Genomic DNA, 57671 nt, shown 5'->3' on the forward strand with positions numbered 1-57671 from the left:
CCTGCGCCAATAAAGTTATTGGTGAAGACATCTTTATCGAAGAACGCTTTGATAGTAGAGATGTTCTGATAGGCGAAGTTACGCCCTACGGTGCCCTCATTGGTCACCGGATCGTAAGGCTTACCAATCCCGGAGAGCAGCATCAGATGCACGTTGTGGAACTGGAAGGCAGAGAGGATCACCAGATCTGCTGGCTGCTCGATCTGGCGACCCAACGCATCGACATAAGTCACGCCGGTAGCGCGCTTTTTGTCGGCGGTGAGGTTAACGCGCAGGACGTTGGCATTTTCACGCAGTTCAAACTTCGCTTCCTGACGCAGCGAAGGCAGCACGTTCACGTTTGGCGAGGCTTTAGAGTACATATAGCAGGCGTAGCCGCTGCAATAGCCGCAGAAGTTACACGGCCCCATTTGTGCGCCATAGGTGTTGGTGTAGGGGCCAGAGGTGTTGGCGGAAGGCAGATCGTAAGGGTGGTACCCCACTGACTCTGCCGCCTGAGCAAACATCTGGGCAGAGAAGGTGCGTTTCTGCGCGGGCAACGGGAATTTGTCGGAACGGTCTGGCGCAAACGGGTTGCCTTTGCCCTGCCCCGTCACTTTGCCTTTCACGCTCCATTCTGAACCGGAGGTGCCAAAGACCTTCTCTGCTTTGTCAAAGAAGGGTTCAAGCTCGTCATAAGTGACGCCAAAGTCCTGAATGGTCATGCCTGCGGGGATAAAGTTTTTGCCGTAGCGCTCTTCGTAATGGCTGCGCATCCGCAGTTCGATCGGATCGACGCGGAAATGCACGCCAGACCAGTGCAGGCCTGCGCCGCCGGTGCCTGTGCCGGGCAGAAACGCGGCAAGCTGGCGGTATGGCTGAGCTGTCTGCGCAGCATTGTGACGGATGGTCACAGTGCTTTTCGACAGGTCCTGGAACAGCTTTTTACGGATGTTATAGGTCAGCTCGTCAATCACCTGCGGGTAAGCACCGTCAGGATAGGTATCGCGATGTGGGCCGCGCTCCAGCGCTACCACGTTCAGCCCGGCTTCGGTCAGCTCTTTGGCCATGATCGATCCCGCCCAGCCGAAACCGACAATCACCGCATCCACTTTTTTCATTTCATTTGCCATGATTATGCTCTTTCCCCACGAATCGATACCGGTGGGAACGGATAGCGCTCGCCACGTTCAACCCAGTCCATAAAGTCCGCACGTGCGCCCGGAAAACCAATCAGCGTCCAGCCAACCATGCCCTGATTACCGCCATGGATCGGATCGCTGAAGAATCCTTCACGGGTGTTCTGTAGCAGGAAGGTGAAGAACACTTTTGCCGGAACCTGCTTAAACTCTACGCTTCCCGCTTCAAACGCCTGTAGCAGCGCATCCTGCTGGTCGCCGCTGAGCTTAGCGAAGATGTTGCCATGCCGGGCTTTTGCCACCGCATCGGCATCTTCCAGGCCAAGACGGTAAATCTGACGTGGGACTAAGGGGTACTGAAATCCCAGTTCTTTATCCGCATCCGGGTGGAACGGCCCCTGCATATACCAGTTGGCGCCGGTGGCATAAGGGGTGTTCATCTGGCGGTCGATATATTCCGCTACGCCAGCTTCCAGCGCGCCCGGACCACGATCGTCAGCGGGGATCAGACGGGCAACAGCGGCCTGGATAAAGGCATACTCTTCTGGCGTGAACCATTCGGGTTGGTAGTCACGAGCTTTCTGTGGGCCTGCGGGAGTAGCCTCTTTCGCGGCGGCAGGCACGGAGGCGGTAAACGCGCCAATACCTGTACTGCCAATGGCTACAGCGGGAGCGAGGGTAATTGTTTTCAGCAAAAAGTCCCGGCGGGAACTTCCTGTTTTTTCATTCGACATTGAGATTGCCTTATCAAACTTACGCCTGGTGTTACGGCTAAGGATTCACGGTTGCTTGCGGTCATTATTTTTTTGAGCAGGGCAGACTGAGGTTACCGTCAAAATGTTACCGGTAACAATGGCGCGCAGTTTAACAGGTCTTTTAGCAAATATTTAGCGACAGGAAACAAAATGGCACAAATTCATTAACAAAGAAGCGGATTCAGCCAGTAAACAGGGAGCTTAATCCCCAGGATGATGAGTTACTGCGCTGTAATAATGAGGTTAATAATTAAATGAGTGAAGCCATATCCTCAGGGATGCCCCCACGCCAGGCTGTTAATAACGGCACGCTTTCAGCACGGATTGATGCCCTCCCCGCTTCTGCCGGTTTCTGGCGTTTTATTGCCCTGCTCTCGCTGGGCGGTTTCTTCGAGCTTTACGATCTGTTCCAGACGGGTTACATCAGCGGCGGGCTGGTAGCGGAAAATATTTTTCACCTGGGTACGCTGGGCGTGTTCGGCATTTCCGATCAGGCCGCTTTTGCTTCCTCGACTTTCCTTGGCTTATTTATCGGGGCAAGCCTGCTTGCTCCTTACGCCGACCGTTTTGGTCGTCGTCTGACTTTTATGTGCGCGCTGGCCTGGTACGGCTTCTTTTCTCTGCTGATGGCGTTTCAGCACCAGGCTGAATGGATTATTTTTTTCCGTCTGCTGGTGGGGGTTGGGCTGGGTATTGAGCTGGTCACTATCGACACCTACCTGACGGAATCGGTGCCGAGCTATCTGCGTAGCAGAGCATTTGCTTTTGCCTTCTTTGTGCAGTTCCTGTCGGTACCCGCCGTGGCGTTGATGTCATGGTGGCTGGTGCCGCAGACGTTTCTGGGGTTAACCGGCTGGCGCTGGGTAGTGATTGCCGGTGCGCTCTGCTCGCTGGTGATCTGGATTATCCGTAAGAATCTGCCTGAGTCGCCCCGCTGGCTGGCGCAGCAGGGCCGCCATCTGGAAGCGCATCAGGGCGTGACCCGCATGGAGCTACGCTGTGGAAAACCCTCCACCGAACCGGCGCCAGAAGCGATTGATACCGGTGAAATCATTCAGCAACAAGGGCGCTTCCGGGATATCTGGCGGCCAGAGTACCGCCAGCGCACGCTGATGCTGGTGGTGATGAATATCTTCCAGGCGATTGGCTTTTTCGGCTTTGGTAACTGGCTTCCGGCGCTGCTTTCCGGCAAAGGCACCAGCATCACCCACAGCCTGCTGTACGCTTTTTTTATCACCCTTGCCTATCCGTTAGGTTCACTGATTTGCAGCCGCTATGCCGACAAAATCGAGAACAAATGGCAAATCGTCTTTGCTTCACTGATGACGGTGGTGTTCGGCACGCTGTTCGCTCTGCTGAGTAACCCAATCCTGCTTATCGTATGTGGTTTCTGCATTACTTACTCCAACGCCTGGCTGACCTACAGCTATCACGCCTATCAGACAGAAGTGTTCCCGACGTTTATTCGGGCGCGCGCCGTGGGTTTCTGTTATTCCTTCAGCCGCCTCTCTACCGTGTTCAGCAGCATTATTATTGGCTTAATCCTACAGGCGGCGGGCACGCCGGGGGTGCTCGCCTTTATCGTGGTCAGCATGCTGATTGTGATGCTGGTGATTGGCATCTTTGGGCCAAAGACACGCGGCCTTGACCCGGAGAAGATCTGAGAGCAACCAGCCGTTACCGGCTGGTTTTTGTTACTTGCCTGAAAGCGGATCTTGCGAAAAATGCAGGCCAGCCGTACCTGGCGGCGCGGCAATGCCCCCCAACCCGACATGCCGAAGGTCGGGGGAGTGCTCCGCAAAACGTTCTGCGGGATGGAATACCTTCAGGCGGGTTTCCGGAGGCTGCGGGCGGCCAAAGAAGAAGCCCTGGAACAGGGTACAGCCCTCGATTTTTAACTGCTCAAACTGTTCACTGCTTTCCACCCCTTCCGCAGTGATCTGAATATCCAGACTGCGGCTCATTCCGGTGATAGCACGAATAATCGCCAGCGCTTCCCGGCTCTCTTTCATGTCGTTGATAAAGGACTTATCGATTTTTATCTTATCGAACGGGAAGGATCGCAGGTAGCTGAGCGACGAATAGCCGGTGCCAAAATCATCCAGCGCAATCCGCACGCCCAATGCCTTTAATTTTTGCAGCGTGTGAATGTTCACCAGCGTGTTGTCCAGCAGCACGGACTCCGTTATCTCTACCTCAAGACGATGCGGCTCCAGCCCCGACGCCTTCAGCGCTGCCTCAACCACCGAAACCAGCGAGCTGTTTTTGAATTGCAGCGGCGAAAGGTTCACCGCCACGCTCTGATGCGCAGGCCAGCTTGCCGCCTCACGGCACGCCTCATAGAGCGCATAAGCCCCCAGGCTGTGGATCAGCCCCGTCTCCTCCGCAATCGGAATGAACTCCATCGGCATAATCAGCCCTTTCACCGGATGATGCCAGCGCATCAGCGCTTCATAGCCGATGATTTCGCGGCCGTGGTTATTGGTGATGGGCTGATAGTAGAGCCGCAGATGCTTGTTGGTGATCGCCTCACGCAGATCGTTTTCAATCATTCTGCGCAGGCTGGCGGCTTCGCCCATCTCTACAGAGAAATGCTCAAACCGGTTGCGTCCGTTACGCTTCGCTTCGTACAGCGCCATATCGGCGCAGCGCAGCAGTTGCTCCGGCGTGGCGAGTTCGCGGCCACCAATAGCGATACCAATACTCAGACCGACCGCGAGGTTATGGCCGTCAACGTTGAATGGCGCACGGATCACTTCAATCAGCCGGCGGGCTACCGCTTCGGCTTCTTGCTGATGCGAGAGCGAGGGCAGCACAATGGAAAATTCATCGCCACCGTTACGGGCCAGGGTGTCAACATCCCGCAGGACGCCACGTAACCGGCTGGCGACAGCACGCAGCAGATCGTCTCCTACCTGATGGCCGAGAGCATCGTTGACGTTTTTGAAGTTGTCGAGATCCAGACCCAGGGTGGCAGTCAGCTTGCCCATCTCACGGTCCTGGCGCAGCGCTTCGTTCAGCCGCTGGCTGAACAGCACGCGGTTGGGCAGGCTGGTGAGGTTATCGTGATGCGCCATATGATGAATACGGGCATCCGCCGCGCGCTGGTCGGTGACATCATCCGCAATCAGCAGAACGTAATTCGTGCGGGCGTCGTTACCCCGGATGATCGACGCAGAAGCAGAGATAATCCGCTCTCCGCCGCGGGTAGTTAACAGCTGCTCATTTTTATGCAGCCCTTCATTACGCTGCGCTGCCGAAGAGAGCTGAGAGAAATAGTCACCCATTTCTGGCGTCAGGCAATCAACAAGCTTTTTGCCGTTGACCTGGTGCTGCGACAGGCCAAGCAGCTGCTCGGCCTTGTTATTCATCAGCAGGATCTCCCTGGAGACCACATCCTCCACAATCACCAAAGAGGGGATATTGGCGATAATGGTATCCAGGAATGTAGAGAGCGAGGCCATTTTGCTGCTGTTCTGCTCGGCCAGATCTTTCGCCCGCAGGATCTGCTGCTCATACTCGCGCACTTCGGTGCAGTCACGGGTGATCTTGGCGTAGCCCAGCAGCTGGCCCTTTTCATTGCGGATGGCATCGATCACCACATGCGCCCAGAATGCGCTGCCATCTTTACGATAGCGCCAGCCCTGATCGTTAAAACGACCGGTGGTTTCTGCCAGTTTCAGGTTGGTTTCAGGCAGGTGCGTCAGCCGGTCCTGTGCGCTATAGAAGCAGGAGAAATGCTTGCCCACGATTTCGTCTGCGGTGTAACCCTTGGCGCGGTGCGCGCCAGCGTTCCAGTTAACAACCATCCCCTTCGGGTCCAGCATATAGATGGCGTAATCGGTTACGCCTTCCACCAACAGCCGGAAAACCTGCTCTCGTTCGCGCTGCTCATCTAAAAGCCGCTGCTGCTCGGAGCAGTCGCGGGTGATCTTCGCAAAGCCGATCAGCCTGCCGTCGTCGTCATGCACCGCGTCAATGACCACATGTGCAAGAAAGGAGCTGCCATCCTTACGGTAACGCAGCCCCTGCTCTTCAAAACGTCCTGTGCGGTAAGCGGTTTTCAGGTTGGCTTCCGGCACTTTGGCCAGCCTCTCCTGAGCGCTGTAAAAGATGGAGAAATGTCTGCCGACGATCTCCTCAGCGGTATAACCTTTGGAACGCTTTGCGCCAGCGTTCCAGTTAACCACGTGGCCATCCGGATCAAGCATATAGATGGCGTAATCAGTGACGCCCTCTACCAGCAGACGAAACTTTTGCTCCTGCGCGCGCTGTTCTGCCTGTAAGGCTTTCTGTTCTGTGCAGTCGCGGGTGATTTTCGCAAAGCCTATCAGCGTGCCATCTTCCGCATGCACGGCATCAATGATCACATGCGCCCAAAACGAGCTGCCATTTTTACGGTAGCGCCACCCCTCCACTTCGTAACGACCCGTTCTGGCGGCTGTGGCAAGGCCATGCTCAGGTAAGCCTTTAGCGCGATCCTCTGCGCTATAGAAGGTGGAAAAGTTTTTGCCGATAATCTCTTCCGGCAAATAGCCTTTGGCTCGTTGCGCACCCGCATTCCAGTTGGTCACAGTGCCATCCGGTGTGAGCATGTAGATTGCGTAGTCAATTACGCTCTGCACCAGTAACCGGTACATTACATCGCTATTTTCTGTCATGGTCTTTTCGCCTGGTTACTGAGGACGTTGTGAGCTTTTGGCAAATACATCACCCGCTTTCAACTGTGTCAGGGCTTGCCGCCAAAGGGCTGAACACGACCTCAGCTTTGCAGGTTGCCTGGTTTTCCTGTGAAAATCTTTAACAGCTCTAAGCTGAATGGCGTAATAATTTCAGGGGATTTTCTTTTCCCGGTCAGAGGTTCTTTTATCTCTATCGGCATTGTTTAAAAATTATTCAGCATTTATTTAACGCTGACACTTATCGAAACAACCGCGATAAGGTTGTTCACCATAAAAAGCGTTATAAAAAAGAGCACACTTTATGGAGTCATTATGTTCAAATCTTTTTTCCCCCGACCGGGGCTGTTTTTTGGCAGTGTTGTGCTCTGGAGCGCCCTGGCTATTTTGATGTGGTTTGCCGGCGCCAGTAACTGGATCTCTCATTTTTCCGTGTTTGCCGCCAGCGCCCATCAACCGCTGCCGAATAATGCCTGGCGCTTTATCGCGCCCTCTGCGCTGGCCTTTTACCTCTACTATCTGACGGTCACCGCGATCTTTTACGCCTTCTGGGCCATCGTCAGCCCGCACCCCTGGCAACGCTGGTCCATTCTGGGTTCCGCGCTGATTATTTTCGCCACCTGGTTTTCAGTGCAGGTGAGCGTGGCGGTGAACGCCTGGTATGAGCCTTTCTATGATTTGATTCAGAAGGCGATGTCGCATCCTGACACCATTAAAATCGAGACCTTCTACCAGCAGCTACAGGGGTTTTTAAGCATTGCGATGATTGCGGTGGTCGTGGGCGTACTGAATATGTTCTTTGTCAGTCACTACATCTTTCGCTGGCGCACGGCGATGAATAATTACTATATGGAGCACTGGCCGGAGCTGCGGGGAATTGAAGGCGCCGCACAGCGTGTGCAGGAAGACACCATGCGTTTCTCCTCTACGCTGGAAGATATGGGCACCAGCTTTATCAACTCTGTTATGCTGCTGATCGCCTTTCTGCCGGTACTTGTGGCCCTTTCAGTACATGTAAAAACCATCCCAATTCTGGGCAGTATTCCCTATTCACTGGTGATTGCCGCGCTGCTGTGGTCGGTGCTGGGAACAGGCCTGCTGGCGGTGATTGGTATTAAGCTGCCGGGACTGGAGTTCCGCAATCAGCGGGTAGAGGCGGCTTACCGTAAAGAGCTGGTCTATGGGGAAGACGATCCCCATCGCGCCCGTCCGCCAACCGTTCGCGAACTGTTTTCCAACGTGCGCAGGAACTATTTCCGCCTCTATTTCCACTATCTCTACTTCAATATTGCCCGCATTCTTTATCTGCAACTTGATGCCGTATTCAGTCTCTTTGTGCTGTTCCCGTCGATCGTTACCGGCGCAATTACCCTTGGGTTGCTGACACAGATAACTAACGTGTTCGATCAGGTTCGCGGCTCGTTCCAGTATCTGATTAACTCCTGGACGACGCTGGTAGAACTGCTGTCGATCTACAAACGTCTGCGCAGTTTTGAACGGACGCTCGACAGTTTACCCGACCCGCAGGATGCGACGGTCGAGTAAGGTTCAGGCGGTAAAAAAGTCCAATTCTGGACTGCTCCCGAAATGCTGAACACGGGAGCTTTTGAGGTTTTCCCCGGTCAATCTGAAGCAGACTGGTCGGGAAATTCAACGAAACTCCGCAACTTGTTGACCTGACATCTCGCCATAGATGATCAGCTACCGTTCAGAACTCACGGGACAGTGTCAAATAACCATTAAATCAAACGGCAGCAACCGGAGCAGTACAGGGAGTATTTTCGGGAGCGGATGGAACATTACCGTAGCCTGTCACTGCAATATCCGAAAGAGAAAGATCCGGTCTGTCAGAAAGAAGATGGGAACCCCTGAGGAAGCGTCATAAGTGGCCCAGGTGCAGCGGGTTGAGAGAGATATCAGCAAAAAGCCCCCATTCGGGGCCATTAAAATGATTGATTGGCTTAGTGTCGGATCTGCGCAAGGTCATCCGCGGACAGGCCGGTCATTTTCATGATTGTGTTGCGATCGAGACCATTCTTCAGCATAGTCCGTGCAATTTTCAGGGTAGCCTCACGCTCACCTTCGGTGCGGCCTTTTTCGATACCTCGCTGTTCACCCAGTTCGATGCCTTCCGCGCGGCCTTTTTCAATACCTTTCTGTTCAAGTTGCTGTGCAATGGTCATCAGTGCGTCTCCGTGTTGCGGCACCCGCTGTGCCAGTTCGCGAACGAAAGCTTCGTAGTCAGCTGACTCACCTGCCAGCAGTAAATAGTGTATCAGCGCCGTTACCTGTGGTGAAGAAAGATAATCTGCCATCAGTAACGTGGCCAGACGATCGGTTAGCGTTGCAATGTCGCGCTGATGAATATGTTTTTGTAACAGAGTCAGCGCGGCCATGCTGCGATGGGTCATGATTTCGTCATCCGGGATGACTGTCACGTCAACCAGGGGAAAGGCGCTTCCATAAAGCCTTTCCGCCAGCGCCGGATCGTCGAACTCGTCTAACCAGCGTGTTGAATAAGGGTAGGGGCTACGCCTGCCGGTATAAAACAGCACAGGTATTACCAACGGCAGCTTTTTATGACCCGCCTCAAGGTGACGCTGCATCGCGGCGACCGCATAGCGGATCAGGCGAAAGGCCATATGTCTGTCAGGCGTGGACTGGTGTTCAATCAGGACGTGAATATAGCCGTCGCCGGCTGAGGTTTTGAGGCTGTACAGCACGTCACTGAAATACTGGCGCAGGTCATCCTCAACAAAAGAGCCGGATTCCAGCTTCAGGGTGCTGAGATCGCAAATAGCACGCAGTTCTGCTGGCAGATGCAGTTGCATAAAATCCCGAGCTATATCCGGCTGCGTCAGGAACTGGCGAAAGGTAGCGTCATGGGGCGTAGGGTTGCTTTTCTTTTTCATCGACTCAGTCTCTGAAATCTGAAGTGATGATATCACAGCTGAGGGGCGATATACCGGACGCAGGCCAGAATTCAGTGGGGGTAATTCAGATAATATCATCTTCAAAGAATGCATTAATATTGCAAAAAAGTTATTATTAATAGCTGTCTGTTAATATTTACCTCTGAAGGATCAGTACCGAGATGCCTCACATCGTTTCTAATAAAATTAAAAAAATTTCTTCTAATATCTTTTTTACCTTAATGTTGATAATGGGTTGTGCAAACATCACTGGATGTACGCCTCGGTATGCGGCGGCTTTCGATAAAGCCGTCACCTTCAGAGACTATCAAATGTACAAAAGTGATATCACGTTCTGGAGATTTGAGGATGGCGTGAGATCTAATCCGAGCACCTATACCCTGAAGATTCAAGACCGTAACAAAGACATTTTTTATATAATGGACTATGGCTCATACAGTTATCTGGGAGGGGTCAGAGTTGATCATTTCGATGAAGATTTGAAGCCTTACAGGGAATTTCTCAAATGGGCAGTAAAACCTGCTGATGAAAGAAACAGAACCGCGCAGGCGTTGTCTGACAGTGAGTTATTCAAAAATTATGATTTCACTGTTTATACGGAGAAAGAGACACAAGAACCGCTTTTGATCATCAGGCGAGATCCGGGTTTTTATATACCGACAAAAATTTATGCGATGACCAAACGAGAAGTGATCAAATTGCTTCTTCAGAGTGCAGAGATCAAATTTAAAAATGAACATGGCATAAAGAACGAAACAGACTTTGACAGAATAGGTTTATAACTATACCTGACATTTCTTTATGATTTAGCTACTGGAGAAACTTCAGCGGCATTTCAACATCCCGCCAGGCCACTCATCCTGGCGGAGATGAAGGGGATTTACGCCCTCCTTTCCAGGCGGCCCCCTTACCGATGAGCCACTGGCAGATCAGACTATCGGGTTGTGTATGCAGGTGAAAGCCTTTCTCTTTTCATCTGCCAATCAGGCGTAATGCCTCGCCCCGCAAACCATACTTTTCCCAGACCGGAAGGTTTACTTCTTTCGCGTACAGTGACATCGACAGAGCCTTTTAATAACTTCTCTTCTTCTTCGTAAAGCCATAGAGGCTGATACGTTCATGGTTGAAGTTGTGGATATAAGGCGTCAATGGCCTCTCTTAGTGCAGGAAGGCTGCTGAATTCTTTCAGATAGAAGCATTCAGATTTCAGCCGTAATTCGAGAGAGAACTTTGAACTGCTTATTGAACTGCACCTTAATCAGTTGGGTGTCCAACTTTTGGGATGCAGTTCAATTTTCTGGACTGCCCCTGTAAAGCTGGGCAGTTTATTCAGAGGCTTTCCGGCCGCGCCTTAGCTTTACGGCCTCAGCATTTTCTCTTTATATAAAGCTTAAGCTTTATGGCTTCAGGACTTTGCCTCTTTCGCCAGCGCCGCAAAGACCTGCTCAACGGCCCAGGCGCCCGGATCTTTCACGCCGTTCAGGCTATCCTGATTCAGATAGGAAGAGCGCCCCGCCTGTGCTTTCTCCATTTTTGCCGTTTCGTCAGCGCCTCTCTTCGCCGCAGCAGCCACGCTGGCGAGATCTTTACCAGCCACCAGCCCTTCAAAGGCAGGATGCAGCGCGTCGATCATCGTGCGATGCCCCGGACGTGCGCCGCCATAATGCTGCATACGATCCAACCCCCAGCTTAACGCTTGCGGTAAGGACTCGCCCTCTTCCAGCTTCTGCCCGGCAGCGGTAAACATGATCGACATCAGCACGCCGCTGGAGCCTCCCATGACTACGGCAAGCTGCTCCCCTACCAGGGTCAGCAGGCTTTGCAGCTCGTTTAAGGGCAGTTTTTTCTCCTGCAACTCTTTCAGGATTTTGCCCGCGCCCGCGGCAAAAGTGGAGCCGGTATCACCATCGCCAACTTTGGCATCCAGCTGATTCAGCTCGCTTTCCAGCCCCACCAGCGTAGTACAGATTGTGCTGATGATGGCCGCCACCTCAGCATTTTCAGAGGGCGTTATCTGCTGCTGTGAAGCGGTTTTCTCGCCCTTAACAGCCTTCAGGGCTTTGACCTCCACGGCCGGTTGCCAGCCGCTGGCTTCCACCGGTGCCAGCAGCGCCTCTTCCAGCTGTGGAGAGAGCAGCAGCGTTGAGAGTGAAAAACCTTTCATATCCAGTGCACTCACCAGCGTGGCCGGGCCAACCAGGTACTTTACCGATTTCCCCAGCGAGGCGTTCAGCGTCTCACGCGTTAATACCGCCATCTCTAAGGCAGAAAATCCGCCCAGGTTATTGATCAGCAGAGCCACTTTTTGGCCCTGAGCATTATGCGCCGCCAGCTTTTCCGTCAGTACATTAACGATCTCCACGCTGTTTTGTGTTTTCAGCGTAGAGGCGCCCGGCTCGCCATGAATACCCATCCCCAGCTCGCTCTGCCCCTCCTTCACCCTGTCGTCGCGTTTTTCACCCGGTACATGGCAGGTGGAAAAAGCCAGCCCGATACTGGCCGTTGCTGCAATCGCTTCCGTTGCCAGTGCAGTCACCTCTTGCAGCGATTTTCCCTGCTCAGCGGCAAAGCCCGCTACTTTATGCACCAGCGCCGTTCCCGCGATGCCGCGCGGCTGAGGATTATCCGGCAGCGCGATGTCATCCGTTACCATGACCAGCTCAACGTTAAATCCCAGCTTTTTTGCTTTCTCCGCCGCCAGGCCAAAATTGAGCCGGTCACCGGTGTAGTTTTTTACAATCAGCAGACAGCCCTTCTCACCCGTCACGTTCACAATGGCGCTAAGTACCGCATCCACGCTGGGAGAGGCGAAGATATCGCCACAGACGGCCGCAGTCAGCATCCCTTTTCCCACGAATCCTACATGAGCAGGCTCATGGCCCGATCCTCCACCGGAAATTAACGCGACGTTAGATTTATCCCAGTCATTACGGACCACGACCCGGATATCTTCCCCTACCTCTAACTGGCTCAGATTATGGAACCGGCTGCTAAGCAAAGCGCCTTCAATCGCTTCATTAACCAGGCTGCTCTTCTGATTCATAAAAAACTGACTCATGCTGCTTCTCTCTCTGATGAAATGAAAAGGAATCTAAGTCACTAACTGTAGCTGAATTATTGCGTTAAACCGGAAAAAAGCATGACGTGAAGCGAGTAAAACAGGGAAATTAAGATAAAGCTTAACAAATTAATTTAATACCATTAATTGGCCGACTAACTTATCAGTCCACTTATTATTCCACCTACAAAATATTGTGATTTTATATATTTTCACCTGCCAGTCAGAGCCATAACTTTAATTGTGTCGCTTTAACATAAGATCTTAATCATCTGATAAGTAATGAAATTATTTCTTAACACCTTTTTATCAAAATCGATATCCTTCGAAAAGCTGCACCCTGTAATGCCGTTTCAGTCACACTTTTCCGTTAATTTTTTTCACCGCACTGCGAAATAGCTTAAAATAAGCATGATTTCTAAGAAAGGCTTGTGGCAACCTTAGTTTTCCTTTAAAAAGAAATGAGCGGATAAGTCATAATAGTTATTAAAATACCGCTCACAGCAAATGCATTGAGTCCAACACGCCAACACCAGGGCGTTCAGAGAGCAGACCATCAGGTCTGCTTTTTTTTGTTTGTCAGATCCTCTCTACATGCTGTCAGTTTTGCGCCAGCCTCCTCTCCTGCATCCCGGCAGAATGAGTTTCTTTAATTCAGGAGAGTCATCATGCTGTTAACCCCCTCAGAAAAGTATTCGCCAGCCCCCATTTTACCGCTGCCCGATCGCCAGTGGCCGGGAAATACGCTGACTCGGCCGCCACGCTGGCTCTCCACCGACCTGCGTGACGGCAATCAGGCGCTGGCAGAACCGATGGACAGTGAGCGTAAGATGCTGTTCTGGGAATTACTGTTGCAGTGTGGTTTTAAGGAGATTGAGGTGGCTTTCCCTTCCGCCTCGCAAACCGACTTCAACTTTGTTCGTGAGCTGATTGAGGGCAATCATATCCCGCCAGACGTGACCATTCAGGTGCTCACGCAGGCCAGAAGCGATCTGATTGACCGCACGTTTATGGCGCTGGAGGGGGCGAAACAGGCGACCTTGCATCTCTACAATGCCACCGCTCCCCTGTTCCGTCGTCTGGTGTTCCGGCAGAGCCGCGAAGAGATTGTTGCGTTAGCCGTCAGCGCTACGCGGCAGATCAGGCAGCGCTGCGAGGAATACCCCGCCACGCACTGGACGTTTGAATATTCACCGGAGACGTTCTGTTTTACCGAAAGCGATTTTGCGCTGGAGATCTGCGAAGCGGTCGCCGCCGTATGGCAACCCTGCTCTGCGCGTCCAATGATTATCAATCTTCCGGCAACCGTCGAGGTGAATACGCCAAATGTCTATGCCGACCAGATTGAGTATTTTTGCCGCCATTTCTCCCGGCGTTCGCAGGTGTGTATCAGCGTTCATCCTCATAACGACAGGGGCACCGGCATCGCCTGTGCAGAGCTGGCGATGCTGGCAGGGGCCGATCGGGTAGAGGGCTGTTTGTTTGGCAATGGTGAACGTACGGGCAACGTTGATTTAGTGACGCTGGCGCTGAATCTCTATACCCAGGGCATCTCTCCCGGTCTTGATTTCAGCAATATCAGGCAGATTGTAGAGACGGTGGAGCAGTGTAATCAGCTGCCGGTTCATCCCCGTCATCCCTACGCCGGGGAGCTGGTCTTTACCGCGTTTTCTGGCTCGCATCAGGATGCGATTAAAAAAGGCTTCAGCGCCCGTCAGTTATCCCCACTCGATCGCTGGGAAGTGCCCTACCTGCCGCTGGACCCCGCCGATCTCGGCTGTAGTTATGAGGCGGTGATCCGCATTAACAGCCAGTCCGGGAAAAGCGGTGCGGCATGGATGATCGAGCAAAATCATGGTCTGTCGCTGCCCCGCGCGCTGCAACAGCATTTCAGCCAGCACGTGCAGCAGCAGGCCGACCGCGAAGGGGGTGAAATGACCCAGGCGGCCATCTGGCAGCTTTTCTGCCGCTTATATGGGCTGACATCTCCCCTGGTGTTGCTTAATGATTACCGCTGCCAGAGCGAAGGCGGCGAACTGCTGTTACAGGGAGAAGTGAGTATTGGAGAGAGGCGCAAAAGGCTGGAAGGCAGAGGAAAGGGGCTGCTTTCCGCAGCCGTCAACGCATTAAGCCGGGCCTTTGCTATCACGCTGTCGATTCAGGATTATCATGAGCATACCCTGGGGAAACAGAGCGACAGCCGTTCCATAGCTTATCTTCACTGTGTGCTGCCAGACGGGCAAACCCAGTGGGGAGTGGGTATTGATGGCGACGTGGCCAGGGCTTCTTTACAAGCACTGCTGAATGTCCTTTCTCACTGCCCCTCTCTCGCCGGAAAATAGTCGCTGGGCGATACGCCCATAATCCGGCGGAACATGGCGCTGAAGGCACTGTGGCTTTCATAGCCCATATCCAGCGCCACACGCAGCACGGAGTCGCCCGCAGCAAGGCGCGTCAGGGCTTCCATCAGCCTGGCACGCCGCACCCAGTCGCTGAACTGTAACCCTGTCTCCTGTTGAAAATGCCGCGCCAGCGTCCGGCTGCTGACGTTGATCTGCCTGGCGCTGCTCTCCAGCCTCCAGCTCTCCGCCGGTTCAGCACGGATGCGCTGGCAGAGTGCGATCAGCGGCGGGCTTTGTGGCTCCGGCAGGCAAAATGGCAGCACATTCATTGTCCTGATCTCATCCAGCATCAGCTCATAAATCCGCTCCGTGCGGGTGTTGGGCTGATACGCTTCGGGAAGGAACAGGGCAGAGACGATCAGTTCACGCAGCAGCGGAGAGACCTGCACAACCTGGCAGGTCACGGGCAGGTCGGCACGTGCCAGCGGGTCGATAAACAGTGTTCTGGCGGCCACCTGGCCGGTAATCTGTAGCGCGTGCCTGACGCCTGCGGGCATCCAGACGCCGCGACCGGGCGGCACAATCCAGTGACCTTCTGCGGTTTCGACTTTGACTACCCCGGAAAGCGTGTGAATCAGCTGAGCGCAGTCGTGATGATGCAGCGGCTCAAGCTCACCGTGCTGATAATCATGGGCGAAAGGGACCAGTGGGCGGGAAGTAAATCGGGGGGTAAAGGTTGTCGACATGCTTGTCACCGGCGGCAGACTAATTACGAAAACTTACCATGCAACCGGTGACGAAAACAGCGTTTAAGCGCTAGCGGAAGACGCTGATCGCCTCCACCAGCCGCGTTGCCTGATGGGTCATCCGCCCTGATGCCTGTGCGCCCTCTTCCACTCGCGCCGCGTTCTGATGGGTAATATTATCGAGATCCTCTACCGCCAGACTGACTTCACTTAACGCCGTCGCCTGCTCGGAAGTTGCCGCGCTGATCTGCGCAATCAGTGTGGTCACGTTCTGCACCTGCGAAACAATGTTGTCCATCGTCTGCCCGGCATCGTTGACCTGTTCACTGCCCAGCCGCACTTTGGTGGCGCTGTTCTCCACCAGATCTTTGATCTCGCTGGCGGCTTTAGCGCTGCGCTGCGCCAGACTGCGAACTTCTCCAGCCACCACCGCAAAGCCTTTGCCCTGCTCACCGGCACGCGCGGCTTCCACGGCCGCATTCAGCGCCAGGATATTGGTCTGAAACGCGATACCGTCAATCACGCTGGTAATGCTGGCGATTTTCTTCGAGCTTTCAGCAATTTCGGCCATCATAGTGACCATCTCCTTCATCGCCTTGCCGCCCTTGCTGGCCACATCACTGGTGCTTTTCGACAGCGAATTCACCTGCTGCGCCGTTTCGGTATTACTTTGCACCGTTGCGGTCATCTCATTCATCGTGGCGGCGGTCTGCTGGACGTTAGCTGCTGCCTGTTCGGTACGACGGCTCAGCTCATTGTTGCCATGCGCTATCGCATCACTGGCGCTGAGCACGTTGATGGCCTGACCGCTGACATCATTCACCAGCCAGCGGAACATCAGCCCCAGCTGGTCAATCGCCCGCAGCGTGGTGCCAACCTCATCCACGCGATCGATTTGATCGACCTGATGGCTGGCGCCCGTTGCCACGCGCAGCGCCTGCTGGCACATCTGCTCAATCGGGCGTGCAATCTGCTGCTCCAGCCAGGCCGAAGCCAGAACCAGTAACAGCGCCATGATGCCGCCGAAAATAGCCAGAGATTGCGCAGGCAGACCCAGCGCCCAGACACCCGCTAATGAAAGAGGAAACAGAGCAATCAGAGCGGTACGGATACGCCAGCGTAGCGACAACGTTTTAAACAGAGAAGCCCAGCGCATCACGCCGGTTCTGATCAGCAGCCCTTTATGGAAGCGCCACCCCTTACGTTTGCCCTCGCGGAATTCGCGGTAAATCCTTTCGGTTGCCTGGATCTCCTGCACGGTGGGTTTGGTGCGCACGGACATATAGCCCTGCACTTTGCCCTCTCTCACAACAGGGATGGCGTTGGCCCGAACCCAATAGTAGTCGCCATTCTTACGGCGGTTTTTCACCAGTGCCGTCCAGGGTTCGCCCTGTTTCAGCGTCGCCCACATATCCGCAAAAGCTTCCGGCGGCATATCGGGATGCCGCACCAGGTTGTGCGGCTGGCCGTTAATCTCATCCGGCGTAAAGCCGCTGGCCTCGATAAACGCATCGTTAGCATAAGTAATATGGCTGTTGATATCGGTGGTCGACATCAGTGTGGCCCGATCGTCAAACATATACTCTTGCTGGGTGACGGGTAAATTTGTACGCATAAATGGGTGCCCTTGAGGCTGCCGCCTGAATTGACTTAGTGGGATAAATTACGGTTTTTTATATTTTCGGCGGCAGAGGGATGAACTTTAGCGGCCTGAAGGAAATTACGTGATTCCTGTCGCAAACCGGGAATTCAGGCGGGCCGTGCGTTGCGCAGAAAATGAACCGGTTCCAGAGCAGCGATGCTCCTCTGTTTGCCAGGTCATTATTCTCAAGAGGAATTTCAGGATAGTACGGAGATAAAGTAGCAGAAAAGCAGCGGCTTGAAAAAAAGAGGGTAAAACGGCGTGTTAATAAAGGGTGCTAAGGACGGGGTTTCACCTGCCCTCAGCACCCGCTTATCATCAGGTTGCTGAAGCTAAATTCTTCATTTTTGATTCATATGCCACAGCCTGCTTAGCGTCAAACTGGTTTTCCCATTTGGCAATAACCAGCACCGCCAGCGCATTGCCCACCACGTTCAGCGCGGTACGCGCCATGTCCATGATGCGGTCTACACCAGCAATAAACGCCAGACCTTCCAGCGGAATACCCACGCTGCCAAGCGTGGCCAGCAGCACCACAAAGGAGACGCCCGGTACGCCTGCAATGCCCTTTGAGGTCACCATCAGCGTTAATACCAGCACAATTTCCTGACCCACAGAGAGGTCGATGCCGTAGAGCTGGGCGATAAAGATGGCCGCGATGCTTTGATAGAGCGTCGACCCGTCCAGGTTAAATGAGTAGCCCGTCGGCACCACAAAGCTGGTGATCGATTTCGGCGCGCCATAGGCTTCCATCTTCTCCATGATACGCGGCAGCACGGTTTCCGAACTGGAGGTGGAGTAAGAGAGGATCAGCTCATCTTTCAGAATGCGCATCAGCGTGGTGATACGCAGTTTACAGAGCCGTGCAACGCCGCCCAGCACCACAAAAGCAAAGAACAGGATTGCAGCGTAAACCAGGATCACCAGCTTCGCTAACGGCCACAGCGAGGCGAAACCGAAGTTGGCGATGGTTACTGAAATCAGCGCAAACACCCCAATCGGCGCGTAACGCATAATCATGTGCGTGACTTTGAACATCGCTTCAGAGGTAGAGCGGAACACCTTCAGCAACGGATCGCGATGTTCGGCAGGCAGCGAAGAAAGCCCCAGGCCAAACAGCACGGAGAAGAAGATGATCGGCAGCATGTCGCCTTTGGCGATGGCGGCGAAGATATTCTGCGGGATCAGCGACAGAATGGTGGTGACCAGGCTGTGCGCCCCGCCCTGCACCTCGGCCGTGGTTGCTTCATACTTAGAGATGTCCACCGTTGCCAGCGTCGACATATCAATGCCGTAGCCGGGTTGAAACACGTTCGCCAGGGTAATGCCTACCACAATGGCAATGGTGGTTATCACTTCAAAATAGACGATGGTTTTTACGCCAATTCGCCCGAGTTTTTTTGCATCACCCACACCGGCAATCCCTACGATCAGGGTGGAGATGACGATGGGCACGACAATCATTTTGATCAGGTGAATAAAGATGTCACCGGCAGGGCTGAGAATGTTAGTGATTAACCATTCACGTTCTCCCGGCTGGTTATGCAATATAGCGCCGACGATGATCCCCAGTACTAACGCCGTCAGTATTTGCCAGGCAAGGCTGAATTTTGCTTTCATAACTTGTCTTTTTTCCTTAACAAAACCCGTGCTCCGCGCAGACTGGCGGAATGAATCACTCTCAAGGGGAGTAGGCCGAAGTCGGCTAATTCGCGGATAATGGATGGTTGAAACCTGAATTTCAGGCGCGTAATCAGTACCATTTTCACTGGTATAAATGCAACCCTAAGCGACATGTGGCTACTTTAAGGGCGGCTAACAGGATAAAGCTCTGAAACACCCCCCACTTAAAGTAACTTGTTGTTATACTTAGAAATAATTATATTTCATTAAGCATAGCTATGCATTTTGTCGCTTTGCGTGGCAATAATGAGAGGTTTCAGTTGTCTGTTTTATAAGCAGTGATTTTCGTTGATGCGCTGCTTTTGTGGGCAAAAAGGCGAAAAGGTTCCACACACTGGGGGCCGTTCAGAGCCATTTCATTACCTGTTGTTATGACGTGATCTGTGGCGCAAAAAGCAAACAAAACTCCCCGGCTCGCTTCAATTAACCTTTGATTGACATATCATTAACATCTTCAAGGAGATTTGCCATGAGCCAACAACACCGACACCCTGTTCCCGCCCATATTGCGGAAAATGCCCTGATCACTGCCCAGCAGTACCAGTCCATGTATCAACAGTCTGTACAAGACCCCGATGCGTTCTGGGGCGAACAAGGCAAAATACTCGACTGGATCAAACCTTTTTCTGTGGTCAAGAACACCTCGTTCGCGCCGGGTAAAATTTCTATCCGCTGGTATGAGGATGGCACGCTCAACCTGGCGGCTAACTGCCTTGACCGTCATCTGCACAGCCGTGGCGATCATCCCGCCATTATCTGGGAAGGAGATGATGCCAGTGAGAGCAAAACGCTGACTTTCCGCGAGCTTCACCGGGAGGTCTGCCGCTTTGCCAACTCCCTGACCGAGCTTGGGGTGAACAAAGGCGACGTGGTGGCTATTTATATGCCTATGGTGCCGGAAGCCGCGGTTGCCATGCTGGCCTGTGCGCGCATTGGTGCGGTGCACTCGGTGATTTTCGGCGGCTTTTCCCCGGAGGCGGTGGCGGGTCGTATTATTGACTCCAGCGCTAAGCTGGTGATCACAGCCGATGAAGGTGTACGTGCGGGCCGTACTATCCCGCTGAAGAAGAATGTTGATGACGCGCTGGCTAATCCCGGCGTGAAGACTATTACCAATGTGGTGGTGTTCCGGCGCACCGGCAAAGAGACGGGCTGGGTAAATGGCCGCGACCTCTGGTGGCATGAGTTAATGAACAAGGCCAGCGCACACCATCAGCCGGAAGAGATGAGCGCGGAAGATCCGCTGTTTATCCTTTATACCTCCGGTTCCACCGGCAAACCCAAAGGGGTGCTGCACTCCACCGGCGGTTATCTGGTCTATGCCGCGACAACCTTTAAATATGTGTTTGATTACCATCCTGAAGATGTCTACTGGTGCACCGCTGATGTGGGCTGGATAACCGGACACAGCTACCTGCTGTATGGCCCGCTGGCCTGCGGCGCAACCACGTTGATGTTCGAGGGTGTGCCCAACTGGCCGAAACCCAGCCGGATGGCAGAAGTTGTCGACAAACACAAAGTCACCCTTCTCTATACCGCGCCTACCGCCATTCGCGCCCTGATGGCCGAAGGGGACAAAGCGATTGCCGGAACCGATCGTTCCAGCCTGCGCATTATGGGTTCAGTGGGTGAACCTATTAATCCGGAGGCCTGGGAGTGGTATTACAACAAGATTGGTGACGGACGCTGCCCGATTGTGGATACCTGGTGGCAGACCGAAACGGGCGGTTTTATGATCACTCCGCTGCCAGGCGCGACGGAACTGAAGGCGGGTTCAGCCACTAAACCTTTCTTCGGCGTACAGCCTGCACTGGTAGATAATGAAGGGCATGCTCAGGAAGGGGCCTGCGAAGGCAACCTGGTGATTGTGGATTCATGGCCGGGCCAGGCCCGCACCCTCTATGGCGATCACGAGCGCTTTGAACAGACTTACTTCTCTACCTTCAAAAATATGTATTTCAGCGGTGACGGCGCGCGCCGTGACGAGGAAGGATACTACTGGATCACCGGACGGGTTGACGATGTGCTGAACGTTTCAGGCCATCGCCTTGGCACGGCAGAGATCGAATCGGCGCTGGTGTCGCACCCAAAAATTGCCGAGGCTGCCGTGGTGGGTATTCAGCACAGCATCAAAGGCCAGGCAATTTATGCCTATATCACCTTAAACAGTGGCGAAGAACCTTCTCCAGAACTTTATACCGAAGTGCGTAACTGGGTACGCAAAGAGATTGGCCCGATAGCCACGCCGGATGTGCTGCACTGGACCGACTCGCTGCCGAAAACCCGCTCGGGCAAGATTATGCGCCGCATCCTGCGCAAAATTGCGTCGGGCGATACCAGCAATCTGGGCGACACCTCCACGCTGGCCGATCCTGGCGTCGTGGAGAAACTGCTCGAAGAGAAGCAGTCCATTAAAATGCCGTAACGGCACGGGTTTTAAAATAGCGTCATAACGGTAAATGGGCAGCGTAATAAATAGAAGTTAATAACGCTGCCCATTATTCATTTCACTAACAGTCATTGAATGCTTTAAACCTATCCTACAGACCCTGAATAATTTGAGGTTTGGTGCAACGAACGTAATCCGGGAGGCTGCTCCAGGGCGCGCTCGTGCACTATCCGCAGCCTGAAGTATGAAGGGTATAAAAGAATACCTCTGGAGACGCTGTGATGAATGACATTATTTATCAAAGGATAGAAAAGAGCGCACGCTTTAAAGAACTGGTTAGAAAACGCCAGGCCTTTGCCACTCTGCTCTCCGTTATCATGCTGATTCTGTACGTGGGCTTTATTCTGCTGATTGCCTTTGCGCCCGGCTGGCTGGGTACGCCGTTACATGCCGGAACCAACGTCACACGGGGTATTCCGATTGGCGTGGGGCTTATTGTGATCTCTTTTGTACTGACCGGCGTTTACGTCTGGCGCGCTAACGGTGAATTTGACCGTTTAACCCGTGAGTTGCTGAATGAGGTAAAAGGATGAAATATCGTCATCTGTTATTTAGCCTGCCCGCCCTTTTGCCTTTTTCCGCGCTGGCTGCCGATGCAATAACCGGCGCGGTGGAAAAACAGCCGACCAATTACGAAGCGATAATTATGTTTATTATCTTCGTGGCGGCAACGCTCGGCATTACTTACTGGGCCTCTAAACGCACCCGTTCCCGCAATGACTACTATACGGCTGGCGGCAATATCACCGGCTTCCAGAACGGGCTGGCCATGGCGGGTGACTTTATGTCAGCCGCCTCTTTTTTGGGCATCTCCGCGCTGGTTTATACCTCGGGTTATGACGGACTGATCTACTCGCTGGGCTTCCTGGTGGGCTGGCCGATTATTCTGTTTCTGATTGCCGAACGTCTGCGCAATCTTGGCCGCTATACCTTTGCTGACGTGGCTTCTTACCGTCTGAAGCAACTGCCGATCCGCACACTTTCGGCCTGCGGATCGCTGGTGGTGGTCGCGCTCTATCTTATTGCTCAGATGGTCGGCGCGGGCAAGCTCATCCAGCTGCTGTTTGGTCTGGATTACCACATTGCGGTGGTGCTGGTAGGGATATTGATGGTGCTCTACGTGCTGTTCGGCGGCATGCTGGCCACCACCTGGGTACAGATTATTAAAGCCGTGCTGTTGCTGTTTGGTGCCAGCTTTATGGCGATTATGGTGATGAAAACCGTTGGTTTCAGCTTTAATAACCTGTTTACCCAGGCGATGGCGGTGCACCCGAAAGGCATCGAAATCATGCGGCCTGGCGGCCTGGTGCATGATCCAATCTCTGCCCTGTCGTTGGGGCTTGGGCTGATGTTTGGTACCGCCGGTCTGCCGCATATCCTGATGCGCTTCTTTACGGTCAGCGATGCCCGCGAAGCGCGTAAAAGCGTGTTCTACGCCACCGGATTTATGGGCTATTTCTACTTCCTGACCTTCATTATTGGCTTTGGCGCTATCCTGCTGGTTGGCGCGAATCCAGCCTTTAAGGATGCCAACGGCCTGCTGATTGGCGGGAATAATATGGCGGCGGTGCATCTTGCCGATGCGGTAGGCGGCAGCCTGTTCCTGGGCTTTATCTCCGCCGTTGCCTTCGCCACCATTCTGGCGGTGGTGGCTGGCCTGACGCTGGCAGGCGCGTCTGCGGTCTCTCACGATCTCTATGCCAGCGTGTTCCGCAAAGGACAGGCGACCGAACTGCAAGAGCTGCGGGTTTCCAAAATCACCGTAGTGCTGCTGGGTTTTGTGGCTATCGCGCTGGGGATCCTGTTCGAGAAGCAGAACATCGCCTTTATGGTGGGGCTGGCGTTCTCCATTGCCGCAAGCTGTAACTTCCCGATTATTCTGCTGTCGATGTACTGGTCGAAGCTGACCACGCGCGGCGCAATGATTGGCGGCTGGCTGGGATTGATTACCGCTATTGTGCTGATGGTGCTTGGCCCCACTATCTGGGTACAGGTGCTGGGCAATGCCAAACCGATCTATCCGTATGAATATCCGGCGCTCTTCTCAATGCTGGCGGCCTTTATTGGCACCTGGCTCTTCTCTGTCACCGATCATTCGGCATCGGGCGCACAGGAGCGTCAGCGCTTCCAGGCACAGTTTGTTCGTTCACAGACGGGTGTGGGTATTGAGGGCGGCAAGGCGCACTGAGTAAAGCATGGAGGGGCGGATCGAGCGATCCGCCCTGCGCATCAGAAGTGAACTGAAGCACCTACATAAGGGCCATCGGCAATGACGTTATCTTTACGACCGTCTTTGCCATTCATGGTCATGTATTTATAACCTACACGAACATCAACCAGGGAGATTGGCTGGAAGCTGACGCCGCCTGATGCTTCCTGGTAGTCGTCGATATGGCTGGAGAAGGCGTCCGGAGAGTAGTAGTACTCACCGTAAACGTTGAACATCTTAGTCACCGGCACCCGCACGCCGCCGCCGACCGCAACGGCATAGCCGTCTTTGCTGTCAGTGGGGTTGGTGGACATCACTTTTACGCCAGGGGAGAGGAACACATCGCCAATGGCGACGTTGTAGCCCAGACCCAGGCTCTCTACATTGCCGTCATGGTCGCTGCGCAGCCAGTCGCCTGAAAGCGCAAAGCCTGGCGAGTTAGTTCCCAGCCCTACACGCACGTGGGTGTAATCCTCACCGACGTTAACGCCGCCGTCGATTGCCTGCGCGGATCCTGCCAGCGCCAGAAGCGCCAGTGCGCCTGCGGTAGTTGCCACTGCTTTCATTTTTTTATCTCCTGATGAATTTACTCACGCCTTTATCGGGCGGCCTCGCAGAGTAAACTAACTGGGGACTGAATTAAATGAGACAGGGCCTTATCCCCGGAGAATTTAGTTAACATTACAAATCATCTGGTAACAGGATGTGTTCCTCAGACCGTGGCCCAGAGCAAATGCCCAATCGCGGGCGCCATTACCACCGTCACCACGCCCGAGAGCATCATCACCAGGCTTGCCACCACGCCCTCTTCCTGGCCCAGCTCATAAGCATGAGCCGTTCCGGCCCCATGAGAGGCCGCGCCAAACCCGGCACCTTTTGCCATGCCCTGTTTTACCGCCAGCCTGATAAACAGAAGATCGCCCACCGCCATGCCAAACACGCCAGTGATCACGACAAACAGCGCCACCAGGTCCGGTTGCCCGCCAAGCTGTTTCGCCGCGGCAAGCGCAAACGGAGTAGTGATGGAGCGCACCGCCAGGCTGCGCTGGATCTCCTCTGGCAGCGTCAGCAGCCGCGCCAGCCATACCGAGCTGAATATGGCCACCGTTGTGGCGGTAATGACGCCAGCGGTTAACGACATCCAGTGACGCCTGATAATGGCCAGGTTTTCATATACCGGTACGGCAAAGGCCAGCGTGGCTGGCCCCAGCAACCAGAGCAGCCAGTGGCTCTCACCAATGTAGTTCTGCCACGAGATATGCGTGACCAGCAGCAGCGCGACCAGTACCAGCGGCGTCATCACCAGCGGCATCATCAGCAGCTTGTGCCAGCGGCGGTAGAGACGCTTATTAAGGAAATAGATACACACCGTGGCAAGCAGGCAGAGCATGCTGATAAGAAAGCTGGTCATTCCGCCCCCCTCTTCTTGCGCTCTGCCAGCCAGATTTCCAGGCGATAAACCCGATCGACCACCAGCGCCGTCGCGCCCAGCACCAGCAAAGTGCTGAGGCCAATCACCAGCATAATTCGCCAGCCCTCTACCCGCAGCAGCTGCGAGTAGTTAACTACCGCGACCACGGCCGGAATAAAGAACAGCAGCATTTCAGCCAGCAGCCAGCGCGAACCCGCCTTCACCCAGCCCAGCGGCAGCACGCGCAGCATGATTAAAGCCAGTAACAGCAGCATACCGACGATATTTGCCGGCAGCGGCAGATGGAATCTGTCGACCAGTTCCTGCGCAACCAAAAAGAAGGCGATATAGAGTGCAACCTGAAGTGGAACCTGAACACGTTGCAGCCAACCCGTTCTTTGCGAGCTAAGGACCAACGCCATGCTCTCTTCTCCCCTGATGTATCGAGCCACCAGTATAAAACGGTTACAAAGAGTGAAAAAAATGACTTAATATTATTCAAACTATGCCGTACAGGAATGATTATGGACGTTCGGGCCTTGCGCTATTTTGTCGAAGTGGTACGCCAGCAGAGCTTTACGCGGGCGGCGGAGCAGCTGTATGTCACTCAGCCCACCATCAGTAAGATGCTGCGTCAGCTTGAGGATGAGCTGGGCTGCACGCTGCTGATCCGTGAGGGCCGCAAGCTGCATCTGACCGATACCGGTCAGGCTGTTTATCAGCGCGGGATGACCATCCTTCAGGAGTTCAAGCAGCTTGAAGCAGAGATCAGCGATATTAACGATTTGAAAACGGGCGAGCTGCGGTTAGGTATTCCGCCAATGGTGGGGATGCAGATTGCGGGTTCAATCTCCGCCTTTCGCCAACGTTATCCTGGCGTGGAGCTGAAAATTTCTGAATTTGGCGGCTTAACGGTTCAGCAGGCGGTGCTCTCCGGAAGCCTGGATATTGCGATGACCGCGCTGCCGGTTGCCGATGATTTACCCCTTAACGCTTTGCCGTTGATGAGCCATCCGCTCTGCGTGCTGGTGCCGCGCACCAGGGAATGGCTGCGGCGCACGCATATTCCTATTGCCGAGCTGGCCTCGCAACCTATCCTGATTTACAACGAAGAGTTTTCCCTTAATCGTCAGCTGATGAAGGCTTTTCAGTCCAGCGGCTTTACGCCGCAGATAGCCGTGCGCAGCGGCCAGTGGGATTTTTTAGCGGCAATGGTACAGGCCGGCATGGGCGTGGCCATTCTGCCGGAGCCAATCTGCCAGCGACTGGATAAAAAGCACCTGCTCTGGCTGCCGCTGGAGTCCGATCTGGTCTGGAAGCTGGGGCTTATCTGGCGGGAAGGCAGCTACCTGTCAAAAAGCGCTCAGGCCTGGATAGCCTGCTGCCGCGAGTTCTGGCCCGGTCAGACCCCGACGCTGTCGGTAGGGTCGCGCACATAAGAGGCTATGCCCGCCAGCACACGGAGGGGTGATGCATGCTCCTCAGGTGTACGCTCTCTTTTAACTCTCTGCCAGAGACAAACGGTCGCCGCGCCGATGCTACCTGTTGCGGCGATCTGCCCTGAAGAGGGTTTAAATCAGCAGCTAAGCCTCCGCTATTACATTCCGGCATAACCAAATCTTCTCTGCCTCAATAATCATTCAGTTATTTTGATAAAGTAAAGCAAATAGCTCAGCTTTCATTCATGCCTTCTCACGCCTATGATTGTTCACATCGGAGCATAAAGCCTCCCCAATAAATTAAAAAACTCAGGAAACAATTATGAAAACCATCAAAACTTTAGTTGTAGTTACCGCCCTTTCTCTGGTTTCTTTCACCAGCTTTGCTCAGAGCGTTACCGCCTCTGCTTCCACGCTGGATGGTGCAGTTGCTAAAATTGCCGCCGAGGCTCATCAGGCCGGTACCACTTACAAAATCACTGGCGCTCGCGTAGACAATGGCGCTTACGTCTCGGCTGAACTGGCTAAATAAGTCTCTTTGCCTGAGCCAGAGCTGAAAAAGGCCGCCCAACGGGCGGCCTTTTTGTCTCTGCAAACCGGTATGCAATCGATCTGTAAATACTCTGGCCCGTGATATCAGCGTACGGGCGAAGTGATCTACTCTTCCTTCTCGATCAGCAATGCCTCCAGCAGATCGAGGTCGTGCAGCAGCTTTTGCATCGTCTCGTTGCTGATCTTCTGCGTGGCGCGCAGGTGATAGAGTTCACCCCGTTCGGCGCGCAGCGCAGTCAGGCGGAAGCGGCGTTCAAGGTTCTCGGCGTAGAGTGAACGCTCCATATCCTCTTTACCCACCACCCGACGACGAAGATTACCTGTAACCCGCGAACTCACCTCTTTAATCAGTTCAGGATCGATATTCTCTTCCGTATCCACCACCAGCCGCTCTTCCATCTTATGCAGGCTCTCAATGGCGGTACCGGCCATGATCGCACGGGCCATCTGAATCTCGTGCCGGTGCGCGTTCTTATCCTTACCGGCAATGCCGCGCAGCAGCAGCGGCAGCAGCACAACGCCCACCAGTAGCGAGAACAGGATCACGCCTGTAGCCAGGAACACCAGCTCATAACGCGCCGGGAAAGCGTCGCCGTTGCTCAGATAGAGCGGAATAGAGAGGACACCGGCCAGGGTTATCGCCCCACGAACGCCTGCGAAAGAGGCGATCAGCAGCTCGCGCAGCGAGTAACTGGTGAACTCCATCGGCTTCTTCTTCAGCAGCCGTTTGCTGATCAGCTGCATGGTCCAGAGCCAGCCGAAACGCACAACCATCAGCGCGGCGTAAATCAGCACCACGGAAAGCATCAGCATCCACAAATCGACGTTCGGGTCAGCATCCGCCTGGGTGACCGAGATCTGCAAAATAGCCGGTAGCTGTAGCCCCAGCATCAGGAACACCATGCCGTTAAACACAAATTCCAGCATCTGCCAGACGCTGTTGGCACGCAGGCGCATAGCCAGCGGAGCCTGACGGATAATCCCGGAACGGGTGATGGTCATACCGGCCGCAACCGCCGCCAGAATGCCCGATACGCCGATATGTTCCGCAATGAGATAAGAAGCAAAAGGCAGCAGCAGCAGCAATACAGTTTGCGTGGCGGGATCGTCTCCGCTCCAGCGGCTGAACAACCGCAGCGATTTCCCGTACAGCCAGCAGATAGCGATACCCGCCAGCAGGCCGCCAATCGCCACTTTTAAGAATTCGATGGTGGCGCCGGAGACGGTAAACACCATCGTTCCCATGGCTACAGCCACCGCAAACTTCAGGGAGACCAGGCCGGAGGCGTCGTTCATCAGCGCTTCGCCCTGCAAAATCGACATGATTTTTTTCGGTATCCGCCCCTCGCCCACAATGCCGGAGAGCGCCACGGCATCGGTTGGTGAGAGTACGGCTGCCAGCGCAAAAGCAGGCAGCAACGGGATCCCCGGCACCAGCCAGTAAATCAGGTAGCCAATCCCCACTACCGTAATCAGAACCAGCACCAGGGCCAGACCGATAATCTCACGCCCGTGGTGCAAAAATTCGCTGGTTGGCGTTTTCCAGCCGTCAGCAAACAGCAGCGGCGGGATAAACAGCACCAGGAACAGCTCAGGATCGAAGTCGACATGCAGGCCAAACGTCGGCCAGGCGAGCAGCGCTCCCAGGCCTATCTGCACCAGCGGCAACGGGATTTGAAAGGGAATAATGCGGGCGGCAACGCCGGAAAGCGATACCATCAGCGTTAAGATGAGGATAGTAAAAAAGATTTCCATGTTTTCCTTATACGTCTTCCTGGGGAGTGCTAAAACTCAGACGAAAATGTGATCAGACTCAGTGAATAGTAAAACAAAAAGGGCAAGGGTTTAAAAACAGGAAGTGCCTATTTGCAGAAAAAACCGGAGAGAAAGAGAGAAACGGGAGCCGTAAGCCGGCTCCCGGAAAATCAGATTGCCCAGCCACCAGCATAAAATGCCACCAGCGCGACCGCGATGATCACCGTGCCAGCGTTCAGCTTGCGCCATTCGCCTGCGAATATCCGGCCAATCACCAGTGAACCGAAACCAAGCATGATGCCGGTAACGATGTTACAGGTCAGGACGATAAAGACCGCAGCCAGCAAACCGGACATCGCATCGACAAAATCCTCAAAATCAATTTTCGATACGTTGCTCAGCATCAGCAGACCGACATACATCAGCGCGGGCGCTGTGGCATAGCCCGGAACCAGATAGGCCAGCGGAGAGAGGAACAGGATCAGCAGAAACAGGATGCCAACCACAATTGCCGTCAGGCCGGTTTTACCGCCTGCCGCCGTACCCGCTGCGGATTCGATATAGACCGCCGCAGGAGAAGCGCCTACCAGCCCGGAGAAGATGCTGCTGAGTGAGTCCGTGGTCAGCGCTTTACCGCCGTTGATGATCTGATTCTCTTTATCCAGCAGGTTTGCCTGCCCCGCCACCGCACGGATAGTACCCGTGGCATCAAAAACGGCGGTCATTACCAGCGCCAGTACGCTTGGCAGCACCGCAGGTTTCAGCGCGCCGAGGATATCCAGACTGAACACCAGCGAGTTGCCCTGGGTGTCGCTCAGACTCGGCATGGCAAACAGCCCCTGATATTTTACCGCCGGGTCAAAGATCAGGCCAAGAATGGAAATGACAATAACCGTCAGCAGGATGCCGCCAGGCACGCGCAGTTTTTCCAGGCCAAAGATCACCGCCAGCCCCAACAGCGACATCATTACCGGGAACGACGCAAAGTCTCCCAGCGCAACAGGCAGGCCGGGCGCCGGGTTTTTCACCACCAGACCGACGCCATCAGCGGCAATCAGCAGCAGAAACAGGCCAATCCCCACGCCGGTGCCGTGCGCCACGCCCATCGGCAGGTTACGCAGGATCCAGGAACGAATGCCGGTGGCAGAGATAATGGTGAACAGAACCCCCATCAGGAAGACGGCGCCCAGCGCCACGGGCACGCTGATATGCTGGCCCAATACCAGGCTGAACGCGGTAAAGGCGGTCAGAGAGATGGCACAGCCGATAGCCATGGGCAGGTTAGCCCACAGCCCCATAATCAGTGAACCGAAGCCCGCAACCAGACAGGTTGAAACAAATACTGCCGCCGGAGGGAAACCCGCTTTGCCCAGCATGGAGGGAACAACAATGACGGAATAGACCATCGCCAGGAAGGTCGTGAGGCCTGCTATGATTTCCTGGCGAACAGAACTGCCGCGCGCAGAAATTTTAAACCAGCTGTCCAGTGAACCACCGGGCTGATGAGAAGGAGTCGACATAGTGAAAAATCCCCTGAGATTTCTTATGAGTTATTGATGCGTGACGCATGAAGCAGACCTCGTTCAACGTTTTACCATCCCAGGACACTCTGTTCGCAGACCGCAAAAAAACCCATTCAGGGGCGGCGGTTGGAAAAAAGGCAAACGTTTACTACGCCACGCAAAAGGCTAACATTTAAAGGCAAACGATTATCCAGCGTTTATTACTGCATTTTCAACTTTTGTTTGTGCCTGTTTTTGCACAAACTCTGAGCCAGCTCCTTGCGGTTTAATTCCGCTACAGAGTCCGGAAACTCTACCCATCTGCCCTGCCGCTTCGTAATAGTGATTTCTTATAGCTGAAGGGGCCGGAGTGGACGCTGAAACGCTGGACGTTTTCAGGGGAAAAAAAATTCAGCTGAGTTGCACTTCTCCGCCCTTTTGCAGGGCGCGCTGCCAGGCGGCACGGTTCTGCACTTTTGCCAGCCAGGCCTGAATGGCGGGAGAGGTCGCCGCGCCGCCACGGGCGCTCAGCGCCTGAAGGGGGAAGCTCATCTGCACATCGGCAATGCTGAAATGCGCACCGGCAAACCATTCGTGATGGCTCAGGTGCTGTTCAATAAAGTCTCTGTGCGTCGCCAGTTGTTTATCCAGATAAGCTTTCTGTATGCCCTTGCCAAAAGCGTTGCCAACGGGCCGTAACAGCCACGGCACCGGGGGCTGCCCCATCCGGCTGAAGATCAGCTTCATCACCAGCAACGGCATAAGAGAGCCTTCAGCATAGTGCAGCCAGTAGCGAGATTGCAGGCGTGCTTCCTCATCCAGAAGTTTCAGCCTGTTTTCTGCATCATATCGCTCAGCAAGGTACTCAAGGATCGCACCCGATTCCGCAATAACCCGATTATTATCCGTAATAACCGGAGATTTACCCAGCGGATGCACTTTTTTTAACGCCTCCGGCGCCAGCATGGTGGCTTCCCGCTGGTAAAGCTTAATCTGGTAGGGAAGCTCTAACTCTTCCAGCATCCAGAGTATGCGCTGCGAGCGGGAGTTATTAAGATGGTGAACAGTAATCATGCGCTAACCTTGTGTGAAACGGAGTGTTAGCAGTATAGACCCCGCTCAGGCATGGGGCTTATTCCTGTTCAGGCTCCAGCAGAATAGCGCCGGTGCCTCGCGCCCCTAACTGATCATTGGGATTACGCAGCGGGCAATCCTGCATGGAGAGACAGCCGCAGCCGATGCAGCCATCCAGATCGTCACGCAGCCGGGTCAGGGTTTCAATTCGCCGGTCCAGCTCTTCCCGCCACTTTTCCGTCAGCACTTTCCACTCTTTAGGCGACATGCGGTGCCCGACAGGAAGCTGCATCAGATGATCGCCAATCGTCGCCAGCGGAATTCCAATGCGCTGTGCAATTTTCACAATCGCCACCCGACGAAGCACATCACGATGGTAACGCCGCTGATTGCCGGCGTTACGGAAGCTGCTGATTAATCCTTTGCTTTCATAAAAGTGCAGGGCAGAAACGGCCACACCACAGCGCCTGGCAACGTCGCCTGGGGTCAGCTCCCGCTTATTGGGGCAATTGCGATTTATTTTCATTCAGGCCTTTACCTCAAGTTAACTTGAGGAATTATACTCAGCAACCATTGAGAAGACGAACCGAAATTTCTCACCAGGGAGAAGAGCAGTATGCATGACGACATCATTCACACCCTTACCGACTGGATTGAAGGCAATCTCGATAAAACGTTGTCGATTGACGAAGTGGCTGCAAAATCGGGCTATTCAAAATGGCACTTACAGCGGATGTTTCGTACCGTCACTAAACAGACGCTGGGCAACTATATCCGCGAGCGCCGCCTGACGCTGGCGGCTGAAGCGTTACGCCAGACGCAGCGCCCGGTATTTGATATCGCCATGCAGTATGGCTACGACTCACAACAGACCTTCTCACGCGTGTTTCGCCGTCAGTTTTCGCAGACCCCCACGGCTTACCGCCACATGATGCGTCGCCAGTCGCTGATCCGCCCTTCAGGTTATCGCTTCGATTGCAGCGATTTCGCCACGCATGCCTGTGCCAGTGTGACCGATAAAACAATCGCGCCGGTCTGCGGCTGAGAGCCAGCCTCCTCCTTGCTTCAGCGACTCAGGGTTATGAAGGGCGTTGTCCCTGCCATAACTGTTCAGAGCCGTCGGCTGTTCCGGGGCGCGGCCTGCGGATCCTGGCCCCAAAATGAGGGGGAGAAATACCAGCCGCCGCCCAGCTCTTTGATGTGGTACATCGCCGCATCCGCCCTGGCCAGCAGTGCCTCCCCGGAAGGATGATCTCCGGCGAGCGCCACGCCAATACTCAGGGATTGCGAGACCGTTTTGCCGTTCCCCAACTGAATCGGCTCCCGCATCGCCTCTGTGATATTTTCCGCCGCTCTTGCCGCCTGTCCGCCACTTTCGATTCCGGTCAGCAAGACGGCAAACTCATCGCCTCCCAGTCGGGCAACCATATCTCCCTTGCGTAAATTATCGCGCAGGCGCTGCGCGGTTGCTGCCAGTACGGTATCTCCGGCGGCATGGCCATGGGTGTCGTTCACCTCTTTAAAACGATCGCTATCGATAAACAGCACCGCCAGTTTGTCTGCCATCAGAGGATCGTTACTCCGCTTTTTCAGTTCCAGTTCAAAAGCCTTTCGGTTGGGTAAGCCGGTCAGCGCGTCATGCAATACCTGATGTGCCAGCGAATCATTTTCACGTTGCAGGTGATGCTGCCACTCTGTCAGCTCATCCAGCAGGCTGTTGAAATCGCCGCTCAGCTTATTCAGCTCTGCAATAGAAGAAGAAGGCACCCGCATTGAGAAGGCGCGACGTATCCGGACATCGTGGGCCACAGAGGCAATATTCAGCAGGCCGCTCAGGATCCCGGTATGCATTCTGTTTGACAGCCAGAAGGCGAGAATAGCGGTGATCAACAGGCTGCCGCTCAGCCATTTCAACGCCTGGCTGAGATAGTGCATCACCCGGCTGGCATCACCCGTCAGCCACACTTCACCAACCTGCTGTCGGGAATGCATGATGGGCACGCTGACCGGCTGCGGGAAAAGCCAGTGTGTTACCAGCTCTCCCGGACCTTCAGCATGTCGGGTGCCGGAAGCTGGCCAGTTGACCAGCACCTTTTTATTGGCATCAAGAACCCTGGCCTGACCGAACTCTGCTGTTGCCGCAATTTGCCGGACAATATCGCTGGCGGTGGCACTGTCGCCCCCTAACACCGCGGGTTCCAGACTGTAGCCCAGCGTAGTGGCGACCAGTTGAAGGTTATTTTCTGCATAACTGCGCAGCGCAAACAGAGACAGCACCGACAGCGAGCCCCCGCTGAACATCAGCGACACGACAATGATCGCCAGATAGATGCGTTGCAGAGATTTGCGCAGCGTCGGCAATGGCTTTTGGCCCGTTGTTACAGCCTGCTCAGAATAGTCAGACATGCCTCCTCCCTCGCCTGAATGGCGGTGAATGAGCGTTGAGTTAAAAACACAAAAGCTCCTTTCTGTTTTTATTGCCCGCTGCTGACCAATTAAGCCGTTATTCAGTGAGCTAATTTTCAGGCAAAGCCTGCCCGTCCCGTAAAATGCAAAGGGATGAGAGGTAAGGATTTTGATTAAGAAAAAGCCTACAGCCCATGGGCGGGTTGCACAACGTTTAGCAGGTCGGATTCATCCCAAAGAGGAAATTTGACTTAATCCTGAAATAACAGAGGCGCAAAACGCCACGCAAATTAGCTATCAACTAAATGGCGGATTAACTTCCCTTACCGCCGGAAAGATAACGCTAAGGGGCAGCGTAAAATAATAAGCCAGACCTTTAGTTAATAGAATTAATTGTCATTTCCCGTCTCAAAAATCAGCCTGCCTCCGGCTCCGCTAATAATATTCTTAATAACGAAATCATGTTTTTCTGACGAACAGCGTACTGGCAAGCGCTGTTCCGGCATGATGCCACAGTAATAATTCAGCTATTCACGATTTATGGAATAATTATGTAAACCTCAGGAAATAAAAGCTTATTTAGCACCGCCGCAAAAAACTACCATACCAGGGCTAAATTTTATTCAAATTTTAAAATCGAGTGATATAATGTGACCGTCATCACACTTCTGCGCCTCTTTGTGTCTGCTCAGATAGAAAGTAACCTGGCAACTTTTCATCTGAACGGGTGATGACGCGGCCTTTTGTCAGGGCAGTCTTACCTGGAGTATAAACAGATATGGGTACCTTAACCGCTAGCCTGGTATTGATGAGATGGGAACTGGTTAGTGCAGTAATGATGTTTTTAGCCAGCACCTTTAACGTGAAGTGCCGTAAAACCAGCCGTAACGGCATCGCTTTCATTTTTACTGGTGTAGGGATCGGCATGTCATGCTGGTTCGTTACAGGGCTGTTAGGCATCACCTTGAGTATGGAAAATCTGCACAACTTCTGGCACATCACTAAAGATGTGTTCATCGACGTCATGAGCCACACCCCTACTGATTATCCTATGCCCTGAAAACAAGCGAGCCGATTTCTCCCGGAGAAACGGCTCGTTAATCCGATCGGGTAATTCAGATCTTTTTAAGCGCTACCGGCAGTGGCGTGACGTCAGAAGTCGCGGGCAGATTAGCCGCCTTCTTTTCCTGTAGCCACATATCACCCATCATTTTATCCAGACCCATATCAAGCCCAGTTACCAGGCCAGCACCCGGCGTAAAGGTAAGCTCACCAAAGTAAATCTGCCCTTCATTGATGTACCAGTCTACCCGCACATAGTCAAAATCACTGGCCAGCTTCTTACTGAGTGCCAGCGCCTTTTCCAGCGTTTCTCTGTCGCCGCTGATATCCAGCCCCGTGTCACGGATTTTGTAGAAGCACTGTTGCAGGCTGTTCACATAAAAGTTCATAGAGAGTGGCGCATTACCGCAGCGGTTGTAGATAATCTGCAGAACATACTCAAAGTTGCCATCTTTCTTGTTGAACATGTGGAATTTATAATCCACAGCGGCAAGTTTACCGTCGCCCACATACTCCTCCACAACAATCCGCGGCTTAATATAGCGGTAATGGATCTCACGGGAATGGTGTGAGAAATCGCGGCTCAGCCACTCTTCACAGCGTTTAACCAACAGCTGTTTCTGAATACAGTCCGGCTCTTCCAGCAATATTTCTACCATACCAGAACCATGGTTCGGTTTAATCACGGTATTTTTAAGCGATTTAAGACCAAGCAGCGTGATCGGGTCTGCCGTTTCATGCAGCATGGGAATTAAATACTCTTCACCAATTGTTTTTGCTATGTAGTCGCGCACCAGAAATTTATCCGAAAGGTTGCCATAGCGAACATAGTCGCCGGTAACAAATTTCCTGTACAAAATCTTCTCATTAAATAACTTTGGCTGGTGTATGTTAGGTAACCGCTTAAATCTGTGAAAATAATGAATTCTGTCCTGATAGGACCAAGGCATTTTTTTAAGCAGGTATAAGACGCCTTTTCTCAATTCTGCTTTGAGTTTTAACATTTTTACCTCATTTGTAGGTTTTGTAGTTGAGTGAGGAAAGCTGTATTTTAAGAATGACACCATTCTTAAAGAGATAATTCATTACCGTCAGGGAGAGCAGTTCTGTTACCAGTACGCTCCAGGCAGCACCTGTTAATCCCCAGAAACGGATGAAAAACCAGTTGGTTATTACGCTAATCACCACCAGTAAAACAATCTTAACCAGCAGATAATTAAAACCACCTTCTTTCACCATATAGCGGTAAGCTACTGTTCCCATTGCCGAAAAGCAGGTTGCCAATGACAATAACGTAACGAGGTTTCCCGATTGTGTGTAGTCATGCCCATAAAGGGTAGTGATGATCTTTTCGCCAAACAGCGCGACGACAAGAAGCATCAAAAATGAAACTGCCATAACATAGCCATTCAGCCTTGCGGCCAGTTTTACTGCCACATCCGCGCGCTCCCTGAAAATCTCAGAAAAACAGGATGTAATGATTGCCACTGGAATAAAGATCCAGGAGGCAGAAATCGTATTGGCGGCGGTAAACAGCCCCAGCTCGTGCGCTGACCCCCAGCCCACCAGGAAAAACTGCGCCAGCTTCACCTGTATCGAAATAAACACGCTGGATATAGCCAGCGGTAAGCCCGCATGCAGCAGATAACGCAGATAGCTTCTGTGCTTGCGTTTAGGTGGTGGGCTGATGCTGTTTGCCTGATAGAAGCGGCTACGCTTGATCACGTAAGGCACCAGCGTGACGGCCACTATAGAGAACGAAAGCAGCAGAGGGCTGAGCTTAAACCACGCTACCAGAAAACTGATCGCAAAGCTGATGAGCATACCGGTGGCATTGGCAACCGTATTCATCCGTGATTCCAGCCGGGCGTTGTTATATACGCTGAAAATATCCTGGGTAACAAACATCGCAGAGAGAAACGATGCGATAGCGAAAACCAGGAAGTTTTCCCGCATTTCCAGCCAGACGTAAATTAATACCGGCACGGACAAGAGTAACAACAGAACCATTCGCAGCTGTTTGGTCACCGCCATCAGCCGTATTCCTTTTGCCGCACTTTTGCTGATACTTTTAAACAGAATAGTTTCAGTACCGAAAATCGCAATAGTCTGAACAATTGAAAAAAGTGAGGCAGAAAATGCTATTTGCCCGAATATCGAAGGCCCAAAGGATTTTGCGACATAGGATGTGACAAATATCACACCAAATACGGAAACAACCTTTTCCGACATCATCCAGATGGCGTTTGACATAGCGCTGTGTTTCATCGAAGCATCCTTTGTAAAACTAATCACTTGTTGCAATAACTCGAACATCCATGTTGAAAACGGAAAAGTAACACGCTCAATAAATCTGGCGTTAAAATTGGACCTAAAATTTATAATACGGATTAATCCTAATCCGCGCTTATTCAAAAGCGTTCGTTTTTCCCATCTTCATCACTGAAAATTGTTTTGAAATTTTCCGAAGATAAATCCTGAAGGGTTTTCCCTACGCCACTTTTGGCGCTAATTATCATGGCACAGATTTTACCGCTTACCTGCTGGAGTATTCTGAATTACTCGCTGGCCTTGTTGATGGCATGAGACGAATTTATATCAAAAAGCCGCATATCGAAAGCTAACTCGGGACTTTGGAAATAAAATAGGAGAAATCCCATGATGATATTTCTTCATAATCACTTAACTTAATCGTTGCCATTCAAATCGCGTACTTACACAGGCTGCCCTAATTTATGGAATTATCAGATCCATTCATTATTGCAGTCATTCTCATCACATTATAGTTAAGAAAGGGAAGAGCATTTATGAGAAAGTCACGATATACCGAAGAGCAAATCACCAGCGCTATTAAAGCATCTGAATGCGGTGTAAAGGTGAAAGAAATTTGTGACGAACTGGGCATATCTGAGGCGACTTTTTACAGCTGGAAGAAAAAATTTGCCGGCCTTTCCTCTGAGGAAGGGAGGAAAATCAAGGAGTTAGAAGAGAAAGTTCATAGTATGGAGCGTGAGTTGCAGACTCTGTTATCAGATAAGGAGATGCTGCAAAGCGTTCTGAAAAACTTCTTTACTACCAATGACAAACGTCAGGCAGTTAATTATTTGCAGGATACTTTTGATATCGGCACCCGCCGCAGCTGCCGTTTGTTGGATATAAGTCGCAGTGTTTACCACTATCCCTACAATGTAGAAAATCATTAATTGAGAGCAACTTCACATTTCATTATTACTTGCAGGACCAAATTAAAATATTTCCAATGCTAATTGAAAAGTACGAACCCATTTCAGGGAGACGCTTTTTTGTGATGAGTTAGTTGTCATTATCGTCCCCTAACCAGCTGTTCATTTATTCATCACCAGCTAAAAACCTTTCAAATTCAAGTTCTTATGAGCGCATTTATCTTTGAATCCAAAGATAAATGCGCCTTTCATGACATTAATTCCGCTAACGATAAGCACAGAAAACAACCATACTACTTTAAATTCCATAAACTTTTTCTTTTTATGAATGGTTCAGGAATTTGATCGTTCTGGCGAATTTCCGCTCTTTCTGCTACGCCTCATTCCAGTCACAAACCCCGTATTGCGCAGACCGACAGGGATAAAGCATCAGCTTTGCTACCACAAATTAAGTAGAGCTACTTATGCATAGCTGCATTTGCGGTTAAAAAACAGACAAAACAGAATCCTTAACCTGGGCATTTCTAATGTTTTAAGCGAATTTAAAGCGCTTTCCTGACCTTTCCCAGAGCAGAATATTTGAGTTAAGTGTGGTTTTACTTTACATAAAGCGTCTCAAAAAATGCAATTTTGCCATTAAGTAGTCGCTGTTGACTGTCCAAAAACAGCGCTAATATCATTAGCGATTATTCTTATAGCGGAACAATTAATTACTGTGCCAGGCAGAAAGAGACTATATGCAGGCCCTGGGCGGCTCGGCATAGTCTTAAAAATACGTCTTGCATCACAGTTCCTGCAAAATAACGGCGGTCTTTACGGCCAGCCAGGAGAAAGGGAGTCGGTCAACTTATCAGCATAAATCTATTTATCAGTAACGACTTTAATGATGACGGGTTCAGGTTTAATGCGCGTGGCGACAACTACCCCCGCAATCAGAGAGAGGATCCCGCAGAGAGTCAGCAGAGGCGGCCAGCTCTGGCGAATAAGAAAGGTATAAGCCAGCCCGGCAAGGATTTCGAACACGATCAGCGGCCCCACCAGCACGGTAGGCAGTCGTTGGCTCGCTTCATTCCAGCATAATGCCCCCAGCCAGGAACAAAACAGCCCAATCGCTATCATTAAAGGCACAAAGCGCCCCGGATGCGGCCCAAAAGGCAGCGGGAAATCGGGCTGAGTTATCTGCAATTGCAGACTCACTAACAGATAGCCCGCTATCGCCAGCGGCAGGGTAGCAATGCCCTGCGCCGTTGCCCAGGTGCTCGCCTTTTTCTCCGGATGCTCCCGCAGCCAGCGAGCGTTACGTAGTGGGTACCATGTCCAGCAGATCATCGCCATGATGGCCAGCGCAATGCCGCTGAGATAGCGCCACAGATCGGTCTGAGCAACACTTCCCGTTAACTCTGCGATATTGACGCACACCAGGCCGCCCGCAATCAATATCAGAGCCGGTGTCAGCTTACGCCAGGACAGTCTGCCTTCATGATGCCCATAAAGCAGGTTGGCGCTGACGGATATCACCACCGGAAGCGTACCAATAATCATTGTTGAAACCGGGGCGCCGGTGCGCTGGATAGCGTTTGCCAGAAAGGTGTAATAAAGAAGATTACCGACCAGGGCCAGTTTGAGTGCTTCACTCCAGTCGCTGCGCTTAAGCTGACGCAGGCGTTTCCAGTCACGCCAGGCAAGCGGCAGTGCGATCAGGCCAAATGCGAGATAACGGGCAACAGACTGCAACGCCCCAGGGTAATCAGGCACCAGTAAAGGACCAACAAAAATCAGGCCCCACATCATTCCGGCAGCCAGAGCAAACAATACACCTGCAAACATAGAAACCTTCTTTTCAACAAAAGAGAGGCACATTGTCGGTATGGGGAGTGTAAAAAGCTTGTAGCAAATTGCTATCGCCTGCTGGCGATGACCTGCTTATGGTAACGCGCGGGGGTAATGCCATAGCGGCCGGCAAAAGTTTTTGTCAGATGAGCCTGGTCGCTTAACCCCACCATGACCGCCACGTTCGCCGCAGAGATCCCTTGTGTGAGCAGCGTTTTGGCGTGGTAAAGACGAAAGGCCATAAGCATTTGGTGAGGAGTCACATGGAAATGCGCTTTAAACTGACGCTGGAAATGGTAAGGGCTGAGTGAAACCAGGCTGGCCAGCTCTGCAAGAGAATGCGTGTCGGCCAGATTTTCGCGAAGTGAGTCTTTAACCAGATCGAAACGGTGTTGAGCTTCAGCAGGCAATTTCTCCGCAATGCGGGCATGAGGGCGGAGAAGTTCAGTCAGCGAAAGCAGCAAGCTGTCCCGCGCCAGCGGATCGGGCGCTTGCCATAACGCAGCCAGCAAACCAGAGAGCTGTGTCGCCCGCAGCGGATCAAACCGCACTGCGTCAGTAAACCACCAGCCCTTCTCACCCGTTAACGCTTCAAGCTGCTGTGGCTCAATATAGATCATCCGGTATTGCCACCCCTCTTCAGCAGCTGATTCACCGGTGTGCAGTTCGTCCGGGTTCATTAATACCAGCGATTGGGCAGGGGCAAGATGCTGAACACCGCGATAACGGAAACGCTCGGCCCCCGCCACAATCGTGCCGATGCCGAAAGCTTCATGCGTGTGCGGTTCAAAGGCATAGCGGGAGATATGGGCATGATAAAGCTCCACGCCCGGCAAGCCCTCAAGGTGGCGAAACTGGGCGCGATCTTTTTCATCGCTGAACTGCGCTGGCACACCCTGCACTTGACTCTCCGACAGAGAAAGAAGAAAGGATAAGCTTACGACGTTTGCTCAGGGCGATCCATTTTTGCCGTTTGCCCGGCTGATTTGCCTTAACTCTTCCGCAAGATAAACGCCGCCTCAACGACTAGGAATCTTCTTAAGTCGAACAGAGATGTTTACCAAATGTTGAGCGTCAGAGTGGTTGACTGTTGTTTTCCCACTGGATAAGCCGCTATGTCTGATACCACTTTACTTCCCCACCAGGAAACGAATCTCTCCTTTTTTCTCTCGCTGATCACCGGAAAATTCAAGCCGGGAAAATTGTGGTATGACCGCGAATATCGCATCAAATATCTGTTCCGTTCTCTTGCCGTGCCGGCCACAACCTGGAAGATAGTAAAAGCCATTACCGGGGAGCCGGTGATGCGCGATATTTTGCCCGTTCAGCATACGCTGCCCAGTAAAATACACCGCCCTTACCTTTACAGCGGCATGCCGTCAGCCGATCGCGCTGACGCGATTATCAACCACTATCGCTATGTAAAAGATTTGCCCATACCGCGCCTTCGTCAGGCAATGCTCACCAGCCAGGGCGTGGATTTAATCACGTTCGCGGGAAAGAGCGGCGAGACGTTCACCATTACGCTGGCCTGCACCGGTCGTTGTGAAAGAGAAGGGGAAGTCAATCTGCTGTTCCGGCGTGAAGGGGTTCAGCTGGCGATGCTGACCTTTGCGGTCACGGAAAGTCATGGCAAAAAAGTGGCGATGATTGGTGGCATCCAGGGCGCCCATCGGGATACGCCGCACGAGCTGATCCGCGAAGCGACCAAAGCCTGTTACGGGCTGTTCCCAAAACGTTTACTGATGGAAACGCTGAGCCTGATTTGTACCGCCACCGGCATTGAAAAAATCGAAGCGGTCAGCGACAACGGGCATATCTTCCGCAGCCTGCGTTACCGGCTAAAAAAACGTCAGCTGTTCCACGCCAGTTACAATGAATTCTGGCAGACGCTGAACGCGCAGCCGCTTTCAGACAAACTTTACGCCCTGCCGCTCAGCTTCCCACGTAAGCCGCTGGAAGAGATAGCCAGTAAAAAACGGTCAGAATACCGTAAACGTTATGAGCTGCTGGATGACATACAGAAGCAGTTCAGTGAGGCGATTGCCTGAGATAAACGGGGGAAATAGCCCTGTAAAACGGGCTACTTGTTCTCTTTTTCGACGTCGTCGATTCGCCAGCCTGCCGCTTCTTTATGCAAAGTGATCAGCAAAAGCTGTTGATCGGCAGCATCGTTGCCCAGCGTTACGTCTCCGGTAGCGGTCGTACCGTTCAGGGTAAAATGCCCCACTTCCACATGATCTACCCAGCCGTCGCTGTAGTCCTGATCCTGAAGAAAATAGTCATCATCCATGCCGTCCGGGCTTTTGATCAGCACGTTGATTTTTTGAAGAAGCCGTGGCGTAACAAAGGTGTTGAGTTCAGGATCGTGTTCATCGATCGGACTTTCATCTTTACTTAAAGCCGTTAAGTACCAGCTGTAAAAATTTCTGCTGGTCGCTTCGGGATCGCTGTTCTGTTCCGCTGCCGTTACCTGCCAAGCCAACAGGGCCATCACTGACGCCAGTAACCATTTTTTCATCTAATGCCATCTCTACCCGGAAAGTTCGGAACGCTCTGCTAATTTACCCTTTCACGCTGCGCTTTGAGCAGAAATTCGCTTTTTTTTTAGTAACTTTTTATACGGATGTGCCTCCCGCACCTTCAGAGAGCCTGTTTTGCTCAGCCCTGCCCGCCTCCTGGCCGCAAGCGGCAGGCTTCAGGAAAGCAAAATGGCTGAAAACTGACAATAACTGAGATAAACCGCGGCAAATGGACATTACTTATTTTCCTTAACAAATAACCCGGCATTCCGGCAACCTGTTTTCCAAACGGGCCTCTTTTTTCACTACAATCAGGTTTTGCAGGCAACGGCGTAATTTTGCCTGTGTAATCAGAACCTCGGGGAGAAGAGATGCAACAGATGTTGATAAAGAGTAAGCGAAACAGAACGCATCTTGAAGATCGCCATTTAGCTCTGGTACTCGCTACCGCAGCTGGCCTGCTGAACGCGATGGCGCTGGGCGCGTTCGGCTTTTTTCCCTCACATATGTCGGGTAACACCTCGCAAATCTCAACGGAAGTCTCTTCCTCTGATTTAAGCGATCTGCTGATCCTGGCGGCCATTATTGTCGCGTTTGTTGCGGGTTCGGTCACTTCCCGTCTGCTGGTGATCACCGGGATTAAAAACAGTATCAGAACGATATTCAGCCTGATTTTGTTGCTGGAGGGGGTGGCGCTGATCCTGTTATCGCTGTTTGAGCAGTTCTTCTACTCTTCCAGCCATAATAACGAAATGATAGTGCTGCTGGGATTCCTGATGGGCATTCACAACGCCACCTCTACCCAGCTCTCTAATGGTCGTGTGCGATCCACCCATATTACCGGCACGTTAACTGACGCGGGCATAGCCCTGGGGTCCGTATTAAGCGCGCTGATGCGGCGCGATTTCTCGAAAGATTTAAAGGCACAGCGCAGCCAGCTGTTCACCCACCTGGTGACGATTTTTTCGTTCCTGGCGGGTGGGATTGGCGGCCTGTTGCTGTTTAAGTTCTTTGGCTTTACCGCCATGATCGCCGTCGGCGCTTTTCTGGCGCTGGTGTCGTTAAGTTCCATCGCGCTTACGCTGCTGATGGCAAAAAAACGCACCCTGAAGCCAGAGGTTTTATGAGGTTTTCAGAAGCTCTTTCTGATAAACCGGGTAATCAGTAAATCCTTCACTTGTTCCACCATAAAGCGTGGCGGCATGATGATTGTTCAGTGGCCAGCCATTGGCGATGCGTTCAGGCAGATCGGGGTTAGCGATAAAGGGGCGTCCAAAGGCAATCAGATCGGCCAGATCCTCCTCAACCAGCCTGGCGCCCCGCTCCGCCGTGTAGCGACCGGCATAAATAATACGCCCGCTGAAAACAGCCCGGATTTCGCGGCGGAAAGCTTCAGGCAGATCCGGGGCATTTTCCCAGTCTGCTTCAGCTACAGAGACATATGCCACACCGGCGCTTTCCAGTATTTTCACCGCTTCCACATAGGTCTTATGGGGGTCTTTCTCGACCAGCCCGATATAGACACGATCTTCATCGGTGCTGGTAAACAGCGGGGTAAAACGGACGCCCAGACGTTCTGGCCCGATGGCATCACTGATAGCCTGAACGATTTCACGCAGAAATCTCAGTCTGTTTTCAACAGAACCGCCATATTCATCGGTACGCTGGTTGGCATGCTCCGAAATAAACTGATTAACCAGATACCCGTTTGCAGCATGAATTTCCACGCCGTCGAAACCGGCACTGAGCGCATTTTTTGCCGCCTGCGCATAGAGGCCGACAAGACTTTTAATCTCTGAGTGAGTCAGTTCACGGGGCGCAGAAGGCGCGACCAGCGTTCCTGTATTCGGCCCGGTTTCAATAAAAGCTTTTACTTTCTCCGCCATAATGGCAGAAGGCGCTACGGGCGCGCCCTCTTCTGGCTGCAAAGCGGAATGAGAGACGCGCCCCACATGCCAGAGTTGTGCAAAAATGATCCCCCCTTCGGCGTGCACCGCACGGGTGACTTTTTTCCAGCCCTCAATCTGCTGCTGGCTGTAAATGCCCGGTGTCCAGGCATAACCCTGACCACGAGGTTCGATTTGCGTCCCTTCGCTGATCATAAACCCTGCGCTGGCGCGCTGGCGATAATACTCCGCCATGAGATCGGTGGGCACATTCCCTGGCTGGGCGCTTCTCTGCCGCGTAAGAGGCGGAAAGACAATCCGGTTCTTAAGCGTATAGGGGCCAAGGCTGGTGGTAGCGAACAAAGCTTTATGATTCATGTCGTTTTCCAAAATTATCATCGAAAGGGTGGCCAGAGGTAAATTCTGCCGTTTGCGTTTTAACGCCTGTTCCGCAGGCTGCCTGATATAATCAACAGGATTTGAGTGACCGGTCGTAACGCGACAGATATAGATTAGACCGGTCGTCTAAAATCGGGGCAAACCCCTGTTATTTGTCATCAGAGCCGCTCCAGGTGTGATGACCTTACGATTACTGCGATAAGCTTTTTGCCGCTTTCTCAATCAGGGCAGCTACTTTTTCCGGCTGCGAGGCGTAAATGGCGTGACTGCCCTTCAGCTCCGTCACGCTGCTGTGCGCACGCTGAGCCATAAAGCGCTCCAGCTCAGGATTGATGGCGCGATCTTCCGTGGAGACCACCGCCCAGCTCGGTTTGCTTTTCCATGCCGGTGCGCCTGCCGGTGTGTTAAAGGCCGCCGCCGCCGTCATAACCTGAGAGCGCGCCATAAAGTCAGCCTCTTTTGCCGGCAGGTCGGCAGCAAAGTCTGCGTGGAAATTTTCAGGTTTCAGATAGAGATAGTGATCGGCGGTCTCGGTAATCGCCTTGCTGGCCGGCGGGTTTTTGCCGGCAAGGGTCAGCAGCGACTCGCCTTTCTCTGGCTGGAAGGCCGCCACATACACCAGGCCCGCCACCGACGGGTCATTTCCCGCCTCGCTGATAATCATGCCGCCGTAGCTGTGGCCCACCAGCAGCGTTTTTCCTTTCTGTAATGCCAGCACGCGACGGGTCGCGGCAACGTCATCAGCCAGCGAGGTTTCCGGCTCCTGCACCACGGAAACGTTATAGCCCTCTTTGCCCAGAATACGCGCCACCGGTAACCAGCCAGAGCCGTCAGCAAAAGCACCGTGCACCAGCACCACGTTTTTCACCGGTTCAGCCACTGAAGCCTGAGCAAAGGTGGAGAGGAACAAACTTAATGCCAGGGAGGTCAATGATTTTTTAAACATGATTTTTCTCGCAAATGTCTGGAGCCGCCCCGGTTCACTGACCGGCAGAGGCGCGTTCACGCATGAACAGGATTATGCAGAGGAGGCGTGCCGTCAGGCCGCCTCCTCACCGCCGGGTGTTATTCAGCCAGCTGCTTAAGAAGCTGTGCCGCCGTGGCCGCAGAAGAGGTCGGGTTCTGACCGGTAATCAGCAGGCCGTCGCTGACGACATAGGAACTCCAGTCCGCGCCTTTGGAGTAGAGGCCGCCTTTGGCAATCAGTTCGTCTTCCACCAGGAAAGGCACAATCCGGGTCAGGCCGACCGCTTCCTCTTCGGTATTGGTGAAGCCGGTGACCTTTTTACCCTGAACCAGCGGCGCGCCCTCAGGCGTTTTGACGTGGCGAAGCACGCCGGGCGCATGACAAACCAGCGCGACGTTTTTGTTTGCCGCCAGGAAGGCCTCGATTAATGCGATGGAGTGCTTGTCTTCCGCAAGATCCCACAGTGGGCCGTGGCCACCCGGATAAAAGACCGCGTCGTAATCGGCCTGCGACACGCTGTCCAGGCGGACCGTTTCGGCCAGCTGCGCAATGGCGTCGGCGTCGGCCTCAAACCGGTGCGTCTGCTCAGTGCGGAAATCAGGCTCGTTGCTTTTAGGATCTAACGGCGGGTTGCCCCCTTTTGGCGAAGCCAGGGTGACTTCTGCGCCCGCATCTTTAAAGGCGTAGTAAGGCGCTGCCAGCTCTTCAAGCCAGAAACCTGTTTTGCGTCCGGTATCACCCAGCTGATCGTGTGAGGTCAGAACCATAAGAATTTTCATTTGTGACTCCTGCAATATAGTATTTAAAGTTTGATTAGACCGGTCGTCTAGTTGCAAGGTAAAAAAAACAGTCCGGCCTGGTTAAATAATCTCTGTAAGAACTCTTTTACTTTTCAGTTCAACACCGGTCTGTACTCTTGCTTACCCCCGGTTGATGTCTCTAAGCTAACATCCATTAGACCAGTCGTCTACAAGTAATTTGCTTCTTTTTTCTCTGCTGCCTGACTCGCCAGGGTTCAGAGAGAGGCTAACCCAATGAAAGCAATATTTTCAAAGGGTTGCCTCAGAGACTTTTTATGTCTGGCAGAAATCAATCGAGCGTTTTTGCCCAGACGGCCTGCGCGTTAGTGAATTCACGTAACCCAAAGTGGGAAAGCTCGCGGCCATAGCCGCTCTTCTTCACGCCGCCAACGGGTATCCTGGCGTTAGTGGCAGAAAATCCATTGATAAAGACCCCGCCCGTTTCCAGCCGACGTGCGATACGCTGCGCTCGTGTTAAGTCACTGGTCCAGAGATTGCCGCCTAAACCATAATCGCTGGTATTAGCCAGCAGAATGGCATGCTCTACGTTGTCGGCAATGGTGATAGCGGCCACCGGACCAAACGTTTCTTCATCAAATGCAGCCATACCCGGAGTGACATTACCCAATACGGTAGGTTCATAAAAATTGCCGCTTCCCTCTATTTTCTTTCCGCCCAGAAGCAACGTTGCTCCGGCTGCAAGGGTACGTTCTACCTGCTGGTGCAGCTCCTCCCGCAGATCTTTCCGCGCCATTGGGCCAACGTTATTAAGCGGGTCAAGCGGGTCGCCAATCTTCAGCTGCCTGACGGCGGCGATAAATTTCTGGGTGAATTCTTCAGCTACAGGCTTTTCCAGAATAAAACGCTTGGCCGCCAGACAGACCTGGCCTGCATTCTGGAACCGCGCTTCTACAGCCGCCTTCACTGCCAGTTCGATATTCGCATCAGCAAGCACAATAAACGCGTCTGAACCACCCAGCTCCAGCAGACTCTTTTTCAGCGCCTTGCCGGCGATTGACGCAACGGCAGAACCTGCACGCATACTTCCGGTCAACGTGACCGCTGCTACACGGTCATCTTCTATAACCCGTGCCACGGTATCGTTATCAGTAATAAGATTGGCAAAGAGTCCTGCCGGGAAGCCTGCGCTCTCATAGGCATCCTGTAAGGCATAAGCCGAGCCCATAACATTCGGCGCATGCTTAAGAATAAAGCCGTTGCCTGAAAGCATAATCGGCCCGGAGGCGCGGATCACCTGCCACAGCGGAAAGTTCCAGGGCATAACGGCCAGAATGGAGCCAACAGGCAGATAGGAGACATGCACCCGATCGTCATTCTCAACAGAGACAGGTTCGTCAGCGAGGATCGCCGGGCCGTTGTCCGCAATCCAGTCAAGAGTAGCGGCACATTTCTCTACTTCCCCACGGGCGGCGGCCAGCGTTTTTCCCATTTCTGCGGTAATGATCCCCGCCAGGCTTTCTGTGCGTTCCCGCAAAATCGCCGACAGGCGACGATAAGCAACGACGCGTTCAGACATTGGGGTGGCACGCCACAGACGAAAAGCCGCGTTATTTGCCGCCAGCAGGCTTTCCACCTGCTCAGCGGTCTGGAATGCATAGGTCGCTATTAACTCATCAGTCGCAGGATTACGTGAAGTCGCGACGCTGACGGCAGGGGGAGTCACTGGAATCGGTTGAGATGACATGATGTTGCCTCCGGGTGGTTTAAGAGAGCACGTTGTGTGCTGCTGTGAATCCACTTTAGGCGGGTCAGATCATCCCTGGAAGGCGTCTTGTTATCCTATGACTCGCTGTCACTGGCAACGTGTCGTGGAATATAAGTCACCAGCGAAAGGTCGGGACGCCCCTCTGGCGTTAAGGCGACATAGGTGAATTCAATATGACCCGAGGTAGGATGTAAAAGCCGCTTGCTGCCCTCGCCCATGCCCTTCACTTCCGTATCCTGCCACCACTCCTGGAATTCCGGGCTTTGTTCAGAAAGCTCCTGAATAAGGTTGTCGAATGGCGCTTTATTCTGCGCATGCGCCCGTGAAGCGCGGAACACAGAGATCATCCCTCTCGCCATTTGCTCCCAATCCAGGATCAGCGTGCGGTAGGGCCGGTACAGAAACAGCAGGCGCAACGTATTGCGCTCATGGGGTTGCAGCGAACCATAATCGATAAACAGCTCTGCAATGGCATCATTCCAGGCAAGAATATCAAGCCGGGTATTGCGGATATAGGCCGGGATGGGGTCGATAGCCCGAACCAGACTCTCCAGCCCTTCGCTGACGCCATCATCAACCGTACGAGGCAGGGGTTCTTCACGGGGTGAAAGGGCAAAAAGATGGGAAGACTCAATTCTGTCGAGCCTGAGGACTTTGGCTATACGTTGCAGGGCATCGGCGGAGGGCTTAATCTCTCTGCCCTGCTCCAGCCAGGTATACCAACTCACGCTGACGCCAGCCAGTACCGCCACTTCTTCACGCCGTAAACCTGGCGTGCGGCGCGTCCCTGCGGGCATGCCAAATTCCTGCGGGTTCAGACGCGCCCGCCGGCTTACGAGGAAAGCGCCCAGTTCACGACGCTGTTCCGGAGAGGTTTTTTTTACCATACAGCGTTTTATCCTTTAGCTTAATCATTGATGAGAGCTATCTTTTTCTGTGCGCATCGCCTGAAAAATCTTATCGCAAAAAGGAAAGGGTTAACATGTCCTCCCCGGAAATCCAACTGAAAGAGTTGCTTCAACAGCTAACCCTGAAAGATTTTCCAGCTATTTCAGTGGCTGTTGGTAAAGGCCACCACCGAGTCTGGCAGGCTTCGGCAGGCTGTTGCGATCTTCAGCATTCGATAAAAATCACCCCCGATACCGGTTTTGGCATCGGCAGCATTACCAAGGTGTTTGTTGCAGTAATCATTCTTCAGTTAACTGAAGAAGGCTTACTCTCGCTTGATCTGCCGCTGTCACACTGGTTAGAAAAAAGCTTTTTGTCAGGGATCGCCAACGCAGAAACCGTCACTGTCCGGCAACTGCTGTCACACTATACCGGAATACCGAGCTGGGAAAATCAGCCCGCATGGATTGGCGCTGCCCGCGGTAAAGGGATAGAACCAGAAAAGCGATGGTCACCCGCAGAAGCGATTGAGTATATCCGCGGGAAAGAGCCATTGTGCCGTCCGGGTGAACAATTTAATTATTCCAATACAAACTTTACGCTGCTGGGATTATTAATCGAACGGGTCACACAGAATAGTTTTGAAACAGAATTATACAGAAGGATTATCGGGCCGCTTGCGTTAGAGAATACCTGTTTAGCAGGCGCTGCACTTTCTGCGCCTTTAAAAATAGCCAACAAATATCATCATGCCGACGCCAGCTTTATAAAAAATGCCGGACTTTCCCCCTGGTTTAAGCCAGCCAATAATAATCTTATTGACGTTTCTGCCAACAACCTCTCTGTAGAATGGGCGGCTGGAGGCATAATTTCAACGGCGCAGGATCTTATCAGTTTTATTCTGGCATTGAAAAATGGCAGGCTGCTGAATGCCCAAAGCTGGCAGGAAATGCAGAACTGGATGCCAGCCGACAACGCCAGTATGGGATTGAGTCTGTTCAGAGCGGAGACAAATAACGGCAGAGCAACAGGACATGGCGGCAACGTATTGGGTTTCAGTGCCTGCGCATGGTGGTATGAAAAAACGGATTGTGCCATCGTCATCCTGACAAATCTGGGTTCAATGCATGCCGATCCAGAGGCCAACTGCGCAAGTAAGTTATTCCGGGAATCAGAAATTGGCCGGCTGGCGCAGGAGATATGCGCGCTGAGTTAAAACTAAAGCTCTGGCGGTTACTGCGCCGATGCCCGATGAGTTGCCCAATATTTGATTTATTACATTTATGCGCTGCTTATGAGTCATGCACAGACTTACCTGAATCGCTGGCTGGTGCCGAATAAACTGAGGGTGCAATCAGACACAAAATCCGGGCATATCAATCGTTGAATTATCTCCATATGGGGGATAAACTACCCCATAGTTGGGGATAGGTGACATCATGCATGCGACATTTATTGAGCTTTCCAGCTTCCAGAAATACCGGGCTGAATATCTGAATGATGATCAGTTCAGGCTGTTTCAGAACATGTTGCTGGCCGACCCTGAAAAGGGCGATGTGATCCCTGATACAGGCGGGCTACGTAAAGTTCGTTTCAGGGATGAGCGCCGGAACAAGGGCGCAAGGGGCGGGATCAGGGTTATCTATTACTGGACGAACGAAAAAGGCCAGTTCAATCCTGTTTACCCTCTACGATAAAGATCAGCGCGATGATCTGACCAAACAGCAGCGTGATGCCCTGGCGGATGCGCTGAATGTGATTAAAAAGGGGCTGAGACATGACTAAACGCGATATTTTCAGTGAACTGATGGCGGGTATGCAGGAGCTTAAAGATCATCAGGATGGTAAGATCACGCTCAAAAGCTACAAGGTCAGCAAACGCCCGCCCATCACCATTGCACCGCAGGAGCTGCGCAACGTGCGCGAAAAACTCAACCTGTCACAGGCAGTTTTTGCCCGCTATCTTCACACGGGTGAAACCACATACCAGAACTGGGAGCAGGGAAGAGCCAGGCCTAACCCACAGGCCGTTTTGCTGATCCGCATGGTAGAGCAGAACCCGGAAACCCTGCATACCCTCGCCCAGCTCTGATGCGCCCGTGACTGAACAAACCGCGCTGAATGGCGCGGTTTTTCTTTATATTCCCTGTACGCTCTGGAGAGCAGCCCTTTGGGGAGCATAAAGCCGATGCTGCCGCACCAGCTTTTCCCGTCCGCCCCTATATGGTCACTGCGCTGCGTTTATATTTCCTGCTGGCGCGCTTTCTGTTTTCTGCTCTTCTGGGATGGCACCGGCAGGTAACACTGAGCTGCGCTATCGCCAGAAGTAAGCTCTGGAGACCGGGTTATCACCGCAGCGACGGCACAGAACCAGAGTGCGTTGCGCCAGAACTCCGATCATTCAGGTTGCTGAATTAATTAACACAAGTGTTTCCCGGAGCGGCTTTTCCAGCAAGGTAATGGCATGCGCTTCCGAACGAATATTTGTATAGCCCAGAACCAGACCGTAGCGTTTCTGCGACTGGCTGTACCAGCTGGAAAGAGGAAAGACCTGAAGATTATGCTTCTGCCAGATAGCTGCAAGCGGCACATCCTGTACGCCTTTGCGAAGAAAGGCCACGATATGCATGCCGCCATCTGTCAGTTCATAATAAAAAATATCAGAATAGAGTGCATGCAATGCGCCGAGCATTATCTCTCTTCGCTGCTGATAAAGAGTGCGCATTCTTTTTATATGTTTAAAAAAATGCCCTTCACTGAGAAACATACTGAGTATTTTTTGAGGTAATAAAGGTTGGCCGGCCTCTATAATTTCCCCCGTTTCCCGGAAACGCTGGATGGTATCCGGTGGCATAACAATGTAACCAATACGCAGCGCGGGCATGATGGTTTTACTGAAGGTTCCGATATAAATCACCCGTTCATTGATATCAAGGCTCTTTAATGCAGGTATAACTTTACGGGTGTAGTGAAACTCTCCGTCATAATCATCTTCAACAATCCAGCCTTGATTTTCACTGGCCCACGCCAGCAATTCATGTTTTCGCGGTAAAGAGAGGGAAACGGCCAGGGGGCTTTGATGAGTCGGGGTTATGATGACAAAACGCGCATCATGATGGTGTTTCTTAAAATAACAGGTATCCAGCCCCTGCTGATTTACTGGCGAGTAATGCAGGTTTGAAGCAATACGTTTGAGCAGCTTCTGGCCAAAAAAATAGCCTGGGTCTTCCATCACCACTTTATCGTTATGCTGAGCCAGTGATTGCAGGATTAAGCGAATATTTGTGCGATAGCCATTAGTCACAAATAGCTGTTCAGGCGTGCAGGTTATCCCGCGTGAGATTTGCAGGTAGCTGGCCAGTGCCTCACGCAGGGGGGCATAGCCCATCAAAGGCTGGTTGGTCATCTCTTCCGGACGCAGTGAACGGGCCGCTTTACCAGAAAGTAACAGCCATTTTTTAAAAGGGAATTCATCAAGGGCCGGAATGCCCAGCCGGAGATCCCCGCTGCCGTCCCGCAGATCGAGGATCTCATTGATACCCGCATCCGCCACTTTTGCTTCAACAGGGCTACTGACAGCACTCACCTTTAAATCCGGGTTAACCCTTGTTCCTCTGGCCCCCTGACTGACAATGTATCCTTCACCCACAAGGATAGCGTAAGCAGATTCAACGGTTTTTCTGGCAACTTTTAACTCTTCCGCCAGCACCCGGATTGCCGGAAGTTTGTCACCCGGCTTAAGCAGCCCGGTGATGATCAGCTGACGATACTGCTCATAGATGCCTCTGTATCCCATCTGGATGTCCTACCTTTATTTACGCCTTTTGTATCTTTTTAATAAATCCTGTCCGGTTACTATTTCCCTACCCAGACAAGCTACCCGGCCTTCAAAAGAGTTTTCTGCCAGCAAGCAATATACGCTCTGTAAATAAGAAAGGTTATACAGAAGAGAAAAACGGCTTGCAGAATATAACGCTTTAACTGTGATTAAAAAGTGTATATGTGCTTTGTGCTTATTCAACGGAAAGCTAAACGGGGCATCAGGTGAATTTTTTAAACGCCAGGAAATAACTGACGCCGGAGAAGGTGATTATGAAATTATTACATATTAAAGTCAGCCCTGATACAGAAGGTTCTGCTTCACGTGCCGTATCGACCCTTCTGGCGGAAAAATTAAAAAAACATTACAGGGGACTGACAGAAACGGTGGTGGATTTATCCGTGGCGCCCTTGCCTCATCTGGACGCACTTACTATTGGTGCCTTTTTTACCCGAGCCGAAAACCGCACTCCGGAGCAGCGCACCGCAGTTGCGCGCTCTGATGAAATGGTTGATTTACTGCTGGAAAATGACCTTGTCATTATCTCTTCACCTATGTGGAATTTGGGGCTGCCTTCGGTTCTGAAAGCCTGGTTTGACCATATCACCAGAGCGGGCCGCACTTTTGGTTTCTCTGAAACGGGCACCAAATTTGGGCTTGTTACAGGCAAAAAAGTCTATGTCGTGGTCGCCAGCGGCAGCATTTTTACCCATGCCCCTTCCATGCACGATGACCAGTTCACACCCTATATCAGAACGGCGCTGACCTATATCGGCATTACAGACATAGAGTTTATTCGTATAGAGGGAACGCACGATCCGCGTAACCGCGAAACCGCTTTACCTTCCGCCATCCAGTTTGTTAACCACCTTCCAATTAACTGAGGACATTATTATGAGTACTCGAGTAAATCATTTCAAAACGGTACCGGCGTTAATCAAATCGCTCTCCGGCGTTACGCAGGCCTCTCACGCTACGTCTGTCGATCGGGTCATTAAAGATCTGATTGATATCAGAGCTTCCCAACTGAATGGCTGCGCTTTCTGCCTGGACATGCACGTTAAACAGGCAAAAATTAATGGTGAGCGCGAACTGCGTATTTATCACCTTCCAATCTGGCGGGAGTCGCCTCTCTTTACGGCCAAAGAGAAAGCGGCACTGGCGCTGACGGAAGCGCTGACCCGCATTAGTGACCATGGCGTTACGCAAGAGGTTTATCTTTCAACACAGGAGCATTTCTCTGACGTTGAAATTTCAGAGCTGACCTTTGCCATTTCAATTATTAACAGCTGGAACCGGTTGCAGCTTATTTCACAGATGGCGCCGGGTTCACAGGATAGCGCCTATGGACTGGAGCGGGCTAACCTGCAATAAGTCGCCAGATTTGGGCAAGAAATATGCCGGGGTCAGCATTCTGCTTCAGCCCGACTGGCATCCGTGATAACTGCTAACTGCCCGCACAGTGCGGGCAGAACGGAAGTCACGCCAGCGAGCGGTACATTCTGGTTTATAAATTCGCGTGTTAAGTTATTTATGGTTTTTCCCTCAGCGAAGATAGTTGATTTATGCCGGTGGTGACTGGCAGCAGTAAACTATCCAGGAAAGTGTGCCTTCCGCCAAACCCCCAGCAACCAGGCTGCCGCTAAAGAAAAACTATACTCCTTACTCTATGCAGATAAGGAGAAAAGTATGTTTGCAGGATTTACCCAGCAGGAAGTTACGCTTTCTGAAGCCGTGCTTAACGTACGTTATGGCGGCAATGGCCCACCGGTGCTGTTACTGCATGGCCATCCCCGTACTCACGCAACCTGGTCAAAGGTCGCCCCGCTGCTTGCTCAATCCTTCACCGTGGTGTGCCCGGACTTACGCGGTTTTGGTCGATCTTCCATACCCGCTGACTTACCCGATCATGCAGGCTCCTCTAAAAAAGCAAAAGCCCGCGATTGTATAGAGCTGATGAGCTTTCTCGGCTTTGAGAAATTTGCGTTAGTCGGGCATGACAGAGGAAGTTATACCGCCTACCGCACCGCTTTAGATTATCCCGAAAAGATTACGCGCCTGGCGGTACTGGAATGCGTTCCCATACTCGAAGCACTGGGGCGATGTAATGAGAAATTTGCCCGCCAGTGGTATCACTGGTTTTTCTTTGCGCAACCTGAAAAGCCGGAGCGGGCTATCCTGGCCGATCCTGACCAGTGGTACGGCGAGCGTCCGGAAACGATGGGAGATGAAGAGTATGAAGAGTTCAGACGGGCGATACATGATCCAGCCACAGTACATGGGATGATTGAAGATTACCGAGCCGGATTGTCTGTAGATAGACAGCATGAACTTCAGGACCGTCAGGCAGGCAGAATGATTAAGTGCCCTCTGCTCATGCTGTGGGCTGAGCATGATGACCTGGAAGAGATCTATGGCGATATTCCTGCCATCTGGAGACGCTGGGCGCATAATGTGCAGGGTAAGAGCATTAACAGCGGCCACCATATGGCCGAAGAGGCTCCCGAAGAGCTTGCGGCTGTACTGCGGCAGTTTCTTTTATCCTCTGAGTAGTGTTCAGCCAGCTAAATGCCCTGCCCACGTGACAGGAAAAGGTGAACTTTATGCGTGTGGCAGAAGCATAAAGCGTTTATTCACCGGTTAACACCGGCCAGATAATCAATCAATTTTATTGAATAATTTCAGCAAATTGTTCAGCTTTTAAACATTCATGTTTGCGCCTATTATGAATTTATCGAGGCGGAACGGCCTCTTAATAAAATTATCTCTGAGGAATTAAACATGAAAACCATCAAAACTTTCGTTGCAGTTGCCGCTCTTTCCCTGATCTCTTTCGGCAGCTTTGCCCAGAGCATTACCGTTTCAGCCCCTACTCTTGACGATGCTGAAGCGCAAATTTCTGCTCAGGCTCTGCAAGCTGGCGCAACTTATAAAATCACCGGTGCACGTGTTGATAACGGTGCTTACGTATCGGCTGAACTGATTAAATAAGCGTCCGGCGTTAAAGCACTACCGCGATAATGAAACAAAAAACCCTGCCTGAGCAGGGTTTCACGGTTTCCAGAATAAACCAGGGCGATTAGCTGCCGATCGGCCGGACTATCATTCATCGGCTTCGGTGAGTGTAGCTCTGACGTGAGGGAGGCTCTGCGGATAATTTTGCTGAATAAACTCAATCATTTTCTCACGTACGTGACAGCGTAAATCCCAGGCTATGGGTGAGTTCTGCGCGGTCATCAACATTCTGATTGTCATGGTTTTCTCATTAGTATCAGTAACCTGAAGCACCTGAGTTTGTTGATCCCATAATTTTGTCTCACTGAGGACTTTTTCAAAATGCTTACGCAGAGGCTCTAAAGGCATGGTGTAATCAACATAAAGAAAAACAGAGCCTAATATTTGTGCGTTATTACGCGTCCAGTTCTGGAAGGCATTTTCTGTAAAGTAGGTTATAGGCAGCACCAGTCGGCGCAGGTCCCAGATACGCACAACAACATAAGTCAGGTTGATCTCCTCAATCCAGCCCCACTCTTTTTCAACCACTACCGCATCATCAATTTTTATAGGTTGCGTAAAGGCTATCTGAATACCGGCAAACAGGTTGACAAGCGACTTCTGCAAGGCAAACCCAATGATTATTCCGGCTACCCCCGCACCGGCCAGGATGGTTGTGCCAAATTTTCGAATGCCAGGGAAACTGAGTAGTATCAGAGAAACACAGAATGAGACCAGCAGGACAATAGCGACCTTTTTTACATATATTATCTGAGTACGAACTTTACGGGCGCGAAGGTTATTTGAAAGATTAATGTCATAGCGTATAAAAAGCATATCCTGCACAACATTGGTCAGTCGAATTAAAATCGAGCAAAATGATAATATAATGAATATATTAACGATATTGGTAATAATATAGAGATAACTGGGGTGAATGTTAATATAATTAACGCCAATATTTATTAACATCAACGGAATGAAAAGAAACATCGATCCACGAAGATTTTTTTCAAGGGATTTGAATAGCTTTCGGTCACGCTTCTGCCAGTAGCGAATAAACACGAGAAGTATAAATCGGGCCAGGAACCCCACTGCAAATGAGAGAGTGACGAGCAATACAGCAGGCACCCATGATGGCGCACCAGATAACTCACCGAATATCATTGGCATTTTTTTCCCTTATATTCAGACAACAATTTATAGTTGTCATATCAGTAATAAAATTTCAGTAACCGTTGTCTTCCCGATTATCTGCATATTCATTGGTTAACGCACATAAGTTCAGATAACTGACGTTTAACGCCAAATATCCATGAAAATAAACCAATATAAAGGGTAGCATAAACGCCACTGACCTCACTCAGTTGGCTGAAGAAGCCTGAGAAGCTGGCGGCTCTACTCCGGCAGTCTGCTTTGGTATAGGGATAGCCTTCAGCCGGATCGATACCGTTTCAGAGGGACAGCGCAAGGTTAGCGCCCTGTGGCTGGCAGGATATAAAGTGCTTACCGAGCGGTTAAAAGCGGCCTGATTATCATTCAAATTTATTGAATAATTTCAGCAAATTGTTCAGCTTTTAAACATTCATGTTTGCGCCTATTATGATTTTATCGAGGCGGAACGGCCTCTTAATAAAATTATCTCTGAGGAATTAAACATGAAAACCATCAAAACTTTCGTTGCAGTTGCCGCTCTTTCCCTGATCTCTTTCGGCAGCTCTGCCCAGAGCATAACCGTTTCAGCCCCTACTCTTGACGATGCTGAAGCGCAAATTTCCGCTCAGGCTCTGCAAGCTGGCGCAACTTATAAAATCACCGGTGCACGCGTTGATAACGGTGCTT

The 57671-nt window shown here is 52.2% G+C and carries 49 protein-coding genes and 2 pseudogenes (2 of these 51 cut by a window edge); 21 read left to right on the forward strand and 30 right to left on the reverse strand.

Features of this window, described 5'->3' with window-relative positions:
* Both AAH450_RS13890 and AAH450_RS13895 read right to left on the reverse strand, forming a co-directional pair.
* Positions 1 to 1112: the 5' portion of a GMC family oxidoreductase gene (locus tag AAH450_RS13890; protein ID WP_342910734.1), read on the reverse strand. Its footprint begins 670 nt before the window's first position; 1112 of the gene's 1782 nt are visible here — the first part of the coding sequence; the start codon lies at positions 1110 to 1112; its stop codon lies off the left edge, out of view.
* A gap of 2 nt (positions 1113 to 1114) precedes the next feature.
* On the reverse strand, positions 1115 to 1852 hold the full coding sequence (locus AAH450_RS13895) for a gluconate 2-dehydrogenase subunit 3 family protein (protein WP_342910735.1): 738 nt from the start codon (positions 1850 to 1852) through the stop codon (positions 1115 to 1117).
* A gap of 275 nt (positions 1853 to 2127) precedes the next feature.
* Between AAH450_RS13895 and AAH450_RS13900 the strand changes: the two genes are divergently transcribed.
* Positions 2128 to 3537 carry an MFS transporter gene (locus tag AAH450_RS13900; RefSeq protein ID WP_342910736.1) on the forward strand — a complete coding sequence of 470 codons (1410 nt, stop codon included), beginning with the start codon at positions 2128 to 2130 and terminating at the stop codon, positions 3535 to 3537.
* 30 nt (positions 3538 to 3567) lie between these two features.
* On the opposite strand, the gene AAH450_RS13905 is transcribed toward AAH450_RS13900, so the two are convergent.
* On the reverse strand, positions 3568 to 6534 hold the full coding sequence (locus tag AAH450_RS13905; RefSeq protein ID WP_342910737.1) for a bifunctional diguanylate cyclase/phosphodiesterase: 2967 nt from the start codon (positions 6532 to 6534) through the stop codon (positions 3568 to 3570).
* A 333-nt stretch (positions 6535 to 6867) separates the two neighbouring features.
* On the opposite strand from AAH450_RS13905, the gene sbmA reads away from it, so the two are divergent.
* Positions 6868 to 8097: a peptide antibiotic transporter SbmA gene (gene sbmA / locus AAH450_RS13910; RefSeq protein ID WP_342910738.1), complete on the forward strand. Its 1230-nt coding sequence runs from the start codon at positions 6868 to 6870 to the stop codon at positions 8095 to 8097.
* 416 nt (positions 8098 to 8513) lie between these two features.
* On the opposite strand, the gene AAH450_RS13915 is transcribed toward sbmA, so the two are convergent.
* Positions 8514 to 9464 (reverse strand): Rpn family recombination-promoting nuclease/putative transposase, encoded by a 951-nt coding sequence (locus tag AAH450_RS13915; RefSeq protein WP_342910739.1) that lies wholly within the window; start codon positions 9462 to 9464, stop codon positions 8514 to 8516.
* Positions 9465 to 9646: 182 nt separating this feature from the next.
* On the opposite strand from AAH450_RS13915, the gene AAH450_RS13920 reads away from it, so the two are divergent.
* The gene (locus tag AAH450_RS13920; RefSeq protein WP_342910740.1) at positions 9647 to 10267 is read left to right on the forward strand and encodes a hypothetical protein; all 621 of its coding nucleotides are present in this window, start codon (positions 9647 to 9649) and stop codon (positions 10265 to 10267) included.
* A 152-nt stretch (positions 10268 to 10419) separates the two neighbouring features.
* Here the strand turns inward: AAH450_RS13920 and AAH450_RS13925 are convergent.
* From AAH450_RS13925 to AAH450_RS13930, 3 genes and pseudogenes are all read right to left on the reverse strand, one after another.
* A pseudogene (locus AAH450_RS13925) lies at positions 10420 to 10518 on the reverse strand (DUF4113 domain-containing protein); the annotation flags it as partial.
* Positions 10519 to 10556: 38 nt separating this feature from the next.
* Positions 10557 to 10695, reverse strand: a pseudogene (locus tag AAH450_RS21150) (IS3 family transposase); the annotation flags it as partial.
* A gap of 195 nt (positions 10696 to 10890) precedes the next feature.
* On the reverse strand, positions 10891 to 12543 hold the full coding sequence (locus AAH450_RS13930) for a dihydroxyacetone kinase subunit DhaK (RefSeq protein WP_342910741.1): 1653 nt from the start codon (positions 12541 to 12543) through the stop codon (positions 10891 to 10893).
* A 668-nt stretch (positions 12544 to 13211) separates the two neighbouring features.
* On the opposite strand from AAH450_RS13930, the gene leuA reads away from it, so the two are divergent.
* Positions 13212 to 14885 carry a 2-isopropylmalate synthase gene (leuA, locus tag AAH450_RS13935; RefSeq protein WP_342910742.1) on the forward strand — a complete coding sequence of 558 codons (1674 nt, stop codon included), beginning with the start codon at positions 13212 to 13214 and terminating at the stop codon, positions 14883 to 14885.
* Here leuA and AAH450_RS13940 read toward each other — a convergent pair.
* From AAH450_RS13940 to gltP, 3 genes are all read right to left on the reverse strand, one after another.
* Positions 14858 to 15631 (reverse strand): AraC family transcriptional regulator, encoded by a 774-nt coding sequence (locus tag AAH450_RS13940; protein ID WP_342910743.1) that lies wholly within the window; start codon positions 15629 to 15631, stop codon positions 14858 to 14860. The genes leuA and AAH450_RS13940 overlap by 28 nt on opposite strands.
* Before the next feature lie 70 nt (positions 15632 to 15701).
* Positions 15702 to 17246 (reverse strand): methyl-accepting chemotaxis protein, encoded by a 1545-nt coding sequence (locus tag AAH450_RS13945; RefSeq protein WP_342910744.1) that lies wholly within the window; start codon positions 17244 to 17246, stop codon positions 15702 to 15704.
* A 345-nt stretch (positions 17247 to 17591) separates the two neighbouring features.
* Positions 17592 to 18893, reverse strand: coding sequence for a glutamate/aspartate:proton symporter GltP (gene gltP, locus AAH450_RS13950; protein WP_342910745.1), 1302 nt, complete (start codon positions 18891 to 18893; stop codon positions 17592 to 17594).
* Between the two features lie 532 nt (positions 18894 to 19425).
* Here gltP and acs point away from each other — a divergent pair.
* The 3 genes from acs (at position 19426) to AAH450_RS13965 (ending at position 23593) form a co-directional block, all read left to right on the forward strand.
* Positions 19426 to 21381 carry an acetate--CoA ligase gene (acs, locus tag AAH450_RS13955; protein WP_342910746.1) on the forward strand — a complete coding sequence of 652 codons (1956 nt, stop codon included), beginning with the start codon at positions 19426 to 19428 and terminating at the stop codon, positions 21379 to 21381.
* Between the two features lie 245 nt (positions 21382 to 21626).
* Entirely contained in the window at positions 21627 to 21938 is a 312-nt protein-coding gene (locus tag AAH450_RS13960) for a DUF485 domain-containing protein (RefSeq protein ID WP_306208523.1), read from the forward strand.
* Complete coding sequence (locus AAH450_RS13965) at positions 21935 to 23593, forward strand: cation acetate symporter (RefSeq protein WP_342910747.1); 1659 nt, start codon at positions 21935 to 21937, stop codon at positions 23591 to 23593. The genes AAH450_RS13960 and AAH450_RS13965 overlap by 4 nt, the downstream gene beginning before the upstream one ends.
* Positions 23594 to 23634: 41 nt before the next feature.
* Here the strand turns inward: AAH450_RS13965 and AAH450_RS13970 are convergent, their stop codons facing one another.
* From AAH450_RS13970 to AAH450_RS13980, 3 genes are all read right to left on the reverse strand, one after another.
* A complete protein-coding gene (locus AAH450_RS13970) occupies positions 23635 to 24180 on the reverse strand; it encodes a YfaZ family outer membrane protein (RefSeq protein WP_342910748.1) in 546 nt (181 codons plus the stop codon).
* Positions 24181 to 24326: 146 nt separating this feature from the next.
* The gene (locus tag AAH450_RS13975) at positions 24327 to 25025 is read right to left on the reverse strand and encodes an LrgB family protein (RefSeq protein ID WP_342910749.1); all 699 of its coding nucleotides are present in this window, start codon (positions 25023 to 25025) and stop codon (positions 24327 to 24329) included.
* Positions 25022 to 25447 (reverse strand): CidA/LrgA family protein, encoded by a 426-nt coding sequence (locus tag AAH450_RS13980; protein WP_342910750.1) that lies wholly within the window; start codon positions 25445 to 25447, stop codon positions 25022 to 25024. Before AAH450_RS13980 ends, AAH450_RS13975 begins: the two co-directional genes overlap by 4 nt.
* A 102-nt stretch (positions 25448 to 25549) precedes the next feature.
* Here AAH450_RS13980 and AAH450_RS13985 point away from each other — a divergent pair, with 102 nt between their 5' ends.
* Positions 25550 to 26464 (forward strand): LysR family transcriptional regulator, encoded by a 915-nt coding sequence (locus AAH450_RS13985; protein ID WP_342910751.1) that lies wholly within the window; start codon positions 25550 to 25552, stop codon positions 26462 to 26464.
* A 322-nt stretch (positions 26465 to 26786) separates the two neighbouring features.
* Entirely contained in the window at positions 26787 to 26996 is a 210-nt protein-coding gene (locus tag AAH450_RS13990) for a DUF1471 domain-containing protein (protein ID WP_342910752.1), read from the forward strand.
* 125 nt (positions 26997 to 27121) lie between these two features.
* On the opposite strand, the gene AAH450_RS13995 is transcribed toward AAH450_RS13990, so the two are convergent.
* From AAH450_RS13995 to soxR, 4 genes are all read right to left on the reverse strand, one after another.
* Positions 27122 to 28771, reverse strand: coding sequence for a Na+/H+ antiporter (locus AAH450_RS13995; RefSeq protein WP_342910753.1), 1650 nt, complete (start codon positions 28769 to 28771; stop codon positions 27122 to 27124).
* A gap of 170 nt (positions 28772 to 28941) precedes the next feature.
* Entirely contained in the window at positions 28942 to 30291 is a 1350-nt protein-coding gene (locus tag AAH450_RS14000) for an NCS2 family permease (protein WP_342910754.1), read from the reverse strand.
* A gap of 393 nt (positions 30292 to 30684) precedes the next feature.
* The gene (locus AAH450_RS14005; RefSeq protein ID WP_342910755.1) at positions 30685 to 31347 is read right to left on the reverse strand and encodes a glutathione S-transferase family protein; all 663 of its coding nucleotides are present in this window, start codon (positions 31345 to 31347) and stop codon (positions 30685 to 30687) included.
* Between the two features lie 58 nt (positions 31348 to 31405).
* Positions 31406 to 31873, reverse strand: a complete 468-nt coding sequence (gene soxR / locus AAH450_RS14010; protein WP_342910756.1) for a redox-sensitive transcriptional activator SoxR — start codon at positions 31871 to 31873, stop codon at positions 31406 to 31408.
* A 90-nt stretch (positions 31874 to 31963) separates the two neighbouring features.
* Here soxR and soxS point away from each other — a divergent pair, with 90 nt between their 5' ends.
* A complete protein-coding gene (gene soxS, locus AAH450_RS14015) occupies positions 31964 to 32392 on the forward strand; it encodes a superoxide response transcriptional regulator SoxS (protein WP_342910757.1) in 429 nt (142 codons plus the stop codon).
* Positions 32393 to 32457: 65 nt separating this feature from the next.
* On the opposite strand, the gene AAH450_RS14020 is transcribed toward soxS, so the two are convergent.
* Positions 32458 to 33753 (reverse strand): diguanylate cyclase DgcN/YfiN, encoded by a 1296-nt coding sequence (locus tag AAH450_RS14020; RefSeq protein ID WP_342910758.1) that lies wholly within the window; start codon positions 33751 to 33753, stop codon positions 32458 to 32460.
* A gap of 778 nt (positions 33754 to 34531) precedes the next feature.
* Here AAH450_RS14020 and AAH450_RS14025 point away from each other — a divergent pair.
* Positions 34532 to 34813 carry a YjcB family protein gene (locus tag AAH450_RS14025; RefSeq protein WP_342910759.1) on the forward strand — a complete coding sequence of 94 codons (282 nt, stop codon included), beginning with the start codon at positions 34532 to 34534 and terminating at the stop codon, positions 34811 to 34813.
* 55 nt (positions 34814 to 34868) lie between these two features.
* On the opposite strand, the gene AAH450_RS14030 is transcribed toward AAH450_RS14025, so the two are convergent.
* Both AAH450_RS14030 and AAH450_RS14035 read right to left on the reverse strand, forming a co-directional pair.
* A complete protein-coding gene (locus tag AAH450_RS14030; protein WP_342910760.1) occupies positions 34869 to 35819 on the reverse strand; it encodes an ATP-grasp fold amidoligase family protein in 951 nt (316 codons plus the stop codon).
* A gap of 7 nt (positions 35820 to 35826) precedes the next feature.
* On the reverse strand, positions 35827 to 37083 hold the full coding sequence (locus AAH450_RS14035; RefSeq protein ID WP_342910837.1) for an MATE family efflux transporter: 1257 nt from the start codon (positions 37081 to 37083) through the stop codon (positions 35827 to 35829).
* A gap of 539 nt (positions 37084 to 37622) precedes the next feature.
* Between AAH450_RS14035 and AAH450_RS14040 the strand changes: the two genes are divergently transcribed.
* Positions 37623 to 38018: a transposase gene (locus AAH450_RS14040; protein WP_342910761.1), complete on the forward strand. Its 396-nt coding sequence runs from the start codon at positions 37623 to 37625 to the stop codon at positions 38016 to 38018.
* Positions 38019 to 38858: 840 nt separating this feature from the next.
* On the opposite strand, the gene AAH450_RS14045 is transcribed toward AAH450_RS14040, so the two are convergent.
* Both AAH450_RS14045 and AAH450_RS14050 read right to left on the reverse strand, forming a co-directional pair.
* On the reverse strand, positions 38859 to 39824 hold the full coding sequence (locus AAH450_RS14045; protein ID WP_342910762.1) for a DMT family transporter: 966 nt from the start codon (positions 39822 to 39824) through the stop codon (positions 38859 to 38861).
* A 71-nt stretch (positions 39825 to 39895) separates the two neighbouring features.
* Positions 39896 to 40729, reverse strand: a complete 834-nt coding sequence (locus AAH450_RS14050) for an AraC family transcriptional regulator (protein ID WP_342910763.1) — start codon at positions 40727 to 40729, stop codon at positions 39896 to 39898.
* 213 nt (positions 40730 to 40942) lie between these two features.
* On the opposite strand from AAH450_RS14050, the gene AAH450_RS14055 reads away from it, so the two are divergent.
* The gene (locus AAH450_RS14055; protein WP_342910764.1) at positions 40943 to 41878 is read left to right on the forward strand and encodes a VirK/YbjX family protein; all 936 of its coding nucleotides are present in this window, start codon (positions 40943 to 40945) and stop codon (positions 41876 to 41878) included.
* A 32-nt stretch (positions 41879 to 41910) separates the two neighbouring features.
* On the opposite strand, the gene AAH450_RS14060 is transcribed toward AAH450_RS14055, so the two are convergent.
* A complete protein-coding gene (locus AAH450_RS14060) occupies positions 41911 to 42348 on the reverse strand; it encodes a DUF3828 domain-containing protein (protein WP_342910765.1) in 438 nt (145 codons plus the stop codon).
* A gap of 372 nt (positions 42349 to 42720) precedes the next feature.
* Between AAH450_RS14060 and AAH450_RS14065 the strand changes: the two genes are divergently transcribed.
* Positions 42721 to 43476 carry a YoaK family protein gene (locus AAH450_RS14065; RefSeq protein WP_342910766.1) on the forward strand — a complete coding sequence of 252 codons (756 nt, stop codon included), beginning with the start codon at positions 42721 to 42723 and terminating at the stop codon, positions 43474 to 43476.
* Here AAH450_RS14065 and AAH450_RS14070 read toward each other — a convergent pair.
* The 5 genes from AAH450_RS14070 to AAH450_RS14090 all read right to left on the reverse strand — a co-directional run bounded on the left by AAH450_RS14070 (position 43471) and on the right by AAH450_RS14090 (position 49014).
* Complete coding sequence (locus AAH450_RS14070; protein WP_342910767.1) at positions 43471 to 44613, reverse strand: alkene reductase; 1143 nt, start codon at positions 44611 to 44613, stop codon at positions 43471 to 43473. The two genes, AAH450_RS14065 and AAH450_RS14070, sit on opposite strands and share 6 nt — an antisense overlap.
* A 211-nt stretch (positions 44614 to 44824) precedes the next feature.
* A complete protein-coding gene (locus AAH450_RS14075) occupies positions 44825 to 45580 on the reverse strand; it encodes an alpha/beta fold hydrolase (protein WP_342910768.1) in 756 nt (251 codons plus the stop codon).
* A 119-nt stretch (positions 45581 to 45699) separates the two neighbouring features.
* Positions 45700 to 46380 (reverse strand): type 1 glutamine amidotransferase domain-containing protein, encoded by a 681-nt coding sequence (locus AAH450_RS14080; RefSeq protein WP_342908934.1) that lies wholly within the window; start codon positions 46378 to 46380, stop codon positions 45700 to 45702.
* 310 nt (positions 46381 to 46690) lie between these two features.
* Positions 46691 to 48106 carry an NAD-dependent succinate-semialdehyde dehydrogenase gene (locus AAH450_RS14085; RefSeq protein WP_342910769.1) on the reverse strand — a complete coding sequence of 472 codons (1416 nt, stop codon included), beginning with the start codon at positions 48104 to 48106 and terminating at the stop codon, positions 46691 to 46693.
* A gap of 95 nt (positions 48107 to 48201) precedes the next feature.
* Positions 48202 to 49014 (reverse strand): helix-turn-helix transcriptional regulator, encoded by an 813-nt coding sequence (locus AAH450_RS14090; protein ID WP_318788464.1) that lies wholly within the window; start codon positions 49012 to 49014, stop codon positions 48202 to 48204.
* 95 nt (positions 49015 to 49109) lie between these two features.
* Here AAH450_RS14090 and AAH450_RS14095 point away from each other — a divergent pair, with 95 nt between their 5' ends.
* Positions 49110 to 50231, forward strand: a complete 1122-nt coding sequence (locus AAH450_RS14095) for a serine hydrolase domain-containing protein (RefSeq protein WP_342910770.1) — start codon at positions 49110 to 49112, stop codon at positions 50229 to 50231.
* 561 nt (positions 50232 to 50792) lie between these two features.
* Entirely contained in the window at positions 50793 to 51107 is a 315-nt protein-coding gene (locus AAH450_RS14100) for a helix-turn-helix domain-containing protein (protein ID WP_342910771.1), read from the forward strand.
* A 309-nt stretch (positions 51108 to 51416) separates the two neighbouring features.
* Here AAH450_RS14100 and pdxR read toward each other — a convergent pair whose 3' ends face one another.
* On the reverse strand, positions 51417 to 52817 hold the full coding sequence (gene pdxR / locus AAH450_RS14105) for a MocR-like pyridoxine biosynthesis transcription factor PdxR (RefSeq protein WP_342910838.1): 1401 nt from the start codon (positions 52815 to 52817) through the stop codon (positions 51417 to 51419).
* 290 nt (positions 52818 to 53107) lie between these two features.
* Here pdxR and AAH450_RS14110 point away from each other — a divergent pair, with 290 nt between their 5' ends.
* From AAH450_RS14110 to AAH450_RS14125, 4 genes are all read left to right on the forward strand, one after another.
* Positions 53108 to 53719 carry an FMN-dependent NADH-azoreductase gene (locus AAH450_RS14110; protein ID WP_342910772.1) on the forward strand — a complete coding sequence of 204 codons (612 nt, stop codon included), beginning with the start codon at positions 53108 to 53110 and terminating at the stop codon, positions 53717 to 53719.
* A gap of 10 nt (positions 53720 to 53729) precedes the next feature.
* A complete protein-coding gene (locus AAH450_RS14115) occupies positions 53730 to 54209 on the forward strand; it encodes a carboxymuconolactone decarboxylase family protein (protein ID WP_342910773.1) in 480 nt (159 codons plus the stop codon).
* A gap of 315 nt (positions 54210 to 54524) precedes the next feature.
* Positions 54525 to 55388 carry an alpha/beta fold hydrolase gene (locus AAH450_RS14120; protein WP_342910774.1) on the forward strand — a complete coding sequence of 288 codons (864 nt, stop codon included), beginning with the start codon at positions 54525 to 54527 and terminating at the stop codon, positions 55386 to 55388.
* A gap of 228 nt (positions 55389 to 55616) precedes the next feature.
* Complete coding sequence (locus tag AAH450_RS14125; RefSeq protein WP_342910775.1) at positions 55617 to 55826, forward strand: YdgH/BhsA/McbA family protein; 210 nt, start codon at positions 55617 to 55619, stop codon at positions 55824 to 55826.
* A gap of 111 nt (positions 55827 to 55937) precedes the next feature.
* Here AAH450_RS14125 and AAH450_RS14130 read toward each other — a convergent pair whose 3' ends face one another.
* Complete coding sequence (locus AAH450_RS14130; protein WP_342910776.1) at positions 55938 to 57002, reverse strand: mechanosensitive ion channel family protein; 1065 nt, start codon at positions 57000 to 57002, stop codon at positions 55938 to 55940.
* A gap of 485 nt (positions 57003 to 57487) precedes the next feature.
* Here AAH450_RS14130 and AAH450_RS14135 point away from each other — a divergent pair, with 485 nt between their 5' ends.
* Positions 57488 to 57671: the 5' portion of a YdgH/BhsA/McbA family protein gene (locus AAH450_RS14135; RefSeq protein ID WP_342910777.1), read on the forward strand. The gene runs 26 nt beyond the window's last position; the window shows 184 of its 210 coding nt (coding positions 1–184); the start codon lies at positions 57488 to 57490; its stop codon lies beyond the right edge, outside the window.

Source organism: Erwinia magellanica, from assembly GCF_039023495.1.
GTDB lineage: Bacteria > Pseudomonadota > Gammaproteobacteria > Enterobacterales > Enterobacteriaceae > Erwinia.

Excerpts from the sequence above, each read along its gene's own strand:
- AAH450_RS14110 (WP_342910772.1), top strand. The coding sequence starts at position 53,108 with ATGAAATTATTACATATTAAAGTCAGCCCTGATACAGAAGGTTCTGCT.
- AAH450_RS13965 (WP_342910747.1), top strand. The coding sequence starts at position 21,935 with ATGAAATATCGTCATCTGTTATTTAGCCTGCCCGCCCTTTTGCCTTTT.
- AAH450_RS14055 (WP_342910764.1), top strand. The coding sequence starts at position 40,943 with ATGTCTGATACCACTTTACTTCCCCACCAGGAAACGAATCTCTCCTTT.
- AAH450_RS14130 (WP_342910776.1), bottom strand. The coding sequence starts at position 57,002 with ATGCCAATGATATTCGGTGAGTTATCTGGTGCGCCATCATGGGTGCCT.
- AAH450_RS13970 (WP_342910748.1), bottom strand. The coding sequence starts at position 24,180 with ATGAAAGCAGTGGCAACTACCGCAGGCGCACTGGCGCTTCTGGCGCTG.
- AAH450_RS13975 (WP_342910749.1), bottom strand. The coding sequence starts at position 25,025 with ATGACCAGCTTTCTTATCAGCATGCTCTGCCTGCTTGCCACGGTGTGT.
- AAH450_RS14025 (WP_342910759.1), top strand. The coding sequence starts at position 34,532 with ATGGGTACCTTAACCGCTAGCCTGGTATTGATGAGATGGGAACTGGTT.
- AAH450_RS14035 (WP_342910837.1), bottom strand. The coding sequence starts at position 37,083 with ATGAAACACAGCGCTATGTCAAACGCCATCTGGATGATGTCGGAAAAG.
- AAH450_RS13990 (WP_342910752.1), top strand. The coding sequence starts at position 26,787 with ATGAAAACCATCAAAACTTTAGTTGTAGTTACCGCCCTTTCTCTGGTT.
- AAH450_RS14005 (WP_342910755.1), bottom strand. The coding sequence starts at position 31,347 with ATGATTACTGTTCACCATCTTAATAACTCCCGCTCGCAGCGCATACTC.
- AAH450_RS13945 (WP_342910744.1), bottom strand. The coding sequence starts at position 17,246 with ATGCGTACAAATTTACCCGTCACCCAGCAAGAGTATATGTTTGACGAT.
- AAH450_RS13915 (WP_342910739.1), bottom strand. The coding sequence starts at position 9,464 with ATGAAAAAGAAAAGCAACCCTACGCCCCATGACGCTACCTTTCGCCAG.
- AAH450_RS14075 (WP_342910768.1), bottom strand. The coding sequence starts at position 45,580 with ATGTTTAAAAAATCATTGACCTCCCTGGCATTAAGTTTGTTCCTCTCC.
- AAH450_RS14060 (WP_342910765.1), bottom strand. The coding sequence starts at position 42,348 with ATGAAAAAATGGTTACTGGCGTCAGTGATGGCCCTGTTGGCTTGGCAG.
- AAH450_RS14090 (WP_318788464.1), bottom strand. The coding sequence starts at position 49,014 with ATGGTAAAAAAAACCTCTCCGGAACAGCGTCGTGAACTGGGCGCTTTC.
- AAH450_RS14045 (WP_342910762.1), bottom strand. The coding sequence starts at position 39,824 with ATGTTTGCAGGTGTATTGTTTGCTCTGGCTGCCGGAATGATGTGGGGC.
- AAH450_RS14115 (WP_342910773.1), top strand. The coding sequence starts at position 53,730 with ATGAGTACTCGAGTAAATCATTTCAAAACGGTACCGGCGTTAATCAAA.
- AAH450_RS14040 (WP_342910761.1), top strand. The coding sequence starts at position 37,623 with ATGAGAAAGTCACGATATACCGAAGAGCAAATCACCAGCGCTATTAAA.
- leuA (WP_342910742.1), top strand. The coding sequence starts at position 13,212 with ATGCTGTTAACCCCCTCAGAAAAGTATTCGCCAGCCCCCATTTTACCG.
- AAH450_RS14125 (WP_342910775.1), top strand. The coding sequence starts at position 55,617 with ATGAAAACCATCAAAACTTTCGTTGCAGTTGCCGCTCTTTCCCTGATC.
- AAH450_RS13920 (WP_342910740.1), top strand. The coding sequence starts at position 9,647 with ATGCCTCACATCGTTTCTAATAAAATTAAAAAAATTTCTTCTAATATC.
- AAH450_RS14000 (WP_342910754.1), bottom strand. The coding sequence starts at position 30,291 with ATGTCGACTCCTTCTCATCAGCCCGGTGGTTCACTGGACAGCTGGTTT.
- acs (WP_342910746.1), top strand. The coding sequence starts at position 19,426 with ATGAGCCAACAACACCGACACCCTGTTCCCGCCCATATTGCGGAAAAT.
- AAH450_RS14085 (WP_342910769.1), bottom strand. The coding sequence starts at position 48,106 with ATGTCATCTCAACCGATTCCAGTGACTCCCCCTGCCGTCAGCGTCGCG.
- AAH450_RS13960 (WP_306208523.1), top strand. The coding sequence starts at position 21,627 with ATGAATGACATTATTTATCAAAGGATAGAAAAGAGCGCACGCTTTAAA.
- AAH450_RS14030 (WP_342910760.1), bottom strand. The coding sequence starts at position 35,819 with ATGTTAAAACTCAAAGCAGAATTGAGAAAAGGCGTCTTATACCTGCTT.
- soxS (WP_342910757.1), top strand. The coding sequence starts at position 31,964 with ATGCATGACGACATCATTCACACCCTTACCGACTGGATTGAAGGCAAT.
- AAH450_RS14120 (WP_342910774.1), top strand. The coding sequence starts at position 54,525 with ATGTTTGCAGGATTTACCCAGCAGGAAGTTACGCTTTCTGAAGCCGTG.
- AAH450_RS13895 (WP_342910735.1), bottom strand. The coding sequence starts at position 1,852 with ATGTCGAATGAAAAAACAGGAAGTTCCCGCCGGGACTTTTTGCTGAAA.
- gltP (WP_342910745.1), bottom strand. The coding sequence starts at position 18,893 with ATGAAAGCAAAATTCAGCCTTGCCTGGCAAATACTGACGGCGTTAGTA.
- AAH450_RS14080 (WP_342908934.1), bottom strand. The coding sequence starts at position 46,380 with ATGAAAATTCTTATGGTTCTGACCTCACACGATCAGCTGGGTGATACC.
- AAH450_RS14100 (WP_342910771.1), top strand. The coding sequence starts at position 50,793 with ATGACTAAACGCGATATTTTCAGTGAACTGATGGCGGGTATGCAGGAG.
- AAH450_RS13980 (WP_342910750.1), bottom strand. The coding sequence starts at position 25,447 with ATGGCGTTGGTCCTTAGCTCGCAAAGAACGGGTTGGCTGCAACGTGTT.
- soxR (WP_342910756.1), bottom strand. The coding sequence starts at position 31,873 with ATGAAAATAAATCGCAATTGCCCCAATAAGCGGGAGCTGACCCCAGGC.
- AAH450_RS14070 (WP_342910767.1), bottom strand. The coding sequence starts at position 44,613 with ATGAATCATAAAGCTTTGTTCGCTACCACCAGCCTTGGCCCCTATACG.
- AAH450_RS13930 (WP_342910741.1), bottom strand. The coding sequence starts at position 12,543 with ATGAGTCAGTTTTTTATGAATCAGAAGAGCAGCCTGGTTAATGAAGCG.
- AAH450_RS13940 (WP_342910743.1), bottom strand. The coding sequence starts at position 15,631 with ATGTCGACAACCTTTACCCCCCGATTTACTTCCCGCCCACTGGTCCCT.
- AAH450_RS13985 (WP_342910751.1), top strand. The coding sequence starts at position 25,550 with ATGGACGTTCGGGCCTTGCGCTATTTTGTCGAAGTGGTACGCCAGCAG.
- AAH450_RS14065 (WP_342910766.1), top strand. The coding sequence starts at position 42,721 with ATGCAACAGATGTTGATAAAGAGTAAGCGAAACAGAACGCATCTTGAA.
- AAH450_RS14095 (WP_342910770.1), top strand. The coding sequence starts at position 49,110 with ATGTCCTCCCCGGAAATCCAACTGAAAGAGTTGCTTCAACAGCTAACC.
- AAH450_RS13995 (WP_342910753.1), bottom strand. The coding sequence starts at position 28,771 with ATGGAAATCTTTTTTACTATCCTCATCTTAACGCTGATGGTATCGCTT.
- sbmA (WP_342910738.1), top strand. The coding sequence starts at position 6,868 with ATGTTCAAATCTTTTTTCCCCCGACCGGGGCTGTTTTTTGGCAGTGTT.
- AAH450_RS13905 (WP_342910737.1), bottom strand. The coding sequence starts at position 6,534 with ATGACAGAAAATAGCGATGTAATGTACCGGTTACTGGTGCAGAGCGTA.
- AAH450_RS14020 (WP_342910758.1), bottom strand. The coding sequence starts at position 33,753 with ATGTCTGACTATTCTGAGCAGGCTGTAACAACGGGCCAAAAGCCATTG.
- AAH450_RS13900 (WP_342910736.1), top strand. The coding sequence starts at position 2,128 with ATGAGTGAAGCCATATCCTCAGGGATGCCCCCACGCCAGGCTGTTAAT.